54 protein-coding genes, 2 tRNA genes, 2 rRNA genes and 1 riboswitch are annotated in these 57671 nt (G+C 46.1%); of the genes, 40 read left to right on the top strand and 18 right to left on the bottom strand.

The annotated features are described in order from the left end of the window. Window positions 1-3: 3 nt before the first annotated feature. From MTR11_RS00290 to MTR11_RS00275, 4 genes are all read left to right on the top strand, one after another. Window positions 4-79, top strand: a tRNA-Ala gene (locus MTR11_RS00290). 264 nt (window positions 80-343) lie between these two features. Further along, window positions 344-3233, top strand: a 23S ribosomal RNA gene (locus tag MTR11_RS00285). Window positions 3234-3326: 93 nt separating this feature from the next. Further along, window positions 3327-3443 (top strand): 5S ribosomal RNA (rrf, locus tag MTR11_RS00280). Window positions 3444-3513: 70 nt separating this feature from the next. Further along, a tRNA-Ser gene (locus MTR11_RS00275) sits at window positions 3514-3604 on the top strand. A gap of 730 nt (window positions 3605-4334) precedes the next feature. On the opposite strand, the gene MTR11_RS00270 is transcribed toward MTR11_RS00275, so the two are convergent. From MTR11_RS00270 to hemC, 4 genes are read right to left on the bottom strand one after another with little or no spacing between them, the layout of a single operon-like run. Continuing rightward, the gene (locus MTR11_RS00270; protein ID WP_005393852.1) at window positions 4335-5516 is read right to left on the bottom strand and encodes a heme biosynthesis protein HemY; all 1182 of its coding nucleotides are present in this window, start codon (window positions 5514-5516) and stop codon (window positions 4335-4337) included. Beyond that, window positions 5516-6727, bottom strand: coding sequence for a uroporphyrinogen-III C-methyltransferase (locus MTR11_RS00265; protein ID WP_005393850.1), 1212 nt, complete (start codon window positions 6725-6727; stop codon window positions 5516-5518). Before MTR11_RS00265 ends, MTR11_RS00270 begins: the two co-directional genes overlap by 1 nt. Window positions 6728-6744: 17 nt before the next feature. After that, window positions 6745-7473, bottom strand: coding sequence for a uroporphyrinogen-III synthase (locus tag MTR11_RS00260; RefSeq protein ID WP_074190035.1), 729 nt, complete (start codon window positions 7471-7473; stop codon window positions 6745-6747). Between the two features lie 2 nt (window positions 7474-7475). Further along, window positions 7476-8414: a hydroxymethylbilane synthase gene (gene hemC, locus MTR11_RS00255; RefSeq protein WP_243326859.1), complete on the bottom strand. Its 939-nt coding sequence runs from the start codon at window positions 8412-8414 to the stop codon at window positions 7476-7478. Between the two features lie 346 nt (window positions 8415-8760). Here hemC and MTR11_RS00250 point away from each other — a divergent pair, with 346 nt between their 5' ends. Further along, the gene (locus MTR11_RS00250; RefSeq protein ID WP_005393844.1) at window positions 8761-11289 is read left to right on the top strand and encodes a class I adenylate cyclase; all 2529 of its coding nucleotides are present in this window, start codon (window positions 8761-8763) and stop codon (window positions 11287-11289) included. 69 nt (window positions 11290-11358) lie between these two features. On the opposite strand, the gene cyaY is transcribed toward MTR11_RS00250, so the two are convergent. Beyond that, window positions 11359-11673, bottom strand: coding sequence for an iron donor protein CyaY (gene cyaY / locus MTR11_RS00245; RefSeq protein ID WP_012841286.1), 315 nt, complete (start codon window positions 11671-11673; stop codon window positions 11359-11361). A 74-nt stretch (window positions 11674-11747) separates the two neighbouring features. Between cyaY and lptM the strand changes: the two genes are divergently transcribed. The 7 genes from lptM to MTR11_RS00210 all read left to right on the top strand — a co-directional run bounded on the left by lptM (window position 11748) and on the right by MTR11_RS00210 (window position 18993). Next, window positions 11748-11864 carry an LPS translocon maturation chaperone LptM gene (lptM, locus tag MTR11_RS24205; protein ID WP_005378746.1) on the top strand — a complete coding sequence of 39 codons (117 nt, stop codon included), beginning with the start codon at window positions 11748-11750 and terminating at the stop codon, window positions 11862-11864. Window positions 11865-11925: 61 nt separating this feature from the next. After that, window positions 11926-13179, top strand: coding sequence for a diaminopimelate decarboxylase (gene lysA / locus MTR11_RS00235; RefSeq protein ID WP_006743007.1), 1254 nt, complete (start codon window positions 11926-11928; stop codon window positions 13177-13179). A 10-nt stretch (window positions 13180-13189) separates the two neighbouring features. Next, window positions 13190-14020 carry a diaminopimelate epimerase gene (gene dapF, locus MTR11_RS00230; RefSeq protein ID WP_243326858.1) on the top strand — a complete coding sequence of 277 codons (831 nt, stop codon included), beginning with the start codon at window positions 13190-13192 and terminating at the stop codon, window positions 14018-14020. Further along, window positions 14014-14745, top strand: coding sequence for a DUF484 family protein (locus MTR11_RS00225; protein WP_006743009.1), 732 nt, complete (start codon window positions 14014-14016; stop codon window positions 14743-14745). Before dapF ends, MTR11_RS00225 begins: the two co-directional genes overlap by 7 nt. Beyond that, complete coding sequence (gene xerC, locus MTR11_RS00220) at window positions 14711-15643, top strand: tyrosine recombinase XerC (RefSeq protein ID WP_085344475.1); 933 nt, start codon at window positions 14711-14713, stop codon at window positions 15641-15643. Before MTR11_RS00225 ends, xerC begins: the two co-directional genes overlap by 35 nt. 8 nt (window positions 15644-15651) lie before the next feature. Continuing rightward, window positions 15652-16368, top strand: a complete 717-nt coding sequence (yigB, locus tag MTR11_RS00215; protein ID WP_006743011.1) for a 5-amino-6-(5-phospho-D-ribitylamino)uracil phosphatase YigB — start codon at window positions 15652-15654, stop codon at window positions 16366-16368. Between the two features lie 138 nt (window positions 16369-16506). Beyond that, on the top strand, window positions 16507-18993 hold the full coding sequence (locus tag MTR11_RS00210; protein WP_243326857.1) for an EAL domain-containing protein: 2487 nt from the start codon (window positions 16507-16509) through the stop codon (window positions 18991-18993). Window positions 18994-19067: 74 nt separating this feature from the next. Here the strand turns inward: MTR11_RS00210 and MTR11_RS00205 are convergent, their stop codons facing one another. Beyond that, on the bottom strand, window positions 19068-19682 hold the full coding sequence (locus MTR11_RS00205) for a tRNA-uridine aminocarboxypropyltransferase (RefSeq protein WP_243326856.1): 615 nt from the start codon (window positions 19680-19682) through the stop codon (window positions 19068-19070). Beyond that, window positions 19682-21241: a COG3650 family protein gene (locus MTR11_RS00200; protein WP_243326855.1), complete on the bottom strand. Its 1560-nt coding sequence runs from the start codon at window positions 21239-21241 to the stop codon at window positions 19682-19684. The genes MTR11_RS00205 and MTR11_RS00200 overlap by 1 nt, the downstream gene beginning before the upstream one ends. 47 nt (window positions 21242-21288) lie before the next feature. Here MTR11_RS00200 and MTR11_RS00195 point away from each other — a divergent pair, with 47 nt between their 5' ends. After that, window positions 21289-21759: an EVE domain-containing protein gene (locus MTR11_RS00195; protein WP_114324079.1), complete on the top strand. Its 471-nt coding sequence runs from the start codon at window positions 21289-21291 to the stop codon at window positions 21757-21759. Between the two features lie 53 nt (window positions 21760-21812). Here the strand turns inward: MTR11_RS00195 and MTR11_RS00190 are convergent, their stop codons facing one another. Together MTR11_RS00190 and MTR11_RS00185 are read right to left on the bottom strand one after the other, a co-directional pair. After that, window positions 21813-22637 (bottom strand): Cof-type HAD-IIB family hydrolase, encoded by an 825-nt coding sequence (locus MTR11_RS00190; protein WP_243326854.1) that lies wholly within the window; start codon window positions 22635-22637, stop codon window positions 21813-21815. A 236-nt stretch (window positions 22638-22873) separates the two neighbouring features. Further along, on the bottom strand, window positions 22874-23881 hold the full coding sequence (locus MTR11_RS00185) for an alpha/beta fold hydrolase (protein ID WP_243326853.1): 1008 nt from the start codon (window positions 23879-23881) through the stop codon (window positions 22874-22876). 65 nt (window positions 23882-23946) lie between these two features. On the opposite strand from MTR11_RS00185, the gene rhtB reads away from it, so the two are divergent. The 7 genes from rhtB (at window position 23947) to MTR11_RS00150 (ending at window position 30620) form a co-directional block, all read left to right on the top strand. Next, on the top strand, window positions 23947-24564 hold the full coding sequence (rhtB, locus tag MTR11_RS00180) for a homoserine/homoserine lactone efflux protein (RefSeq protein WP_243326852.1): 618 nt from the start codon (window positions 23947-23949) through the stop codon (window positions 24562-24564). Between the two features lie 24 nt (window positions 24565-24588). After that, window positions 24589-25812: an EAL and HDOD domain-containing protein gene (locus MTR11_RS00175; protein WP_243326851.1), complete on the top strand. Its 1224-nt coding sequence runs from the start codon at window positions 24589-24591 to the stop codon at window positions 25810-25812. A 155-nt stretch (window positions 25813-25967) separates the two neighbouring features. Continuing rightward, complete coding sequence (locus tag MTR11_RS00170; protein WP_182037233.1) at window positions 25968-26303, top strand: metalloregulator ArsR/SmtB family transcription factor; 336 nt, start codon at window positions 25968-25970, stop codon at window positions 26301-26303. A 42-nt stretch (window positions 26304-26345) separates the two neighbouring features. Next, window positions 26346-27347, top strand: coding sequence for an ArsJ-associated glyceraldehyde-3-phosphate dehydrogenase (locus MTR11_RS00165; RefSeq protein ID WP_005393824.1), 1002 nt, complete (start codon window positions 26346-26348; stop codon window positions 27345-27347). 12 nt (window positions 27348-27359) lie between these two features. Next, window positions 27360-27863, top strand: coding sequence for a cyclin-dependent kinase inhibitor 3 family protein (locus MTR11_RS00160; protein ID WP_104969943.1), 504 nt, complete (start codon window positions 27360-27362; stop codon window positions 27861-27863). Window positions 27864-28110: 247 nt separating this feature from the next. After that, window positions 28111-29328 carry an organoarsenical effux MFS transporter ArsJ gene (gene arsJ, locus MTR11_RS00155; protein ID WP_243326850.1) on the top strand — a complete coding sequence of 406 codons (1218 nt, stop codon included), beginning with the start codon at window positions 28111-28113 and terminating at the stop codon, window positions 29326-29328. Between the two features lie 278 nt (window positions 29329-29606). Further along, entirely contained in the window at window positions 29607-30620 is a 1014-nt protein-coding gene (locus MTR11_RS00150; RefSeq protein ID WP_005393819.1) for an acyltransferase, read from the top strand. On the opposite strand, the gene MTR11_RS00145 is transcribed toward MTR11_RS00150, so the two are convergent. Then, window positions 30617-30946 carry a DUF2500 domain-containing protein gene (locus MTR11_RS00145; protein ID WP_012841295.1) on the bottom strand — a complete coding sequence of 110 codons (330 nt, stop codon included), beginning with the start codon at window positions 30944-30946 and terminating at the stop codon, window positions 30617-30619. The genes MTR11_RS00150 and MTR11_RS00145 overlap by 4 nt on opposite strands. Before the next feature lie 328 nt (window positions 30947-31274). Between MTR11_RS00145 and MTR11_RS00140 the strand changes: the two genes are divergently transcribed. The 4 genes from MTR11_RS00140 to MTR11_RS00125 all read left to right on the top strand — a co-directional run bounded on the left by MTR11_RS00140 (window position 31275) and on the right by MTR11_RS00125 (window position 34329). Then, a complete protein-coding gene (locus tag MTR11_RS00140; protein ID WP_005393815.1) occupies window positions 31275-31643 on the top strand; it encodes a hypothetical protein in 369 nt (122 codons plus the stop codon). 1082 nt (window positions 31644-32725) lie between these two features. Then, window positions 32726-33346 carry a lysoplasmalogenase gene (locus MTR11_RS00135; RefSeq protein WP_005393811.1) on the top strand — a complete coding sequence of 207 codons (621 nt, stop codon included), beginning with the start codon at window positions 32726-32728 and terminating at the stop codon, window positions 33344-33346. A 69-nt stretch (window positions 33347-33415) separates the two neighbouring features. Beyond that, entirely contained in the window at window positions 33416-33637 is a 222-nt protein-coding gene (locus tag MTR11_RS00130) for a YecH family metal-binding protein (RefSeq protein ID WP_005393809.1), read from the top strand. Between the two features lie 107 nt (window positions 33638-33744). Then, on the top strand, window positions 33745-34329 hold the full coding sequence (locus MTR11_RS00125) for a YhgN family NAAT transporter (RefSeq protein ID WP_005393807.1): 585 nt from the start codon (window positions 33745-33747) through the stop codon (window positions 34327-34329). A 57-nt stretch (window positions 34330-34386) separates the two neighbouring features. Here the strand turns inward: MTR11_RS00125 and MTR11_RS00120 are convergent, their stop codons facing one another. Next, entirely contained in the window at window positions 34387-34653 is a 267-nt protein-coding gene (locus MTR11_RS00120; RefSeq protein WP_005378704.1) for a DUF1145 domain-containing protein, read from the bottom strand. A 25-nt stretch (window positions 34654-34678) separates the two neighbouring features. Continuing rightward, window positions 34679-35278, bottom strand: a complete 600-nt coding sequence (gene rsmD, locus MTR11_RS00115) for a 16S rRNA (guanine(966)-N(2))-methyltransferase RsmD (RefSeq protein WP_005378702.1) — start codon at window positions 35276-35278, stop codon at window positions 34679-34681. A 230-nt stretch (window positions 35279-35508) separates the two neighbouring features. Between rsmD and ftsY the strand changes: the two genes are divergently transcribed. The 6 genes from ftsY (at window position 35509) to glpG (ending at window position 41051) form a co-directional block, all read left to right on the top strand. Next, a complete protein-coding gene (gene ftsY, locus MTR11_RS00110) occupies window positions 35509-36705 on the top strand; it encodes a signal recognition particle-docking protein FtsY (protein WP_243326849.1) in 1197 nt (398 codons plus the stop codon). Between the two features lie 22 nt (window positions 36706-36727). Then, a complete protein-coding gene (ftsE, locus tag MTR11_RS00105) occupies window positions 36728-37402 on the top strand; it encodes a cell division ATP-binding protein FtsE (RefSeq protein ID WP_243326848.1) in 675 nt (224 codons plus the stop codon). Continuing rightward, window positions 37392-38360, top strand: a complete 969-nt coding sequence (ftsX, locus tag MTR11_RS00100; protein ID WP_243326847.1) for a permease-like cell division protein FtsX — start codon at window positions 37392-37394, stop codon at window positions 38358-38360. Before ftsE ends, ftsX begins: the two co-directional genes overlap by 11 nt. A gap of 177 nt (window positions 38361-38537) precedes the next feature. Then, window positions 38538-39395, top strand: a complete 858-nt coding sequence (gene rpoH / locus MTR11_RS00095; RefSeq protein WP_005378693.1) for an RNA polymerase sigma factor RpoH — start codon at window positions 38538-38540, stop codon at window positions 39393-39395. A 493-nt stretch (window positions 39396-39888) separates the two neighbouring features. After that, the gene (gene glpE, locus MTR11_RS00090) at window positions 39889-40209 is read left to right on the top strand and encodes a thiosulfate sulfurtransferase GlpE (protein WP_005378691.1); all 321 of its coding nucleotides are present in this window, start codon (window positions 39889-39891) and stop codon (window positions 40207-40209) included. Beyond that, window positions 40209-41051 carry a rhomboid family intramembrane serine protease GlpG gene (gene glpG, locus MTR11_RS00085; protein WP_005393785.1) on the top strand — a complete coding sequence of 281 codons (843 nt, stop codon included), beginning with the start codon at window positions 40209-40211 and terminating at the stop codon, window positions 41049-41051. The genes glpE and glpG overlap by 1 nt, the downstream gene beginning before the upstream one ends. Window positions 41052-41109: 58 nt before the next feature. Here glpG and MTR11_RS00080 read toward each other — a convergent pair whose 3' ends face one another. Continuing rightward, window positions 41110-41520, bottom strand: a complete 411-nt coding sequence (locus tag MTR11_RS00080; RefSeq protein ID WP_046874381.1) for a flagellar basal body-associated protein FliL — start codon at window positions 41518-41520, stop codon at window positions 41110-41112. Window positions 41521-41681: 161 nt separating this feature from the next. On the opposite strand from MTR11_RS00080, the gene MTR11_RS00075 reads away from it, so the two are divergent. After that, on the top strand, window positions 41682-42221 hold the full coding sequence (locus tag MTR11_RS00075; RefSeq protein ID WP_080955994.1) for a chorismate lyase: 540 nt from the start codon (window positions 41682-41684) through the stop codon (window positions 42219-42221). Further along, window positions 42222-43076 (top strand): 4-hydroxybenzoate octaprenyltransferase, encoded by an 855-nt coding sequence (gene ubiA, locus MTR11_RS00070; RefSeq protein ID WP_005393780.1) that lies wholly within the window; start codon window positions 42222-42224, stop codon window positions 43074-43076. A gap of 67 nt (window positions 43077-43143) precedes the next feature. Here the strand turns inward: ubiA and plsB are convergent, their stop codons facing one another. After that, window positions 43144-45570: a glycerol-3-phosphate 1-O-acyltransferase PlsB gene (gene plsB / locus MTR11_RS00065; protein WP_053807606.1), complete on the bottom strand. Its 2427-nt coding sequence runs from the start codon at window positions 45568-45570 to the stop codon at window positions 43144-43146. A 368-nt stretch (window positions 45571-45938) separates the two neighbouring features. On the opposite strand from plsB, the gene lexA reads away from it, so the two are divergent. Further along, window positions 45939-46562: a transcriptional repressor LexA gene (gene lexA, locus MTR11_RS00060; RefSeq protein WP_005393778.1), complete on the top strand. Its 624-nt coding sequence runs from the start codon at window positions 45939-45941 to the stop codon at window positions 46560-46562. A 7-nt stretch (window positions 46563-46569) separates the two neighbouring features. On the opposite strand, the gene MTR11_RS00055 is transcribed toward lexA, so the two are convergent. Further along, a complete protein-coding gene (locus tag MTR11_RS00055; protein WP_243326846.1) occupies window positions 46570-46770 on the bottom strand; it encodes a hypothetical protein in 201 nt (66 codons plus the stop codon). On the opposite strand from MTR11_RS00055, the gene MTR11_RS00050 reads away from it, so the two are divergent. Further along, window positions 46753-47547: a class I SAM-dependent methyltransferase gene (locus tag MTR11_RS00050; protein WP_005393777.1), complete on the top strand. Its 795-nt coding sequence runs from the start codon at window positions 46753-46755 to the stop codon at window positions 47545-47547. The two genes, MTR11_RS00055 and MTR11_RS00050, sit on opposite strands and share 18 nt — an antisense overlap. Window positions 47548-47602: 55 nt before the next feature. Beyond that, on the top strand, window positions 47603-48952 hold the full coding sequence (gene dinF / locus MTR11_RS00045; RefSeq protein ID WP_243326845.1) for an MATE family efflux transporter DinF: 1350 nt from the start codon (window positions 47603-47605) through the stop codon (window positions 48950-48952). Window positions 48953-49009: 57 nt separating this feature from the next. Here the strand turns inward: dinF and sthA are convergent, their stop codons facing one another. Continuing rightward, the gene (gene sthA / locus MTR11_RS00040) at window positions 49010-50440 is read right to left on the bottom strand and encodes a Si-specific NAD(P)(+) transhydrogenase (protein WP_005389689.1); all 1431 of its coding nucleotides are present in this window, start codon (window positions 50438-50440) and stop codon (window positions 49010-49012) included. A gap of 263 nt (window positions 50441-50703) precedes the next feature. Here sthA and fabR point away from each other — a divergent pair, with 263 nt between their 5' ends. Then, a complete protein-coding gene (fabR, locus tag MTR11_RS00035) occupies window positions 50704-51345 on the top strand; it encodes an HTH-type transcriptional repressor FabR (protein WP_005378632.1) in 642 nt (213 codons plus the stop codon). Then, the gene (locus MTR11_RS00030) at window positions 51345-51710 is read left to right on the top strand and encodes a YijD family membrane protein (RefSeq protein ID WP_005378634.1); all 366 of its coding nucleotides are present in this window, start codon (window positions 51345-51347) and stop codon (window positions 51708-51710) included. The genes fabR and MTR11_RS00030 overlap by 1 nt, the downstream gene beginning before the upstream one ends. Before the next feature lie 68 nt (window positions 51711-51778). Here the strand turns inward: MTR11_RS00030 and trmA are convergent, their stop codons facing one another. Next, complete coding sequence (gene trmA, locus MTR11_RS00025; RefSeq protein ID WP_033907263.1) at window positions 51779-52888, bottom strand: tRNA (uridine(54)-C5)-methyltransferase TrmA; 1110 nt, start codon at window positions 52886-52888, stop codon at window positions 51779-51781. 184 nt (window positions 52889-53072) lie between these two features. Further along, a riboswitch (cobalamin riboswitch) is annotated at window positions 53073-53273 on the top strand. A gap of 55 nt (window positions 53274-53328) precedes the next feature. Between trmA and btuB the strand changes: the two genes are divergently transcribed. The 3 genes from btuB to murI are packed head-to-tail and all read left to right on the top strand — an operon-like array spanning window position 53329 to window position 56751. Then, window positions 53329-55164 (top strand): TonB-dependent vitamin B12 receptor, encoded by a 1836-nt coding sequence (btuB, locus tag MTR11_RS00020; RefSeq protein ID WP_243326844.1) that lies wholly within the window; start codon window positions 53329-53331, stop codon window positions 55162-55164. 59 nt (window positions 55165-55223) lie between these two features. Beyond that, a complete protein-coding gene (locus tag MTR11_RS00015; protein ID WP_243326842.1) occupies window positions 55224-55907 on the top strand; it encodes an adenine nucleotide alpha hydrolase in 684 nt (227 codons plus the stop codon). Between the two features lie 40 nt (window positions 55908-55947). After that, window positions 55948-56751 (top strand): glutamate racemase, encoded by an 804-nt coding sequence (gene murI / locus MTR11_RS00010; protein WP_046874611.1) that lies wholly within the window; start codon window positions 55948-55950, stop codon window positions 56749-56751. Here murI and MTR11_RS00005 read toward each other — a convergent pair. Further along, window positions 56714-57169 (bottom strand): RNA-binding protein, encoded by a 456-nt coding sequence (locus tag MTR11_RS00005; RefSeq protein WP_031780357.1) that lies wholly within the window; start codon window positions 57167-57169, stop codon window positions 56714-56716. The two genes, murI and MTR11_RS00005, sit on opposite strands and share 38 nt — an antisense overlap. Window positions 57170-57671 lie beyond the last annotated feature (502 nt).

The following is a 57671-nucleotide window of genomic DNA, read 5'->3' as shown; positions in this document are numbered from 1 at the left end:
GATGGGGCTATAGCTCAGCTGGGAGAGCGCCTGCCTTGCACGCAGGAGGTCTGCGGTTCGATCCCGCATAGCTCCACCATCTTTAAGCGCATTCAATGAGTGCTTTTAAAAATGGTTACTTCTTTGAAGTAATTAGCTCTTTAACAATTTGGAAAGCTGACAAAACAACAATTTATTGTTGTTTGTAAAGTTCTCAAAGTATTCATTTATGAATACAACTAATAACACATTCAAGTGTTCTTGGAATTTGAGTCCGGCAAAATCGAATGTCTCTCGCTCATTCAAATAATGAGAGACAACTTTGGTGATTTGATTATCAACTCGAAACTCCTTCGGGTTGTATGGTTAAGTGACTAAGCGTACACGGTGGATGCCTTGGCAGTCAGAGGCGATGAAGGACGTATTAACTTGCGATAAGCCCAGATTAGGTAGTAAAAACCACTTGAGTCTGGGATTTCCGAATGGGGAAACCCACTTACATAAGTAAGTATCGTTATGTGAATACATAGCATAACGAGGCGAACCGGGGGAACTGAAACATCTAAGTACCCCGAGGAAAAGAAATCAACCGAGATTCCGAAAGTAGCGGCGAGCGAAATTGGACTAGCCCTTAAGCTTTATAGGCGTTAGGTGAACAAGCTGGAAAGCTTGGCGATACAGGGTGATAGCCCCGTAACTGACGACGCATATTCAGTGAAATCGAGTAGGGCGGGACACGTGATATCCTGTCTGAATATGGGGGGACCATCCTCCAAGGCTAAATACTACTGACTGACCGATAGTGAACCAGTACCGTGAGGGAAAGGCGAAAAGAACCCCTGTGAGGGGAGTGAAATAGAACCTGAAACCGTGTACGTACAAGCAGTAGGAGCAGGCTTGTCCTGTGACTGCGTACCTTTTGTATAATGGGTCAGCGACTTATATTCAGTGGCAAGGTTAACCATCTAGGGGAGCCGTAGGGAAACCGAGTCTTAACTGGGCGTTCAGTCTCTGGATATAGACCCGAAACCAGGTGATCTAGCCATGGGCAGGTTGAAGGTTGAGTAACATCAACTGGAGGACCGAACCGACTAATGTTGAAAAATTAGCGGATGACTTGTGGCTAGGGGTGAAAGGCCAATCAAACCTGGAGATAGCTGGTTCTCCCCGAAAGCTATTTAGGTAGCGCCTCGGACGAATACTACTGGGGGTAGAGCACTGTTAAGGCTAGGGGGTCATCCCGACTTACCAACCCTTTGCAAACTCCGAATACCAGTAAGTACTATCCGGGAGACACACGGCGGGTGCTAACGTCCGTCGTGGAGAGGGAAACAACCCAGACCGCCAGCTAAGGTCCCAAATTACTACTAAGTGGGAAACGATGTGGGAAGGCTCAGACAGCCAGGATGTTGGCTTAGAAGCAGCCATCATTTAAAGAAAGCGTAATAGCTCACTGGTCGAGTCGGCCTGCGCGGAAGATGTAACGGGGCTAAGTAGTAAACCGAAGCTGCGGCAATGCACTTTAGTGCATTGGGTAGGGGAGCGTTCTGTAAGCGGTTGAAGGTGTGTGGTAACGCATGCTGGACGTATCAGAAGTGCGAATGCTGACATGAGTAACGATAAAGGGGGTGAAAAACCTCCTCGCCGGAAGACCAAGGGTTCCTGTCCAACGTTAATCGGGGCAGGGTAAGTCGACCCCTAAGGCGAGGCCGAAAGGCGTAGTCGATGGGAAACGGGTTAATATTCCCGTACTTCTTACAATTGCGATGGGGGGACGGAGAAGGCTAGGTGGGCCTGGCGACGGTTGTCCAGGTTCAAGTGCGTAGGCTGAAGAGTTAGGTAAATCCGGCTCTTCTTAAGGCTGAGACACGACGTCGAGCATCTACGGATGTGAAGTCATTGATGCCATGCTTCCAGGAAAAGCCTCTAAGCTTCAGATTGTAAGGAATCGTACCCCAAACCGACACAGGTGGTCGGGTAGAGAATACCAAGGCGCTTGAGAGAACTCGGGTGAAGGAACTAGGCAAAATGGTACCGTAACTTCGGGAGAAGGTACGCTCTCGACGGTGAAGTCCCTCGCGGATGGAGCTATTGAGAGTCGCAGATACCAGGTGGCTGCAACTGTTTATTAAAAACACAGCACTGTGCAAAATCGCAAGATGACGTATACGGTGTGACGCCTGCCCGGTGCCGGAAGGTTAATTGATGGGGTTAGACTTCGGTCGAAGCTCTTGATCGAAGCCCCGGTAAACGGCGGCCGTAACTATAACGGTCCTAAGGTAGCGAAATTCCTTGTCGGGTAAGTTCCGACCTGCACGAATGGCGTAATGATGGCCACGCTGTCTCCACCCGAGACTCAGTGAAATTGAAATCGCTGTGAAGATGCAGTGTACCCGCGGCTAGACGGAAAGACCCCGTGAACCTTTACTACAGCTTGGCACTGAACATTGACCCTACATGTGTAGGATAGGTGGGAGGCTTTGAAGCGCAGTCGCTAGATTGCGTGGAGCCGTCCTTGAAATACCACCCTTGTAGTGTTGATGTTCTAACGTCGACCCCTTATCGGGGTTGCGGACAGTGCCTGGTGGGTAGTTTGACTGGGGCGGTCTCCTCCCAAAGCGTAACGGAGGAGCACGAAGGTGGGCTAATCACGGTTGGACATCGTGAGGTTAGTGCAATGGCATAAGCCCGCTTGACTGCGAGAATGACAATTCGAGCAGGTGCGAAAGCAGGTCATAGTGATCCGGTGGTTCTGAATGGAAGGGCCATCGCTCAACGGATAAAAGGTACTCCGGGGATAACAGGCTGATACCGCCCAAGAGTTCATATCGACGGCGGTGTTTGGCACCTCGATGTCGGCTCATCACATCCTGGGGCTGAAGTCGGTCCCAAGGGTATGGCTGTTCGCCATTTAAAGTGGTACGCGAGCTGGGTTTAGAACGTCGTGAGACAGTTCGGTCCCTATCTGCCGTGGGCGTTGGAGAATTGAAAGGGGCTGCTCCTAGTACGAGAGGACCGGAGTGGACGAACCTCTGGTGTTCGGGTTGTGTCGCCAGACGCATTGCCCGGTAGCTAAGTTCGGGATCGATAACCGCTGAAAGCATCTAAGCGGGAAGCGAGCCTTGAGATGAGTTCTCCCTGATACTTTAAGTATCCTAAAGGGTTGTCGTAGACTACGACGTTGATAGGCAGGGTGTGTAAGCGTTGTGAGGCGTTGAGCTAACCTGTACTAATTGCCCGTGAGGCTTAACCATACAACACCCAAGGGGTTTTGATGGACTCAATGAAAGAACATTGAATGTGTAAGAACGAGAATTAAGAAACAGCTTTCCGAATTAAAGAATTTGCTTGGCGACCATAGCGTTTTGGACCCACCTGATTTCCATGCCGAACTCAGAAGTGAAACGAAATAGCGCCGATGGTAGTGTGGGGCTTCCCCATGTGAGAGTAGGACATCGCCAGGCTTTAAATATCGTTATTTGCATAGACAAGTAACAACATCATCGGTGTACTAATCTGTTGATGACAATTTGTGGAGAGATGGCTGAGTGGTTGAAAGCACCGGTCTTGAAAACCGGCATACGTTAATAGCGTATCTAGGGTTCAAATCCCTATCTCTCCGCCACTATTCAGAAGCCTCGCTAGAAATAGCGAGGCTTTCTTCGTTTCTGACGCTTGGAAATTCGTTAAGGACTGGAATCAATCCCTTAGCTGATCGTATCCCCGGACTAGGTATCCCTGCACTATGTCACTTGAGAAGCCTTGCTTTAAGCGCGTTCTCGTTATCCACGGGTTGTGCAGCGACAGAAGTCTATAACTTTATCTTCTAACGAGAGCCATCAAGTCTGAGTATTGGCATTCCTACCTCTAAGGGTGAAGTGTTTCTGTTAACAAGAGACTTGCCTTTACTCTATATTACGTGCGTTAGCGCTCTTAGTGTTACCTAATAGCTATTCGCTATCTTGCTCTAGTTGGTACAATAAACACGGTCTAAGTATTGTATAGGAGACAGTCCTTCATTGAAGAGAATGGAGAGTATCGGAGCTTATGTACCTATTTTTGCTTTCTGCACTATTTCAAGTTACCTGTATTTTGTTAGTAGAGCTCCTTCCTAGAAACTTATATTTGGTTGTTCGCCTTGAAGAAAGTGTGCAAGCTATTTTTAGAGGATTTTATTGGGCTTAATGGAGTGCTGCTTGGAACGAATTAAGGAAGCTTTGCTAGGGCTTCCCAATGAAGTTCAGGCGATTGCAGGGCATTAGCTCTAGTGGATATTGCAGGTTTGTGGAGTGTTGATGAGTGACAGGCAATAAAAAGCCGACAGTAAACTGCCGGCTTGGTTAGATGACTGCTACTTAGTCGTTCTGGACGAGCGTGAGAGCTTTACGAGAGACTTCGTGAGCGGCTTTAGTTAGATTCTGCTTCTCTAGTGTATCTGCTAGGAATGCATAATCAGAGACGTCAGAGCGAAGCTTTAAGGCGATCTCAAAGTGGTCTTGGGCTTCTTGCCACTTCTCTTGACGGAAATAGAAGTGCGCTAATGCGCTATGCGCTGCGGCGTTATCTGGCTCTTTCTTCACTACTCCCTCTAAGAAAACCACGACAGGGTGGATATCTGGCAGGTTTAGATCTGGCAGTAGTTGATAAAGCTCAGGAGCCGGTTGTTTTTTCAATGCTTCTTTTAGTACAGTAAAGGCTTCAGCATCTGCTTTCCGGGCTATCAACTCACGAGCAAAACAGGCGACTAGGTGTGTGTCTTGTTTTACTTTGCGTGCAAGGCCATTCCAATGAGAGATAAGCCCTTCGCTACCCTGTTGTTGCGCTACTTCATGGAGTAAGCCGCACTGCGCCTTTTGAATCAGCTCTGCATGTTCTTCTTCCGTGATGAGTTTTGCTTTGGTTAATTGTGGCAAGAGGTCAATAAGAGGTTGCCACAATTTTAGCTGCATGTACGTTGTTTTCAGCAAGTTCAATACAATCGAATTACTCGCATACTGACCTTTTAACGATTGCAAAGTATCGAAAGCAGCCTCGAACTCGTTGTCGCGGATAAATTGTTTCGCTCGAGTCAGCTCTACTGCGAGATGAGCATTCTCTTGCTGGCTTGCTAGCTCTAAGTAGTGATCACGTTTTGCTTTATCGCCTTGACCTTGAGCAGCTTCAGACGCAACTAAGTAACAAAGTAGCGGCATATCGTGATGATTTGCCCAACGAGTCACTTTTTTCTCGGCACCTTTCCAGTCTCCTTCTAGGAGTTTAATAATGCCTTCATTGGTGTATCGACGGGAGTGGCGCATTTTGCGCACGCTGAAGTAGTTCCATGTTGTAGAACTTGCGTAAACTAGCTTTTTAATTAGGTACTCAAGTAGAAAAAGACCTGCGAGTGCTGCGATAACGAATACGACCAATGTCGTTACGCTCATCTCGATCGTTTTCTCAGCGATGGAAATGAGTACATAGCCTTGCTGACCAGAAAATTGAGTGCCAACAAATAGTCCTGCACCTAGTACAACAAATAGGAAAATAAGACGAAACATTACTTATCCTCCATACCTGTCATCGTTGTGACTTCGCGACGTAGGCGCTCACGGATGACATCTGATAGTTGAGACTGACTTTGCAGTTTCGTTGGGTATTCCACTTGAATGTTTTGCTGGCTTAACTGGTTAACAGTTTTGTTGAACTCTTTAACGGAATTATCGTCTTGGTTGAAGAAAGCTAATGCCCATTTGTCGGCCGTTTTTAGAGACGTGGTGTAAATTTCACCTTGCTCTTGGTACACCGCTTTTATTGCGGTCTCCAATTTGGCTTTGATGTTTTCTTTTAGGTAAAAGTGTTGCTCAGGAGAAAGCAGTGGAATGACGTTACCATCGCGCGTGCGGAAGGTAATGAAGTTTTCTGAAAAGTCCTTCAGAGAGGTCATTAAGTTATCTTGCCAGTTTGCAATATCTTCAGACACTTCAGTGTTCTCTACGACTTCTGCTTCTGGGAGTAGTGCATTGGCGAGAGGTAGCTTGTCTACTTGCTGTTGCAGAGCAGTTAAGCGTAGTACCAATCCATCACGGTCAATCAGCGGGATAGTACGAAGTTTGGTGATATCGTTCGCCATTGCTTTACGTAGTTTGACGAGGCTAGGGTCATTCAGTGCGGCAATGCGTTGATCAGCACTTTCCATTAGTTGAGTGGCGCTTTCTACGTCATGCTCTAAGAACAGTTTACGACCTGCTAATTTGACGAGGTAATCGGCTTCAGCAAGTAGCCAGTCGTTTGGTCGACGACCTTTCACATCGGCAACGGCGAGCTGTAAGCTTTCAATGCTCTTCTGTTGCTGTCCCAGTACCACTTCCGCTTTGTGTGTCACGGTCGTTGCTTTCTCGATGGTTTCTTCTTGTACCCGGCTGAGCTCTTGCTTCATGGAAGCTTGAGTGCTTTCTAGCTGACTTTTTAGTTGGGCGATCTGCGCTTGGTAATCGGCTTGCTGCTGATGCAGTTTGTATGCGAGGCCACCGCCAAAAATAATCGATAAGATGATAGCGACTGTGCCTAGTTTAACTCCGCGCTTACCTTGTTTTTCTTCAAATTCGACTTTGGCTGGCTCGGCTGTTTTTGGGGGCTCGGCCACTTTTGGCTGTTCTTTTTTAGGGGCCGCATCCTGCTGCGATGTGCTTTTTTCGGCTAGCGGTGCCGATGAGGTTTCTTCGGAAAGGTTTTTATCGTTATTTTTTTGGTCGTTATTTTTACTTGTCATGCCTATATCCTGTGTAGCTAGGGCTGGAGAGCCGCCAGTAATTCTTGGTTGGATGCGCTTCCCGTGCATCTCACCCGAGTGAACCCCCTTTGAAGTGCGATGTCAGCGATACGCTGACTGGGGATATACAACTCTTGTTGATTAAGCCAAGTCAATTGCTCTGACGTCAATTGGCTGCACAAATAATCCAGTTGCTCACCACTGGTGACGATGATCTGGTCAATTTGTAGGGTTTTCCATAGTGAGACACAGCTTACTGGATCGAATGGGATGAATTCTCTCTTGTAAGTCTCACTATAGTGAACTTTTGCGCCACGTCTCACCAATGCATCTTTGATCAGCTCTCTTCCACCGTTCCCACGAAGGATAAGAACCTGTTGTTGGGCCACATTATTGAGCTCTGGAAGTCGCAATAAATGTTCACTATCACTGACTTGGGGATAGTGTACTTTCTGTTGGGTACATTTGCTTAAATAGTGTGCTGTTTTTTGACCAACGGCAAGGTAAATGGCTTGTTTCGGCCATGATGTCTCGTTGCTGGCTAAGATTTGCTGTGCACATTGCACGGCATGTCGACTAACAGCGATAACAATTTGAGCTTGATGCAGGTGTTTAGAGAGGTGCGTGTCCGTGAGATCGGCGACAATGTCGATCAGAGGATGGTGATATGCGGAAATGCCGTGCCTTTCGAGCAGAGAGCAAAGCGCGCTGCCTTGCTCTCCCGGCCGAGTGACCAACACTGCCATGATTATTCGTGATCTGCGTACAGCTTAGTTAGGATTTCACGAGCGCCGTTATCCAGTAGTTCATTGGCTAACTGCACTCCTAACGTTTCGCCGTCTTTACGATGGCCACGGATTTCACCACGAACAATTTCGCTGCCATCTGGTTCGCCAACTAATGCGCGTAGCCAAATGTTATCGCCATCTAGCAGGGCATAGCTGCCGATAGGTACCTGACAGCCGCCTTCTAGCGTCAGGTTCATTGCGCGCTCACACAAAACGCGGTCTACGGTGTCTTGGTGGTTAAGTGGCTCAAGTAGCTTAAGTAGTCTTTCATCGTCAAGGCGGCACTCAATACCGACAGCACCTTGGCCAACCGCAGGTAATGATTGCTCTGGCTCGATAAAGCTACGAATACGCTCTTCAAGCTTCAATCGTTTAAGGCCTGCCGCAGCAAGAATGATCGCATCGTATTCACCCGCATCTAGTTTACCAAGGCGAGTGCCCACATTACCGCGAAGCTCTTTAATGATGATATCTGGACGATATTCTTTCAGTTGGCATTGACGGCGCAAACTGCAAGTACCAACCACTGCACCTAGAGGGAGTTCATCAATATTGCTATAGGTATTGGAGACGAAAGCATCACGAGGGTCTTCACGTTCACAAATGGTCACGAGGCCAAGACCTTCCGGAAAATCGACGGGCACGTCCTTCATTGAGTGAACGGCAAGGTCTGCACGGCCTTCTAGCATTGCGACTTCAAGCTCTTTTACGAATAAGCCTTTGCCGCCAACTTTTGCTAGCGGTGTATCTAAAATCACGTCACCTTTGGTCACCATGGTTACTAACTCGACTTCCAAACCAGGGTGAGCGGCTTGAAGGGCGTCTTTGACAAAGTAAGCTTGCCATAAAGCAAGAGGGCTTTTTCGAGTTGCAATGCGAATCGGTGTGGATTGTGTCATGATCTTCTCAATGCTGTTTGGATTTGGGTTTATCCTACCATTCTCATCAAGAAATGCTTACTGTTAGTTCGTTATCTCTGAGAGCTATGAATGGAATTACATGACGTTATGAAAATAGTGTGACTGGATTCTCAATTAGACTAAGGACTATTATTAGTAATAGGTAATAAGAGCGACACTACCGCGCGATTAATTTTGTGACTAAAGTATGGTTTTGCATCCTGAGTCGTGCGTGGGCGTGAAACTTTACCCGCACCAATAAAAGTGTTAAATTGATCACGTTTTTAGGCCGTTTTGGTTTAAAACGTCAACAGATTTTCGTGATTGTTCAACCAAGGAATTCCCCTTGCAGGCTTACACCCAAAAAATCATTCAGCGACTAGATAATTTGAATCAGCAGCGAGTTGATCGCGCGCTGGCGCTTATGGATTCGCAAAGCCAGCAAGTCTTCCACTTGATTCCTGCCTTGTTGAACTACAACCACCCTGTGATTCCTGGCTATTACGATGCCGATGTCCCGTTTGGTGTACATGGGCTGGCGCTAAATAGCATTCAACAGCAATTCATTGATGACATTCAACTTGCGATTGGTCAGCCACTTAAGACGGCAGAGAAACCGGCTATCTTGGGCTTATACACCATGGGTAGTACCTCATCAATTGGTCAAAGTACTTCTAGTGATTTGGATATTTGGGTGTGTATTTCGCCAGATATGGATTGTGACGAGCGAGAATTGCTGACCAATAAATGCTTGCTGATCACCGACTGGGCACAAAGCCAAGGGGTGGAGGCGAACTTCTTCTTAATGGATGAAGAGCGCTTTAGAAGCAACCATTCTGAAGAGATGACAGGTGATAACTGTGGCTCATCTCAGCACTTACTTTTGCTTGATGAATTCTATCGCAGCGCGGTGCGTATTGCTGGACAGCGTTTATTATGGCAAATCGTGCCGCCAGAAATGGAAGAGTGTTACGACGAGTACGTTTCTCAATTGTGCAGTGAAGGTTACATTGACTGTAGTGAATGGATCGACTTTGGCAAATTGAACCGCATTCCTGCTGAAGAGTACTTCGGCTCGAACTTGTGGCAGCTATACAAAAGTATCGATTCTCCCTACAAATCGGTATTAAAAGCCATTCTGCTTGAAGCTTATTCGTGGGAATACCCGCATACGCAACTGTTAAGCATCGACACCAAGCGTCGTTTCTTTGCCCATGAGCCAGACCTCTATGGCATGGATGCGTACTACTTAATGCTGGAAAAAGTGACTCGCTATTTAGAGCGAATCCAAGACGACACTCGTTTGGATTTGGTGCGCCGTTGCTTCTATCTCAAAACCCATGAAAAGTTGTCGCGTGAACCGGATGTCGGTTCAGTGGCTTGGCGCCGTGAAGCGCTGAGCGACATGATTGCAAAATGGGATTGGGATGCTAGCGTTGTTGCTGAGCTCGATGATCGCCGCAACTGGAAAGTTGAACAGGTAAAAGTGGTGCATCATGCGTTGCTGGATGCGTTGATGCAGAGCTACCGTAATTTGATTCAATTTGCGCGTCGCAACGACATTACCTCCGCTATCAGCCCGCAAGACATCAGTATTTTGGCGCGTAAGCTTTACGCCGCTTTTGAAGTATTGCCGGGCAAAGTGACGTTGCTCAACCCACAGATTTCCCCTGATTTGCATGAACCGGATTTAAGCTTCATCGAAGTGAAAGATGGTGGTGTGAACAAGTCTGGTTGGTATCTCTATAAACAACCTCTTATCGCGCACCGCATTTTGGGGCAGCCATACTTAGAACATCATGAATACTTGAGCAAGTTAGTCTCTTGGGCATTCTTTAATGGTTTAATCACCGAGTCGACTCGTTTGCACGCGGTGGTGCGTGAAGCGCAACTGGATATCGATAAGTTCTACCAAATGGTGAGCGACTTACGAAATACCTTTGCGCTGCGTAAGCGCCGTCCGACGATGCAGGCATTAGCGAGCCCATGTGAAATAAGCCAGCTAGCGATGTTCATCAACTTTGAAAATGATCCTACGTCAGAGCTTTCGGGCCGTTCACTGAAAGTGGATGTAAAAAATACCGATATCTTCAGTTTTGGTCCGGAACATAAAAACTTAGTCGGCAGTGTCGACTTGGTTTACCGTAACTCCTGGCATGAAGTGCGTACGCTGCATTTCAAAGGGGAAACGGCGATGCTGGACGCACTGAAAACCATTCTGGGCAAAATGCACCAAGACGCGTTGCCACCAGAGTCGGTGGATGTGTTCTGTTATGCGAAGAACATGCGTGGTGTGATGCGTAATATGGTCTACCAGCTTTTAGCGGAATGTATCGACTTACGCTTGAAGCCAGTAGAGCAAGAAAAACGCCGCCGCTTTAAAGCGATGCGCCTCGGTAACCAAACTTACGGGCTGTTCTTTGAACGTCGTGGTGTGTCGGTGCAGAAGTTAGAAAACTCAATTGATTTCTATCGCAGCATTTCTACTAACAAACTTAAAGGCTCGCCGCTATTAATGCTCGATCGTGAGCAAGAGTATCAAATGCCAGAAGCGGTGGATGGTTTTGCCAGTGAAGGTCTGGTGCAATTCTTCTTTGAAGATAATGAAGATGGCTTCAATATTTATGTGTTGGATGAGTCAAACCAAGTTGAAGTGTATCACCAGTTTAGTGGCTCCAAAGACGAGATGATTTCGTCTGTGAACAGCTTTTACACATCCGTAAAAGATGACAGTCGTGTTGCGTCGAAATTTATCAACTTTAACCTGCCGCAGTACTACCAGATTATCCATCCTGAAGAGGGCAATGCTTATATCATCCCTTATCGTAATGATGGTTGCTCGCCGCATCGTCCGACGAAAGCGGTAAACGCGTAATTAAACCCGTATCAATAAACAAAAAGAGCACTTCGGTGCTCTTTTTGTTTTGGTGACGATTGACGGACATTATGCCCAATCAATGGCTTCGCCCGCGTGCTTTTCACACTCTTGCTTCACCATTTCAAATAGCTCCATGCCCGTTTTTGAGCAGGTCCATTTATCTTCAATAAGCTTGAAGTGGAAACCACCAGATTTGGACGCTAGCCAGATCTCATGCATCGGCTCTTGGCGGTTAATGATGATTTGGCTGCGGTCTTCAAATTCCAATGTCATTACGTTGCCAGTGACTTCGTAATCAATGTCTGCGCCTGAATCATCGATGGATTCTTCGATGATTTGCATCTGCGCATCCACCAGTTGATGAAATTCAGTATCGTTCATCCGTCTATCCTATTGCTTTTCCTGAGTGTGGTGCGATTATAGGGGGCATTGATTCAATAATCACGATATGCGAAATGAAAAAATTAGTTACTGTGTTGTTTGTGATGGTTGCCGCGACGTTAGCGGGATGTGGCCAGTCTGGCTCACTATACATTCCAGATGACACTCAACAGAATGAGCAATCACAATAAATAACCGCGCCTTAGGGTGAAATTAGGGTTCAGCAGTCGAATAAAATAAGGGAAGCGAATTTTGGATTACTTCAACTATCAGGATGATGGCCAGCTTTGGGCCGAAGACGTCCCACTTCAAGCTCTTGCAGAGCAATATGGCACTCCTCTTTACGTATATTCTCGAGCCACGCTAGAGCGCCACTGGAAGGCGTTTGATAGTGCTGTGGGTCAACATCCTCATCTAGTTTGCTACGCGGTGAAAGCGAACTCAAACCTAGGCGTATTGAACGCACTGGCGCGTTTGGGTTCGGGCTTTGATATCGTATCAGGTGGTGAACTTGAGCGTGTGATTGCCGCAGGCGGTGATCCGAAGAAAGTCGTCTTCTCTGGTGTTGGGAAAACACCTGCAGAAATGAAGCGTGCTCTTGAGCTAGGTATCAAATGTTTCAACGTTGAATCTGAGCCTGAGCTAGAACGTTTGAATAAGGTTGCGGGTGAGCTTGGTGTGATTGCGCCAATTTCTCTGCGTATCAATCCAGATGTCGACGCGAAAACACACCCTTACATTTCGACTGGTCTTCGCGACAATAAATTCGGCATTGCATTTGATCGTGCGCCAGATGTTTATAAATTCGCGCAAAGCCTGCCGAACTTGAATGTGCAAGGCATCGACTGCCACATTGGTTCTCAGCTCACCAATATCGACCCATTTATCGACGCGACAGACCGTTTATTAGCCCTGATTGATGATTTAAAAGCGCAAGGCATTAACATTCGTCACCTTGATGTCGGCGGCGGTTTGGGTGTGGTCTATCGTGATGAATTACCACCTCAGCCTTCAGATTACGCTAAAGCGTTACTAGGCCGTCTTGAAAATCACCAAGACTTGGAGCTGATCTTTGAGCCAGGCCGTGCAATTGCTGCGAACGCAGGTATCTTGCTAACGCGTGTTGAGTTTTTAAAACATACTGAGCACAAGAACTTTGCGATTATCGATGCGGCAATGAACGACTTGATGCGTCCTGCACTATACCAAGCATGGCAAGATATCGTGCCAGTTTCGCCGCGCACGGGGGAAGCACAGACTTACGATTTGGTTGGCCCTATTTGTGAAACCGGTGACTTCTTGGGTAAAGATCGCGCACTCGTTTTGCAAGAAGGTGATCTACTCGCGGTTCGTTCAGCAGGTGCCTATGGTTTTGTGATGTCTTCGAACTACAATACTCGTACCCGAGCGGCAGAAGTAATGGTGGATGGTAAACAAAGCCACTTAGTTCGCCAGCGTGAGGAGCTGACCAGTTTGTGGCAGCTGGAACAGATTCTACCGGAGTAACACACAACAAATGCATTTCCACTTTTCCAAAATGCACGGTTTGGGCAACGACTTCATGGTCGTCGACTGTATTACCCAGAACGTGTTTTTCTCGCAAGACCTGATCCGCCGTTTGGCGGATCGTCATACCGGCGTTGGTTTTGACCAATTGCTCGTGGTAGAAGCCCCTTACGACCCTGAAACTGATTTCCATTATCGGATTTTCAATGCCGATGGTAGTGAAGTTGAGCAGTGCGGGAATGGCGCGCGCTGCTTCGCGCGCTTTGTTCGCTTGAAAGGGTTGACCAATAAATACAGCATCAGCGTAAGCACCAAAAAAGGAAAGATGATTCTCAACATCGAAGATGATGGAGAAGTGACGGTCAACATGGGTGTGCCAGAGTTTGAGCCGAACAAAATTCCTTTTAAAGCCAAGCAAAAAGAGAAAACCTACATCATGCGCGCTGGTGAAAAAACGCTGTTCTGTGGCGCGGTAAGCATGGGTAACCCGCATGTGGTGACGGTGGTCGATGACGTGGATACTGCTGATGTCGATACATTAGGCCCGCTGCTTGAGTCGCACGAGCGTTTTCCAGAGCGCGTCAACGCTGGCTTTATGCAGGTGGTGAGTCGTGACCATATTCGTCTTCGAGTTTACGAGCGAGGCGCAGGTGAAACACAAGCTTGTGGTAGCGGCGCTTGCGCGGCGGTAGCGGTAGGGGTTCTTCAGGGTCTGCTGGATGAAAACGTTAAGGTTTCTCTACCAGGTGGTGAGCTGCGAATTGCGTGGCAAGGTCCGGGTAAGCCGTTGTTTATGACTGGACCCACAACGCACGTATTTGATGGTCAATTGTCTTGCTAGTAGAAGAAAAAGGAAACGGTTTGTCTCAAGTAGAAGCAGATGCCTTAACGGCTGAAGTGGTGGCCGAGTACCTCAAAGATCATCCCGATTTTTTTGTGCAGCGTCCGGAGCTTGTGGATCGTCTATCTTTCCCACACTCAGACTTGGGTGCGGTGTCTTTGGTGCACATACAAATGAATCGCCAACGTCAGCGCATTGAAGAGTTAGAAGAAGAGATCACCACACTGATGTCGCTTGCGGCGAACAACGATCGCACCTTTTACGAATTTATGGATTTGCAGGGGCAGATTCTAAAGTGTGGTGACTTTAAACAAGTCATTCATTCTATTGAAGAGAAAGCTAAAGCACTTGGCTTACGCGCGTTTGTTCGATTGTTTAGTCAATGCGACGCATCTATTCAATTGAGTAAGGAAAGTTATCAACGTTTTGCGACCACCCACCTAAATGGCAAAGACGCGTACTTAGGACGTCTTCGCAAAGTGGATCGTGAAGCTTTGTTTGGCAATATGGATGTGCCGGAAATGGGGTCCTATGTGGTACTACCGCTCGTGAAACAGCAAACACTGGGCGTACTAGCGTTCTCTAGTGAGGATGGCGGTCATTTTCAACCAGATATGGATACCTTGTTTTTGCGTCACCTATCATTAGTAGTGGCACATCTCGCTCAAACATTGGTATGGCAAAGTTACGATGACGACAACTCCCAACACTCCTCTGCCAAATAGTCTGCAAAAGCCTCTAGAGCGCTTCTATGAATTCTTACGAAGCGAAAAGGGGCTCAGCCTACATACTCAACGCAATTACAAACAGCAGCTAGAAACCATGGCGCAGCACTTGGCTGAAATGGGACTTAAAGATTGGTCTCAAGTGGATGCAGGCTGGGTGCGCCAATTAGCAGGTAAGGGCATGCGGGAAGGCATGAAAGCCAGCAGTTTAGCGACGCGCCTCTCATCGCTGCGTAGCTTTTTCGATTTCCTTATTCTGCGTGGCGAGATGTCAGCTAATCCTGCCAAAGGGGTTTCAGCGCCACGTAAAAAGCGCCCGTTGCCGAAAAACCTCGATGTTGATGAAGTGAGCCAACTGCTTGAGGTCAACGAAGACGACCCGTTGGCTGTGCGTGATCGTGCCATGATGGAGCTGATGTACGGTGCTGGCTTGCGTTTGGCTGAGTTGGTGAGTGTGGATGTACGTGATGTACAACTGCGCAGTGGCGAGCTTCGTGTTATCGGTAAAGGCGACAAAGAACGTAAAGTTCCATTCTCTGGCATGGCAACTGAATGGGTTGCCAAGTGGTTGAAAGTCAGGGGCGATCTTGCTGCGCCAGGTGAACCCGCCTTGTTTGTGTCTAAACTCGGAACGCGTATTTCGCACCGTAGCGTGCAAAAACGTATGGCAGAATGGGGACAGAAACAGTCTGTGGCGAGCCATATTAGTCCGCATAAATTGCGTCACTCGTTTGCGACACATATGCTCGAATCCAGCAATAACTTACGTGCGGTGCAAGAGCTTTTAGGGCACGAGAACATTTCGACGACCCAAATCTACACGCACTTGGATTTCCAACATTTAGCGCAAGCCTACGACCAAGCCCACCCACGCGCACGTAAAAAGAGCGGGGAGTGAGCCGAAGTATGAAATTCTATCGCCGTATTGAGCCCATTAAGGCCATGACCTTCGATCTTGATGACACGCTGTATGACAATTACCCGGTGATTATCCGTATGGAGCGTGAGTTGTTGGCTTGGTTGCAGCAAACACATCCTGCCGTGGCGCACATGGATAAGGCTGATTGGATGCAGGTAAAAAAACATGTGCTCCAGCAGAGACCGGATCTCAGAAGCGATGTGACGCTTTGGCGTTTAGTGCAGCTAAAGCATGGTTTTCTTTCAGTTGGCTATGATGAAGCGCAAGCTCAAGCCGCGGCTGAAGAGGGTGTGCAGCTCGCTTTGGATTGGCGCAGTCAGTTTGAAGTGCCCCAATCAAGCTTAGATGTTTTGACACAATTGGGAGAGCGAGTTCCGCTCGTGGCGATCACAAACGGCAACGTCGATTTAGATAAAATTGGCTTAACGCCGTATTTTCAATGTGTGCTCAAAGCGGGGCCAGATGGGTTAGCGAAACCCGCCACCGATATGTTTACTAAGGCTAAACGGTTCTTGGATATTCCAGCAGAGAATATTCTGCATGTCGGTGATCACCTAACCACAGATGTGCATGGTGCAAAGTCGGCTGGTTTTGCGGCTTGTTGGTTCAATGATATGAATAAAAATGTCATTAACCATTCAAAAACACGTACTTTACCTGATATTGAAATCAATAGTTTGCAGCCGTTACTCACACTTTTTTAATTGCTTTCGCATTAATCCATTCTAATCTCATTTTGTGTCTAGAAAAGCAGCGTAAAGCCACGTAAATTATTCACTATTAAGTAAAAAGAGTAACGCCACACGTCGTGGTGAAGATAGTGTTACGGCAGTGGTAGGTGCATGCGAGCTTTTTCAAAACTGGTTCATGATGTCAGTCAGTTAAATGACTTTTTAGTCACTTCTCAGTTCTCTTCAAGTAAACAATATTTGGTGCAAATATTGTCGACTCAATCACGCGACTTTGCGACCACACTTGCGGACGCTGTTTTATTGTTGCTGCCGAATGCTCATGTCATGGGGCATAGTACGCGTAATGTCATTCTGGAGGGGGAGATATTTACCTCTGGTTGCCTGATCAGTGTGACTGAGTTCGAACAAACCACGCTTACTTCTGCTGTACAAACCTACTCTTACTCCCCCGATATTGATGGTGGAGAGCTCAAACGCTCGCTTCTGTTGCAGCATAATTCGCAAGTGATCCTCAGCTTTGCTGTGCAAATTGAACGACGTGACTATCCCTTGTTTCAAACCTTCGCTAGTGAAGAAGTCGTGATCTCTGGAGGGTTGGCGCAGAGTATTGATGATGGCTGTTGGGTGCTATATCAAAACCGAGTTTACGATAATGCCGTGGTCGCCGTAGCTTTGCACAGCGATACCTTGAAGCTATGGACGGATGCGTATTCGGAATGGAACCCGATTGGCATGCCACATAAAGTCACCCATGCAAAAGGAACGCGCTTGTATTGCTTAGGTGAACAGAAAGCGTTGGACGTATACAAGCGTTATTTGGCGGATGGCCATGATGTGACGCTGAGTCAACTGCTCAGCTTTCCTTTATATCGAGAAAGCTTGGGGCGCAAGGAAGTTTGCACGGTAACGGAGCTGCACGCTGATGGTAGTATGAGTTTCGACAGGCCTTGGTGTCTTGGTGACGAAGTACAATTTTGCTATAACCACCCCTCATTAACGCTCGAACAGGTGCGACATGGTGTGGTTGAGTTAGCCATGCACCAACCTGAAGTCGTGATGATTTTTAACTGCGCGTCACGGTTAGACTTTATTGACAGCAGCGACGAAGTCCAAGCCTTCAAAGATATCGCGACGACGTTTGGTAGTTATTGTATGGGGGAACTGCATGGCGGTATTGGACAGCCAGAAATTCTTCATCACAGTCTGACGTATTTAGCGATGCGAGAGGGAGATGAAGTACAAGCATTGAACTTGCCTAAGTCGCCCGTTAGCTCCTCTATTTCACCATTGTTTAGCTTGATTCGAAATGCGATTGGCGACCTCAACCATATGAATGCGCATATGGGGTATCAACTCGATCGCCAAACGCGCAAGTTACAAGAAAGCTATCGGCGAGATAGTCGCACTGGATTACAAAACCGAGTCGCGCTGCAAGAACGGCTGAGTAGCATTGATTTGGATGAGCACTTGCTGACTCTAAAACTACTTAACTTCAGCCATATCAATGAAAAATACGGTTATAGAGTAGGGGATCAGCTACTTAAAGACCTCTCAATGCATTTTACGAATCGACTGCGAAAGCGTTTTGGCATGCCAACGGCTTTGCAGCTTTATAGTATTGGGGTTGGTGAGTGGGCGTTCATATTTAAAGCTGACCAAAGCAGTGAAACCATCAAACAGCACTTTACTCGTTTTGCCGACGCGGTAGAGCAAACTAATTTTGAGCCAATTGGTCTGCGCGAAATAGATTATCTTTCTATCTCGCTGTGCGGTGGCTTAGTGAGTCGTCGAGATTTTCCATCAGCTTCTGCGGATGAGCTATTGCTCAAAGGCATTGAAGCGAGGCGCTCCGGTGTGCGCAGTAATACCCATATCTGCAATGCGAAAGACATTGAAGTCAGTGAGGATGTGCGTAAAGAGCAGCTTGGATGGTTGAGTTGCGTCAGTAAAGCCATTCTCAAACAGAACATCATTACCTATAGCCAGCCGATAGTGCATGCGGATAGCCATAAATTGGCAAGCCAAGAATGTTTGGTTCGCATTTTGGAGGAGGATGGAACGGTGATTGCGCCAGGGCGCTTCCTGCCTATTATTTCCGATACGCATCTTTATACTCGATTGAGTCGGCACATGATCCATTCTACGTTACATTACATGCGAGATAGGCAAGGTGACTTTTCTATTAACTTATCGCCGCAAGATTTGCTTAGTGATAAAACTTTAATGCTTTTAGAGCATGAAATTTGTCAGCTCAATGACCCTAGGCGAATTGGTTTGGAAGTGTTGGAATCTGAGCAAATCAAAGACTACGGTCGAATGATCGAAGTATGCAGTCATTTTAGAAGCTTAGGAGCGCGTATCATTGTTGATGATTTTGGCTCAGGTTATTCCAATATTGATGAAATCCTAAAGCTGGAGCCGGAAGTCATAAAGCTCGATGGCAGCTTGATCCGTGATATCGATAAAGACTTAAAGCAGCGCAAAATAGCTTCCCAGTTGGTGCGTTTATGTCAGGTGTTTAATGCGGAGACGGTGGCGGAGTTTGTCCACAATCGAGAGGTGTGCAAAATCGCGCAGGATATGGGCGTTGACTATCTGCAAGGCTACTACTTGGGTGAACCTACGCGTTTGTTTTAGTTGTGTTTCACGTGAAACCATTCCAATAAAAAACGCAGCCTTGGCTGCGTTTTTTTATTTTGAGCAATTTGGTTTTAGTTGCGTGAGTTCGGTGATTGCTTGAGAGCGTGTCCACTTTTTTCGGCTTGAAATAGTGCAAGGTAGTGAGCAAAGAATGTGAGCATTTTTTGCTGGTTATTTTGCTCGCCTAGTTGTCCAAGTAAATGTGCGGCGACTTCAAACGTGCACAAATTGCCTTGTTGTTGGTTGCGTCGCAGCTGATATTGCGAGTCCGCCGATGCAGACAGCGCCATAGTAGGGATACTTTCTAACCAACGGCTCTTGTTGATCATCTTGCGCGCCTCTTGCCAGGTGGCGTCCAAAATAATAAACAGCGGAGTTTTGGTTTGTTGCTGGCTTTGGATCGCCACATGTTCGAGTGTGACGCTTTCTTCACTTGGGAATAGAAGCACTGGATACAGTGACGGATCAGCTAATCGAGCGAGCAAGTCTGCTGGTGGTTGTTTTCGGTCCCAGATTACTCGCTCAATATTGAGTTGGCACTGCTCTAGTAGCTGGCCAGTATTAGTATCACGCGTCAGTTCATTCGGATGCATCAACAGTAAGATGTTGTACTCGCTGGTAAGTTTCGGCACCAGTGAGCACATACAGTTGAATTGAAAACCACAATCTGGACACGGTTGCGACATTACAGACGAACTCCTTCGCGAACCGGGCTAATCCCATCCGAGAACAGACGCACGCCACTGATTTGGTTTGGCGTTGCCGTTGGTGCCATGCTTGGGTTGAGTGGGTAGCTAACCCCACTGTATTGCATCACGTGTTGGGCTGCCTTAGCTCCGCCACCGCTGACATTAAAAATTAGATCTCGCCAGCCATGAGAGGTTTGTTGGCCGAGCATAATCGGGCTTTGTACCAGTGTGATACGGCTATTGAAGCGCCACTCTTTTTCGTGATGTTCAAATATCAGCAATGTACAGCCACCGGAACCACACCAATCCAGCTGTACTAATAGCTCTTCGTTACCATCGCCGTTGAGGTCGTAAGTTAGCCAACGGTACTGGTTGTTGTTGTTGTTGTTGGGGTTGGTTTGGTGAATGAAGAAGTAGTTGCGCACGGCGGCATCTACTTTGGAGTCAAACTCCGCACTAGAAGGTACGTCTGCACTGCTGATGGGCTTGTTGGCGCGTTTCTCGGCTGGTTGCATCATGCCCTCATCACGAGTGGTGGCAGGGTAAAGCACTAAACCACCATCGGCGATTGGGTATACCAAGTTACCGACTTTTTCTTTGGTCGCTTTGAGCTGATTGCCTTCTCGCGTAAACAGTCGCTCTGACATCAGTCTTTGTTGTTGATGATGCGTCATGACGACTTGAACCTGAGACGGACTTAATTGTTGCCAGTACCCACGCTCGATTAACGGTGCTTGCCCATTGGCGTAACTGTATTTTGTTGTGGCGCTGTGGTCTGGGTTTAAGGTCATTTGCACCTCAAAACCTTGTGATTGGGTTGAAGTCGCGACATAGGTATTGGCCCAGCCAAGCGTAGCGTCCACGTTTGCAGCCGTACCACAACCTTGATAAGTGTCGCCATCATGTTTTAGCGTCGCTTTCCAGCCATACAAAGAATCACTCATCGTATCTGAGCAGAGGTTTTCTGTTAGGCGAAGTTCACCATCTTGTAGTTGATATGTGCGCTGGCGAGGTTGAAGTTGACTGCTCTTAATCGCTAATCTTGTGGTTTGTTTGCCGATTTGCTGGAATGTCAGTCCATTAGCCTCAAAGCGTGCCGACCAAGAAGGCTCATTACCAAACACGCGAGTTGGTTTGTTTGGTTGCTGACAACGGTTTGGATTTTCCGTTGTGAGGAAGTTCACTTGTTCCACGACAAAGTTAGCATCGAAATCGGCAGAAAACCCATCGATGCCCGGTGGGTTGAGATGGCCGATAACCTCGCCATACATGGTCTGGTATGGCTCGTTATTTAACTGAATTGCTCGTTGCATTTGCTGTGGTGACAGTTGTAACCAATATTGCTTGTCGCTGCCACAAGGCATGATGTATTGGCTCTCGTGACCGACGATCACTTTTCCACGTAGCATAAAGGTTTGAGGTTGAATGGTGTCAGGCTTATCTAAGGTGGCTGGTGGAGAAGCTGGGTCGGCAGCGCCAGAATGTGGCGGCTGCGAACTACATGCTTGCAGAACCAGCAGAGTGGCAAGCGCCACTGGGTTTTTCAAAGCCTTCATGTTATATCTTCCTCATTATTGTTACTCAATCGGCATCGGATGGCATTATGGCATATTGGTTATTTAAAACTGAACCAGATACCTTTTCTATTGACACGCTTCGAACCCAAAAGGTTTCATGTTGGGAGGGAGTTCGTAATTATCAGGCGCGCAATATGATGCGTGACCAAGTGAAGGTGGGCGATTTAGTCCTGATTTATCACTCTTCTTGCAAGAATGTTGGTGTTGCCGGTATTGCTAAAGTCGTGAGAGAAGCCTATCCCGATCATTTCCAGTTCGATCCTGAAAGTGATTATTACGATCCAAAGTCAGACCCAGACAACCCGCGTTGGATTATGGTGGATGTCGAATTCGTGCGTAAAACGACGCGAGTGATTCCGTTATCGGTGATGAAAGCGATGCCAGAACTTGAGAACATGCCATTGGTGAAACGTGGAAATCGCTTGTCGATCATGCCTGTGACAGAAGAAGAGTGGGAAGCGATCCTTGGCAAAGAGAAGTTGCCAAGTCAGCGATAAAAGAAAAGGGCTGCGAATGTGCAGCCCTTTGTTATTGTTTGGAGTATTGCTGCTTACAGCAAGTGATCTTGTAGGTAGTGTGCAACCGCATCTTCTGCGTTGCTGCCAATCACTTCGTTATTTGGCAATGCTTTCATCACTTTCTCGTGTGATGTACTCATGACCAATCCTTTACCTGCCATCGACAGCATCTCTACGTCATTCATGCCATCACCAAATGCCACGCAATTTTCTAACGTGAGGCCGAGTTTTTTCGCTACCGCTTCAAGAGCATGGCCTTTAGACACACCTGCACTCATTACTTCCAAGCACCATGGTGTTGAAAACGCAATATTCAGCTTATCGCCAAATTGTTCACGTAGTTTGTTTTCAAACACCACCAAGCGTTCGTGGTCTTGTGCTGGGTGAGTGAAGAAGATTTTCGCAATACCGTCAGTTGGCGCTTGGTCTTCATCGAATAAGACGTATGTGAATTCGTCATGGAAATCACGCAATGTTTCGTCGTCTTTGTTCATCAACCAACTGTCATTTTGATACATGTGGATTAGTATTTCTTGATCGTGCTTGATCGTGTCGATCACGCCTTGAACCAGTTCTGCAGGGACATTCTCGCTGTACATCAGCTGATCTTCCTGGTCATGCACACGGGCACCGTTCGAGGTGATCATGTAAGCCGGAATACCGACCTGACGACGGATGCTCGCAACGTCTACGTGGTGACGGCCTGTTGCAAAGACAAAGGTGTAACCCTTTTCATGCAGCGCTTTTAGCGTCTCTTTTGAGTAAGCACTGAGCTGATGGTTTGGTGCGAGTAACGTGCCATCCAGATCAGAGGCAACGATTTTAGTGATCTCTTTGCAAGGTAGCGATGTGCTCATGAAGTCCTCGTAAACGGTTTGGATAGTGTGGAACAGGTGATTGCAAACGGAGTACAGCAGACTGACTAGATCATGCTGCTCCGAATGCGGGGGAACTTTGGTCGGTTGCACCTGCATGGTTCAACGCAGCCAGACCCAAGCAGTGTACGTCAAAATGAGGATGAAAAAGAGGGTAAATCAATGTGCAGACATTTCCTCTTTAATCATGGCCGTGAAATGGTCGCCTAGAGTTCTTATTATGTTTTTTCGTTTGGCGATGATTTCGGGTCATTCATAAAGCGGAAGATCGCATCGAGTGCTTGATTACGATACTGGTCGGTCTCGAATAAGATCTCATGCTGTGCGCCTTCGATAGAAAGTAGCTCCGCATATGGGTTGGTTTTACGCAATTTATCGATAAAACGTTTTTGTGCCAGATTGCTGACAATACGATCGTTCCCAGCTTGAATCAGGAGCACCGGTACTTTGACTTGGCGAGTCAATAAAAAGCATTGTTTTGCTGCCATTAGCCCTTGCCATACCCATCGAGTGCTCGGTCCACCGACTTGCAGTTCCGGTTTTTCCGTATAGAGATTTCGGAACCATTGGTAGCGGCCGTAACTTTGGCTGAGTGGGTTATCTTCAAAGGGTTTAGGGAAGTAGGCCTGATGTCCTGGTGCATATCGTGGCAAAGTCGATACCGCTGACATAATTTGTGTCACTGGAATCGCTATTGGCGATAAGTACCATGGCAGATTAATACCAAACATAGGCGCACTAAAAATCAAGCCGGTAAAGGGATGTTCTGGGTGAGTTTGCAGATAACGTGTAGCGATTGCGCCGCCCATGGAGTGGGCAATGATGAAACATTGCTGATAGTCGCTAAGGTCGTGTTTGTTTACGACCACGTCCATATCGTCAATATAATCAGTAAAGTCATAGACGTGACCCATATCTGAGTCAGACAATAGACGATCTGATAAACCTTGTCCGCGGTGGTCAAAGGAATAGACGTCGAAGCCTTGGCGATAGAGATCGTAAAACAGTTCTTGGTATTTCCAGGAAGATTCAATGCGCCCATTAACGATGAGCACGGCTTTTTTATGTTCTGGGTTGGTCAGTTTGCACCAGTAGATGTTCTTTTTCTCAGTTCCTTTAACAAAGCCTTCTTGGCGAGTTTGCCAAAGTGCCGCGATCGGACCACCAATTGCTTGCTCAAATAATGACTCTTGAGTATAAGTCAAAGGTGAATGGTTAGTAGCCATTAGTCGATTACCTGAAGATACGTTGTTTACGCGATGTATCATCGAAGAATTAGTGAGGAAATGCAATGGATACCCACGTCTGGTTAGCTTATGTAGTAACTGCAATCGTTTTTAGTTTGGCTCCGGGGTCTGGCACGGTGAACTCAATCAGCAATGGTTTGAGTTACGGTACTCGCAAATCTTTGGGGGCTGTGATCGGTCTCCAAATTGGTTTGGCCATTCACATTGCGTTAGTTGGGGCGGGAATTGGTGCGCTGGTCGCACAGTCGGCAACGGCATTTTCTGTCATTAAATGGGTTGGCGCGGCTTATTTGGTTTGGTTGGGTATCCAGAAATGGCGAGACACTTCCAGCTTGGTGGCGGCTGAGAGCCACAAAGACATGTCTGGCATGGCACTCTTGTACAAAGCTATTTTGATTAACCTAACGAACCCTAAATCGATTGTTTTTCTGGTGGCGTTGTTTCCACAGTTTATTGACCCGGCACAAGACCAACTGACGCAACTGTTGGTGCTTGGTGTTACGACTGTTGTGATCGACGCGTGCGTGATGTTGGGTTACACCACCTTGGCGGCGCAAATGGGACGTTTTATTCGCTCCGATAAAATCATGGAGAAAATAAACAAAGTCTTCGGTTCAATGTTTATGGGTTGTGGTGCATTATTAGCAGCTGCAAAGTCATAAGCCATTTATAGGTCCTTCTTTAGCATGAATACAACGTATGTTGCTCGCCAGCCGATCTTTAACCGCAAAAGACAGACGCTGGGTTATGAATTGTTGTTTCGAGATGGGGAGAGTAATGCATACCCTTCGCATATTGAGTCAAACCGAGCAACATACCGATTAATTGTCGAGAATTTCCTATCTCTGGGCACTAACCCAGTGATTGCTTCTTCGCGATGCTTTATCAATTTTCCTCATCAAAGCTTGGTGCGTCGCTTACCGCGCAGCTTGCCAAAAAACAAAATCGTCGTCGAAGTCCTGGAAACTTGCCAGCCGACCGATGATCTTCTCGATGCGATTCGCGAGTTGTATCGAGAAGGTTATTTGATTGCGCTGGATGATTTCACCTTAACGCCGGAGTGGCGTCGCTTCTTACCTTACGTGCACATCGTTAAACTCGATATCATGGCAATGGGGCTGGAAAAAGCGTGTGCGTTGGTCAAAGCTCACCTTGCTAAACGCGTCAAATACCACTTTTTGGCGGAACGTGTTGAAACCGCAGAAGAGTTTGAGCAAGCCAAAGCGGCTGGCTTTAAGTTTTTCCAAGGCTACTTTTTTAGTAAGCCATTAGTTTCGCAAACAAAATACGTGAGCCCTGAGCAAGTGTTAGCGCTACAGCTTTTTCGTGAAGTCTGCTTACCAGAGCCAGACTTTACTCGTATTGAAACCATCATTACGCAAGATGTCGCGTTGTCGTACAAATTATTGCGCTTTGTAAATACGCAAGCGCCAAACCTCGCTGTCGAAATCAGCTCGTTTCGTCAGGCCTTGATCTACCTTGGTCAGGATAATCTTAAGCAGTTTGTCTCCTTGGTCGTGGCGTCGTATATCTCTAGTAACAAGCCTCGAGAGCTGTATCACCTTTCATTACAACGAGCGCAGTTCTGCCAATTAATGTCGCGTTATCAGCCATTTTCCCACCTCAACGAACAAGGGTTTATGGTCGGTTTATTATCGATTTTAGATGCGATGCTCGATTTGTCGGTGGAATCTTTAGTCAAGCAATTGCCACTTAGCGAATCCGTACAACAAGCCTTATTACATCGCAAGGGAGTTTATGGTGCGCTGATTTCTCTCGAAGAGTGTTACGAGCGTGCCGACTGGTCAGGCGTTGAAAAAATCACGACGCAGTTGGGATTGTCTTTGGAAGAGGTCAAGCTTTCGTTAGGCGAAGCGGTTCGCTGGAGTCAAAACGTCGCAACCGCGTAAATTTCTGCCGTATCTTTATTCTCTCTAACCGTTCTTCTCTCAATCTTTATTGGCTGTTTCGATGTGAAACTTTTATGACGATGATGGGTTCACTCTTGACGACATCTCAGAGTTAAATAAATATATGCGCATATCCATATATAGGTATGTTTATTATGCTTCCACATCAGTTTTTCAAGCTATTATCCGATGAAACGCGCGTACGTTGTTTAATGCTGGTGGCCCGTGAAGGCGAAACTTGCGTGGGTGATTTGGCGTTTGCGTTGCAAGAGAGTCAGCCGAAAGTTTCTCGTCATCTTGCTCAGTTACGCTCTAGTGGCATCTTGGTGGATAAACGCCGAGGGCAATGGGTGTACTACGAGTTATCGCAGCAATTACCAGGTTGGATGCGTAAGCTGATTGAAGACTTAGTGGCATCAAACTGTTTGAAGAAAGAGTACCAAGACGACATCACACGCTTGCACGATAAAAGTCGTGAGGCTTGCTGTTAATAGCAAACAGAGATTCAAGTTAGAAGATTAAAGGGTAAAACTATGACAATTAAAGTAGGCATTAATGGCTTTGGCCGAATTGGTCGTTTAGCACTGCGAGCGGCATTCGACTGGCCAGAGTTAGAGTTTGTGCAAATCAACGATGTCGCAGGTGATGCAGCGACGCTTGGCCACTTATTAGAGTTCGATTCAGTGCAAGGTCGTTGGCACCATGAAGTGCAGGTTGAGGGCAATGAACTCGTCATCAATGGCAAGCGCATCGCCACGACTCAGCAACGTGATATCGACGCTGTGAACTGGTCTGGCTGCGATGTTGTGATTGAAGCGACAGGTGTACACCGCAAAACCTCGTACCTAGACCAATACCTCGATCAAGGTGTGAAGCGCGTGGTGGTGAGTGCACCAGTGAAAGAAGAAGGTATTGCGAACATTGTAGTTGGCGTGAACGATCATATTTTCGACCCTGAAAAACATCGTATCGTGACAGCCGCTTCGTGCACAACAAACTGTATAGCGCCTGTGGTGAAAGTCATTCATGAGAAGTTGGGCATTGAGCAATCCTCTTTCACGACAATTCACGATTTGACCAATACGCAAACCATTTTGGATGCACCGCACAAAGATCTGCGCCGTGCTCGTGCGTGCGGCATGAGTCTTATCCCGACCACTACCGGTAGTGCGACTGCGATTGTGGAAATTTTCCCAGATTTAAAAGGCAAGATTAACGGCCACGCGGTACGTGTACCGTTGGCGAATGCGTCATTGACCGACATCATCTTCGATGTAAAACGCGATACCACAGCAGAAGAAGTGAATGCTTTGCTGAAAGAGGCGTCGGAAGGGGAGCTAAAAGGCATTCTTGGCTTTGAGGAACGTCCGTTAGTGTCGATCGATTACAAAGGCGACCAACGCTCAACCATCGTTGATGCACAATCCACCATGGTGGTTGGCTCACGAATGGTGAAGATTTACGCCTGGTACGACAATGAAATGGGATACGCAACGCGCACCGCAGAATTGGTTCGAAACGTTGGTCTGGCATAACAGGAGTTCATAATGTCTCATCCTACATGGCAATTAGATTTGGACTCTGGTGCATTAGTCCTAACACCGTGCCCGGGTACCAAAGGCGTCGAGTTGAAAGCGTCGTTGGAACAGTTGAAGGAGCAGGGGGTTCAAGCGGTCGTTACTGCATTGGACGATAGCGAGTTAGCAGCGAAAGACGTTGCGGCTTTGGGTGACACCACTCAGCAGCTGGGCATGAAATGGTTCCAGATCGAGATTGAAGATGACTGCGCACCAAGTGACGAATTTGCGGCGAAGTGGCAACAAGCTAGTCCGGAACTGCATGCGATTCTTGCTCAAGGTGGCAAAGTCGCGATGCACTGCATGGGCGGCTCGGGTCGTACAGGTTTGTTTGCGGCTCACTTGCTGCTAGAGAAGAAATGGCAGTTAGAAGATATCGTGCGAGAAGTGCAGGCTCTTCGCCCTGGTGCGTTTACAAAACCGGTGCAGCTTGAGTACATCGAACGCGTGGCGAAAGACGCTTGGTCAGCTTAAATAGCTTTTGGAACATCATGATCCAAAAGCTATGTTCCAGTTTATATAATGGAAAATAGGTCAGCAGTAAAACTAAAGATTTCAGTCTAAATTTTTGTTTTTATTGGTTATATTTTTCCATTTGTAAATTTCGGTGTGTTTGTGAATTCGAACTAAGGTTGTATCGCCTTATGGTTGGTGTACAGGTTAATAAGCATTTGGCTCATGATGATCTAAATGCTTCTATCGCTGTACATAAGAGGTCAATATGATTTCTCAATTGAGCAAAAGTATTCGTCAGTACATGTTAGTGACGTTTAACTATTGGAACTTTACCGTGACCGACGGAGCGCTGCGTATGCTGGTGGTGCTCTATTTTCACGACTTGGGTTATTCCACGTTAGCTATTGCCTCACTGTTCCTTTTCTATGAATTTTTTGGTGTGGTGACCAATTTGATTGGTGGTTGGTTGGGCGCAAGGTTAGGCCTGAACAAAACCATGAACATTGGTTTAGCGATGCAAGTGTTTGCGTTGTTGATGCTGGCAGTACCCAACGCATGGCTGACGATTCCTTGGGTGATGGCGGCGCAAGCTTTGTCGGGGATTGCCAAAGATCTCAACAAGATGAGTGCCAAGAGTGCGATTAAAACATTAGTACCAGACGAGCAGCAAGGCGCACTTTACAAATGGGTGGCCATTTTGACGGGCTCGAAGAACGCGCTCAAAGGAGCGGGTTTCTTTGTCGGTGGCTTGTTGTTGTCTTGGGTGGGTTTCCAAAACTCGATGTTTATTATGGCGAGTGTGCTGGCATTGGTGTTTGTTTGCAGCATGATCTGGCTAGAAGCTGACATGGGTAAAGCAAAGAGCAAACCTAAGTTTCGCCAAATTTTCTCCAAGTCCGAATCTATAAATATTTTATCTGCGGCACGTATGTTCTTGTTTGGGGCGCGTGATGTGTGGTTTGTGGTCGCTCTGCCTATTTATCTCGGCAGTGTGTTTGGCTGGGATCACTTGTGGGTCGGTGGCTTTTTAGCCGCATGGGTCATTGCTTATGGGTTTGTGCAAGGCTTTGCGCCGCGTATTACTGGCAAAGCGCAAGGTCGCGTGCCTGATGGTAGTGCAGCATTCGTATGGGCAGGAACTCTTGCGTTAATTACGGGCGGTATTGCTTATGGTGTGCAAATCGGCTGGCAGCCTGAGTTGGTAATTGTTGTGGGGTTAATGATTTTTGGTGCTGTGTTTGCCATTAACTCTTCACTTCACTCGTATCTGATTGTGAGCTATGCCAAAGGCGATGGTGTGTCTCTGGATGTTGGCTTCTATTACATGGCCAATGCGATGGGACGTTTGATTGGCACGGTATTATCGGGTTGGATCTACCAAGAGGCTGGTCTTGCGGCGTGCTTATGGGTCTCCTTTGCTTTCTTGGCGCTGACGACGTTGATTTCGATTAAGTTGCCAAAAGCTAACGTTGCCACAGCGTAAATTTTGCCCGGTGTTTTTATCTGTAGATCGTACAAAATGGCTCCAACTTGGAGCCATTTTTGTTTCTTATGCGCCGTTTGATGTAATCAAACTGTGTGGGTTTGGCATCGAGGGTGAATGCTGATGTTTGGTTCTCGTTAATTGATTAGAGTGGCGATGAAATCCCCGTTGTAGGTCATTGTTGCGTTAAAAATAAGCAAAAACAGATTGTTAACCATTTCACTGGCTGAGATTTACCCTATGCTATAAACGATAAGCGACTCAAAGTAGGGAAAGGTATGAGAGAAAGGGTTCTGTTTTTTGATTTATTGCGCTGCTTTGCTGCGGTGGCAGTGATCGCCATTCACGTCTTGGCCCCTTATCGAAATGAGTTAGGAGTGATCCCGTTTGACCAATGGTTGACGGCGGTAGGCGTTAATAGCGTTACCCGCTGGGCGGTGCCAGTTTTCATTCTGATCACCGGAGCGTTGATGCTCAGTGACACTCGACCATTTGACGGTAAGTATTATATCAAAAGGCGTTTAGGCAAAGTCTTAGTCCCATTTCTTATTTGGTCGATGTTTTATGCATACCTCTCTGGCTGGACGGCTCAAGGGTTTGACTTTGAAACCGTAAAAGAGGTGTTAAGCAATAGCCCATTCCACGCAACGTATTACCACCTCGGTTTTTTCTATTACTTTATACCGCTGTATTTTGTGATTCCGTTGTTCCAATGGATGGTACGCAACGTTGATGACAATGTGTTGTATACCTATCTCGCATTTTGGCTTTTCACCAGCACGCTGTTTTTGTTCAAGATTGATGGTCCGTGGAGTAACCAAATGTGGCTCTACATGGGTTACCTTCCTCTGGGTTATGTTCTATTTCAAAAAGTGCCTTTGAACCGCTCTATGGTGACCTTATTTACAGGGTTTGGCCTCGTCGCGTTGGCTGTGACATTTACTATGGTCGTGACGAACAGTTTAGAGGCGGAGAAGTACACGGTTGGACGCTGGCTTTCTTACAAAACACTGAATGTCATTCTAGCGGCTTCGATGATTTTCATGATCGGTCGTTACTTTGGGGAAGGCTTGTCACCAAAAGTACAAAAAGTGGTGAGTGTGATCAGTCAGCACAGCTTGGGGATTTACTTACTTCACCCAATTTTCTTATGGCCGATGAAAGCGTTTGGTTGGTACACCGGACATCCCGCATGGGTGATTCCAGTCTGGATCATTATCAGTGGAGCTGGAGCCTTGGCGATGAGCTATCTATTTTCTCGCTCTGCCAAGACTCGTTGGTTACTGCCTTAACGTTTGATGGCGAAGTGAAGGAATTTGTTACCACGATAGGTTAGCGTTCCTTTATCTCCAGGGTTGAGTGCATGGTAGTAGTGCACTCCAATTTGGAACTCTCGTTTAGGGCCAATAGAACCGCGTTGGACATAAATCCAATATTCTTGGTCGTCTTGGCCTGGTGGTGCATCTGGGACGTCGATAGCTTGCTTATCTAAAATAGTTACCTGTGCACTTTGTTCTGGAGCATCTTCGCCCACATAGTGCTTGCTATAGAAACGAAAAAATACCCATGCGCCCAAAGCAATAAGGGCGAACAGGGCGACAATAAGTGAGATTGGCATGTTAACCTCCGATGTTTCATTGAGCTCTATTCTACAGAACTCACTGATGAAACGATGAGTTGAGATAACTTATTCATAATCTAATGAAAGGGACATGAATTTTATTCGGCGCACTTCACGGTTTACCTCAATGGGCGCGCGATGAAATCGTTGCTTCATCTGCAAGCTACGTCACTAAAGCTGAACCAAGCAGCTTTCACTTGTCTGGCTATATGCGCTCAAGGGCACAAATTGAAAGTAAAATTGCACTTAACGGCTCGAAAAAGCTCTAAATTTATAGAAGAATAAAAATAACGAACACGGGAAGGGTCTGGTAAGGAGGGTTACGATGTCAGATATTGAAAAAGTAGTCATGCGTACCCGAACGATCGAAAAACTTTTGCGTACTCAGTACCATGCAGAAGGGAAAGGGTTACACCAACTTATTAATAGTTGTGAAGAACGTTTACCACATGACGTGATAGCGAAGCTTCGTTTTATCGCTACTGTGCGTAATAAAGTGGTTCACGAAGACGATTATAAGCTGGATGATCGGAAAGGCTTTATGGCGGCATGTGACGCTTGTGAAAAAGAGCTAACGCCAAGAAGCTCTCGTTTTATTTGGCGTGCAGCAATTTTGCTAATGACGTTGATTACGCTCGCCGCTCTTGGTTTCTACTACATGCATTGGGATATCTTGTCCAAACACATACAGTAGAAAAGCACAGATAAATAAAAAAGGACGCATTTGCGTCCTTTTTTATTTTTAATCAGTAGGTTAGTACATCATTGGCAGTGTCATTAAACCCACAACCACTGCAATCATTACCAGCCCTTGTTTTTGAGAAGATGAAATCATAACACTACCCCTTAATCTTTGATGAACTCGATGAATTTAATATAGCACTGTTTTTGGGGTTTGATCAACATATGCTCGATAATCTTTTCAAAAAATACACTTAACTTGTCTTTTTTTACGTGTTTTTGACTAATGAAACTGTGTTTTTTGTGTTGTATTTAAAATGCTCGCATTGTGTGATTGTTGTTCGTATTTCATTTAAGCATATGATTTTAAAGTGTCAATCTTGGTTTGTTGTTGGCTTGGAAATTGTTTTTTGTTTCGGCTGGTATGTTGATTGCCGATTTTGTCTGTGTTTCTCAAAAATTGAGAAAATAAAAAGATGTGCTATGGAGGTGCATCATTGAGTTGAGGTGTGGAAGGGGAATTTTCTTATCTAATGAGAAAATATGGGCTTAAAAAGTGTTTAGTGATTTGATGGTTTATGAAGTCGGTGTTTTCAATGGTTATTGAGAATGTGGCTTTATTTATCATTAGCTTACGTTCGTTATTTGATGTTTTTGTTATTGAGTTAAGTTTGATTTTTCATGTTGTTCTAATCTGTTCATCGGTGGTTTCTACTATTTTAGCTCGCTACCAAGACGATTTTCTTTTTTGTGTCTGTTATTTATTCTTGTTGCCTGTGATGTATGCAGTCTGATGGTTTAGTCATCAGTTTTTGACGTGATGGGTTACCAAGGCCATTGGGCTGGCTTTTAGTTAAATTGTTTTAATAAGCGCGGGTTACTGTGCCGTGTGATTTTATGAACTTGGCTCATGGGATAGGGCAGTGCCCCATATTTATGGCCGTCACTAAGGCTCATCGACTTAATTGTTGTGCAGACTGAGGGTTACAAAATGTTTCGAATCGCTAGCGAGATCCAACTTTCGCAGATTGTGTCTTTACATCAAAACTGGTCTACCTAGACTAGCGGCGAGTTTAAGTAAAAGGTGTATACGGCATGTGGAGTTGGCTGGCGATAGGGCTATCAGGTGTGTATTCCGTGTTGGGAGCAAAACAAGCTAACCCGACACAATCCCTCGTGTTTAAAATCTTTACTCTGCTACTTCTTCTTGTGTTGGTGTTAACTCAAGGCGCATCCGCAACATATACCTACTGGATTGCGGGTGGGCTTATTGTGTCTATGGTGGCAGATACGCTGCACTCGTTTAAAACTCGCAAGCTAATTTACTTTGCTGCGTATTTGCTTGCTCAGGTGTGCTACAGCAAGTCATTTTGGGTGCAGCTTAATGGTGAGATTGTCTGGTGGCTGTTGGCCCTACTGCTCGCAGCGAGTATCGTGGCGTTCTTTTTGTTGCTACCTCAACTCGACTCTCTGGTGTTTCCTGTTGTGATCATGGGGATGATGTTGGTTCAGCTTGCTTGGGCGGCGGGTGAAGTTTGGTTGCAGGCCCCGAGCTATGCCAATGCTATCGGTTTCAGCGGAACCCTAGTTTTGATCTATTCGGCGTTGGCGTATGCGATACACGGTTACCGAAAACCGATGAAACACGCCTATTTGTGGGTAAGTGGTAGCTACTTCTTTGCCCACGCCCTCATTGTTGCCTCTATCATTTACTAATTTAAGTCAAAGCAGCTCTCGAAGATTTCAGTAAACTGGACGTATTGTTCTTGATGACTGGAGTCAATAATGAGTGAAATCCATGCCCACGAGCTGCTAAACCTACTTCGAGAAACGCCAATGGATCGCGAAGCGCTGGCACAGCACTTTGGCAACACCGTTCGCTTTCACACCTGTAAACTGAATGATCTAGACTTAGATGCATTGCTAGCATTTTTGCTCAAGCGCGACAAAATCCGTGAGCTTGAAGGTAAGTTTGTGGTCAATATGGCGCGTGTCTGCAATCACTAAGCGGCGGCTATGATGCGAGGGTGAATATGCTGTTTTCGCCCTCAGCCATGTACTCACGTTGTCAGTTTGCTATACACTGGCCGCCATTTTTTAGGTGAGGCCAGAATATGGACATTCTTTCTGCAGCGACCATGCTGTTTCTAATCATGGACCCTCTCGGTAATTTGCCGATTGTGTTGTCTATTCTCAAGCACATCGATCCTAAGCGTCGCCGTAAGGTATTGATTCGTGAACTACTGTTTGCCTTACTAATCTTGATGTTGTTTCTGTTTGCAGGACAAAGCATCTTAAGTTTTTTGCATGTCCAGCCAGAAACGCTCAGCATTTCAGGTGGCATTATTCTCTTCATTATCGCGATTAAGATGATCTTTCCGAGTGCTGGCAGCATCACTGGACTGGCGGCAGGCGAGGAGCCCTTTATTGTTCCGATGGCCATTCCTATGATCGCGGGCCCTTCAGTGATTGCAGCATTGCTTTTGCTATCTTCACAGCATCCAGAAAAAATGTTGGAAATGTCCGCATCAGTTGTGATTGCGTGGGGCGCAACATTTTTTATTCTAATGTTTTATGGCTTCTTTAATCGTTTGTTGGGCGAGCGTGGCTTAAAAGCGGTAGAGCGTTTAATGGGCTTGTTGCTGGTGATGATCTCCACTCAAATGTTTTTGGATGGTGTTAAGAGTTATCTTGGGTGACGGAATAAACGCAATAAAAAAGCCGCTCTTGAGAGCGGCTTTTTAGTATTTGGGCGATTACATCATGTGTTTACGACGAATATCGAGCAGGGCAAAAATACCAAAGATCAGGATGGAATATTTTTCCCAACTGCTCATTTTAATTTTGTCGCCAAATGCGCCAATGAAGATGGCCATTTGTAAACCGTGCATGATGAACAAAAAAGCGGTCATGATGTACAGCGCAATCGCGGCATTACCGGGAAACGGCATAAAGATATTGAGGATCAATACTAACCAAACAAAGGCGATAGCCGCTTTGGCCAGCATAATTAGTGCTTTCATTTAAGTATCCTTTTAAATCGAGGTGTTATGCGGAGGTACGTTCATACAGACGATAGCTCACTTGGCCTGCTGTTTTTTCTCGATGTAATTGCCAGTTTTCTGGTAAGTCGGCAATATTGAGTTCTTTTTCTGTTTCAATATAAATCATCGCATCTTCCGCGAGCCAGCCATTTTGTTCTAGCAGAGCCACGGTCTCATCCAATAGACCTTTGCGAAACGGTGGGTCAATAAACACCACATGGTGAGCAGAACCCGGTTGCTTCAAAAAGCTCAGTGCGTCGGTATTTACCACTTGGATGTTGTTCGCGTTAAGAGAGGCCACATTCTTTTGTAACTGTTGGAAAGCTTGTGGGTTCAGCTCAACCATGGTCACTTGCTCTGCTTGGCGCGAAGCTGACTCAAATCCCAAGCCGCCAGAGCCAGCAAACAAGTCGAGACATTTTGCCTGCGGCACATCTTGAGCTAACCAGTTAAACAGCGTTTCTTTGACGCGATCTGTCGTGGGGCGTAAGCCTTCAGCATCGTGTACAGGAAGTTTTCTGCCTCTCCATAAGCCACTAATAATGCGAACAAAGCCCGTTGTTGGCTTTTTTTGTGATGAGTTTTGCTGGCGACGTCTTACCATAGATTTTTTGACCGCTAATAAAGTGATACTATATCTAATCGCCCAAGCAGTGAGCTTGGAGCTTGGATACAGCCCAGAATATTCAAGATGACAGAGTGTAACACTAATAAGATTAGAATTACCTAATCGGAAAGTTTTCACAACTTTGTCATTAGCCTTTTTTAGACAGATAATAATCTTGTCAAAAAAGAGTCATTAATAGATAAAAGAACAATCTAGGATAGCCCCAGATGACGGAAAAAAAGAAGCGCGGATTACTTTCGTGGCTAGGTTTTGGTGACGAAGAACAAAGCCCAAAACCAAAAACTGAAGAAACAGTAAAAGAAGAAGCAGTGGAAGCGCCTTCTGAAGAGCAGCAAACCGACGCGGCTGCTGAGCAAGCGGAAGCAATGCCAGAACTTGAAGAAGAATCGAAAAAAGCGGAGGCTGCCCCAGCAGAAGCAGAAGCAGAAGCAGAAGCAGAAGAGCCTGCTGCACCTCGCGTTCAAGAACAAGAAAAGCCAACAGAGAGCTTTTTTGCTCGCCTCAAACGCAGCCTAAGCCGCACAAAAGCAAACATCGGCGCTGGCTTCTTCGGTCTGTTCAGCGGTAAGAAAATCGATGAAGACTTATTTGAAGAGCTAGAAGAGCAACTGCTTATTGCTGATGTGGGCATGAATACCACAACAAAAATTATCAACAACCTGACAGAAAAAGCCACACGTGGCGATCTAAAAGACGGCGAAGCCCTTTATGGTTTGTTGAAAGAAGAAATGGCTGAGATTCTTTCTAAAGTCGAGCAGCCACTAGAAATCGATAGCAACAAAACGCCTTATGTTATCTTAATGGTGGGTGTAAATGGCGTGGGTAAAACCACGACCATCGGTAAGCTTGCCAAGCAGTTCCAAACTCAAGGCAAAAAAGTGATGCTTGCAGCGGGCGATACTTTCCGTGCCGCAGCGGTTGAGCAGCTACAAGTGTGGGGTGAACGTAATAATGTTCCTGTGATTGCTCAACATACTGGCGCAGACAGTGCTTCTGTTATCTATGATGCGATTGAAGCGGCAAAAGCACGTGGTGTGGATGTTGTGATTGCTGATACAGCGGGTCGTCTACAGAACAAAGCGAACCTAATGGAAGAGCTGCGTAAGATTGTACGTGTGATGAAGAAAATTGATGACTCTGCACCACACGAGATCATGCTGACGCTAGACGCAGGTACAGGGCAAAATGCCATCAGCCAAGCGAAACTTTTCAGTGATGTTGCCCCTCTAACCGGGATTACTTTGACTAAGCTGGATGGTACAGCCAAGGGCGGCGTAATTTTCGCTATTGCTGATCAGTTTGGTATTCCAATTCGTTACATTGGTGTGGGTGAAGGTATCGAAGACTTGCGTCCATTTGAAACTCAAGAGTTTATTGACGCACTGTTTAGTCGTGAAGAATAAAAAGAGTTAGAGGAAATCAACGGTGATCAAATTTCAGCAAGTAAGCAAAGCTTACCGAGGTGGTCGACAAGCACTGCAAAAAGTCGATTTTCACCTGAGGCGCGGTGAAATGGCGTTTTTAGGCGGGCATTCCGGGGCTGGTAAAAGTACCTTGCTGAAATTGATCTGCGCGATAGAGCGACCAACTGATGGGAAAATCCATTTTAATGGCCACGACATCACGCGTATTCCAAGCAAAGACATCCCTTTTTTGCGCCGCAATATTGGGATTGTTTTTCAAGATCATCGCCTATTGATGGATCGCAGCGTATACGACAATGTCGCTCTGCCGATGCGCATCGAATCGATTTCTGAAAACGAAATCAAACGCCGCGTTTCTGCGGCGTTAGATAAAACGGGCTTGCTTGATAAGGCTCGTTGCCTGCCGAGCCAACTCTCTGGTGGTGAGCAACAACGCGTCGGTATTGCTCGTGCCGTAGTCAATCGACCAACGTTGCTGGTGGCTGATGAGCCGACAGGTAACCTCGATCCCGAACTATCCAATCGTGTATTGCGGTTGTTCGAAGAATTTAATCGTGCGGGAGTGACCATCTTACTCGCCACGCACGATGTGGGGTTAGTAAACACTCGCCCACAGTATCGTCATTTTGAATTAAACCAAGGCTTCCTAAGTGAGGTAGAAGACTATGACAGGTAACAAGCACTCCCAAAAGAAGGGGAAAGGCCGCAGTGCCAAGCGTGCAAATACCGATGGTTTTTTCTCTGTCCACGCAAAACAAGCAAAATCCTCTTTTAGCGCCTTATGGCAACGACCTTTAGGTAATATCCTGACCCTAGCCGTTATTTCAATGGCTCTTGCTATGCCTGCTTGTTTGTATCTAATGGGGAAAAACGTTGCGGGGGCAGCGGAAGATGTCGCCTCTCCTTCGCAAGTTAGTGCTTACTTAGTAGAAGGCATGCCGGATGCACGTGTGATGGTTCTCAAAGATCAAATTGAAACTTGGCCTTTGGTAAAAGAAGTAGAATATATTTCTCCACAGCAAGGTCTGTCTGATTTGAGCCAATATGCAGGATTCGATCAGGCTATCAGCCTTTTAAGTGGCTATGCGCTACCCGGTGTGTTGGTGATTACGCCAGACTCGGAGCTAAAAAGTGATATTCAGTCATTAGCCAAAGACGTTCGAGAGCAACAAGATGTGACCGATGTGAGACTTGACGAAGACTGGCTGGCGCGTCTTGATGCGATCAAAACTCTCGCGAGTATTATTGTCATTACTCTGACAGTGTTGATGCTCGGTGCGGTATTTTTAATCGTTGGCAACACGTTGCGATTTAATGTGCTGGCGAATAAAGAAGAGATTCAAACCATGAAACTGATCGGTGCGACGGACAGTTTTATTCTGCGCCCTTATTTGTACACGGGTATGTGGTTTGGCGTATTAGGTGCCACCATCGCGTGGTTGGTAACGGCTTTAGTGACCATTGTTATGAATAGTGCGGTGGAAGATCTTGCTGCATTGTACGACAGCCAGTTTCGCCTGATTGGTCTAAGCTGGGATGAATCTTTGTTATTAATCATCATTGGTAGTCTTTTGGGATGCATTGCGGCGCGCTTTTCTGCGCAACGACATTTAAAAGAAATTGAACCAGTTTAAGTGATGAAGGTCTTACTACTTGGATTTTATTAGCACTAGCTAATCTGGATCCCTTGTTTAGACCGAATGTTTATGGATAATTGCTTCCCCTTCTTGAAACTTGTTCATTTTGAGTTCAAGATATCGAAGCTAAATTTGCAATGTAATGCTCCAGATCAGAGATTGATGAGGAATTGAATGACAAAAGAAGCGTATCCGATGGCTCTAGTCACGCAAGATAGCCTTGATAGCTATATTCGCTCAGTAAACAGCTACCCAATGCTGACTGCAGACGAAGAGCGTGAGCTGGCAGAACGATTACACTACAAAGGTGAGATTGAGGCTGCAAAAGGTCTAATTCTTTCGCACCTACGATTCGTTGTTCACGTTGCTCGTGGTTACTCTGGCTACGGTTTGCCAATGGCGGACCTTGTGCAAGAGGGTAACATCGGTCTAATGAAAGCCGTTAAGCGTTTTAACCCAGAGGTAGGGGTTCGCTTGGTGTCTTTTGCTGTCCACTGGATCAAAGCAGAGATCCACGAATACGTGCTACGTAACTGGCGTATCGTGAAAATTGCGACCACTAAAGCGCAACGTAAGTTGTTCTTCAACTTGCGTAAGTCGAAAAAGCGCTTGGGTTGGTTTAACAACGGTGAAGTCGAAACCGTTGCGCGTGAGTTAGGTGTTGAGCCTTCTGAAGTTCGCGAGATGGAATCACGCTTAGCGGCGGTGGATTCAACCTTTGATATGCCAACTGACGAAGACGACAGCTCAAACGCTTACACAGCGCCAATGCTGTACCTAGAAGACAAATCGTCTGATGTGGCTGACAACATCGAAGCTGCAAACTGGGAAATGCATACCAATAATCGTCTGGGTCATGCATTAGCGAGTTTGGATGAGCGTAGTCAGCGCATCGTGCGTTCTCGTTGGTTAGATGATGAGAAAGCAACATTGCAAGACTTAGCTGATGAGTTCGGTGTTTCTGCCGAGCGTATTCGCCAGCTAGAAAAAAACGCAATGAAGAAACTAAAATTGGCCGTGGGTGAATTTTAATTTCCACTGCTAATTGAAAGTAAGATTTTCATAGAAAGCCGAGATCATGTGATCTCGGCTTTTTTATTGTCGATCGAAAATCGATAGCGTTTGCGATCCGGATTTTATGTGCTACCTGTGTATAACTCTGTGAAGTAATTATTTATCAACTGTTCGAAACCCGGACAAAATAAGGGATTCAAGCACTTTTCCATCTGGGGATAGTTATAGATATACACACAGTTAGATCAGGATCATCACTACATATTGTGGATCAAAAGATCCAAATACACCTTATCAACGCAATTCACAGCTTTATCCACAAATGGTTGGAATGTGTACACTTTTGAAAGCCCTGATTATCCATGTGTCTAAGTTTGCCGTTGGATAGGTTACAATAGCGGCAGTATACCCAAGCGGCTTCAAATATAGATTTTATGCTGTACCACGGGTGCTGATTAGCACGTTAGGTTCGAGGTTGCTTGGGTATATTAATAAGACAATGAGAAAGTAAATGGATCAGTTTAAGCATATCGATGTACAAGGTGCGCAAGCGCTGCTCGAGCAGGGTGATGCGAAGCTTGTAGATATCCGTGACCCTCAATCGTTTGCCGTTGCGCATGCGGAGTCCGCGTATCACTTAACTAACGATACGATCGTTGCGTTTATGGATGAAGTGGAGTTCGAACAACCTATTCTGGTGATGTGTTACCACGGCATTAGTAGCCAAGGTGCGGCGCAATATTTAGTTAACCAAGGCTTTGAACAGGTGTACAGTGTGGATGGTGGCTTTGAAGCCTGGCATCGAGCAGAACTACCGATAGTGAGAAGTTAATGAAGAGATTGGTAACGTTAAATAATCCACGTATGGCACAAGCCTTTATTGATTATATGGCCTCTCGCCAAATTGACATCGAAATGATGCCAGAAGGGGATGGGCAATTTGCGCTGTGGCTGACTGATAGCCAGCATGAAATAGAAGCGGAAGCCGAACTTAAGCAGTTCCTTGCTAACCCGTCTGATTCAAAATACAGCGCCGCCTCGTGGGACGTTGCCGATACTCGCAAGAGCACCTTTCATTATTCTAGCCCGAGTATCATGAGCATGGTCAAAGCAAAAGCCGGCCCAATGACTTTGCTGATCATGACGGTGTGTACCATCATCTACTTGTTACAAATGTTTGGCTTTGGCAATGGCGTGTTTAAGTTGTTGCACTTCCCAGCCTTTGAGGGACAACAATGGCAAGTGTGGCGATGGCTAAGCCATGCGTTACTGCACTTTTCAGTGACTCACATCGTGTTCAACTTACTATGGTGGTGGCAGTTGGGGGGCGACATCGAACGTCGTCTCGGTTCCGGTAAGCTATTGCAACTCTTTGTAGTATCAGCAGCGCTTTCTGGGGCTGGCCAATTCTATGTTGAAGGGGCAAACTTCGGTGGCTTGTCTGGCGTGGTCTATGCACTGCTTGGCTATTTGTGGATATTGGGTTACCGCTTGCCACATTTAGGCCTTACGCTACCCAAGCCAATCATCGTTTTTATGTTGGTATGGTTAGTTCTTGGTTTTGTGCAGCCGTTCATGGCGATTGCAAACACCGCTCACTTAGTGGGTTTACTGTCGGGGATGGCGATTGCGCTGTTTGATTCAGGCAAGATGAAATACCAACAGCAAGCCTAAAGCTGAAATGAAAAGACCGCTCAAGAGCGGTCTTTTTTATGTTCAAAACGATTTGGGTTTATTGGTAAAGGTATTTTGTAAACAACAAATCGGCAATGATGGTTTTACCTGTTTCGGGCAAAAGTGTTTCGTTGAGGGTCGTCACTAAGGTTTTGCGCAGATCTTCTCGGCCAGAAAGGGACTTAATAGTATCTTCTGTTTGCTTACCCAGTAATTCAATCACTGCATCGCGAATCAAAGGTTGGTGATGCTCAACAATCGATAAATCTTGTTGGCTCATTACCATGATGTCGATGCGCACTTGCACATAACCTAACTTTTTGCCTTTGGTGTAAAAGTTAGTAGTGAGATCAGGCTCAAGGGTAAAGTATGCCAACTTAGGTCCAGCTTCTTCCGTTTCAGCCCAACTTGGTGCGGCGAACAGTATGGTTAACGCAAAAATAATTTGGGCTATATAACGTTTGTACATATTTCTAACTTTTCTTTCTCTGGATCGCGATATTCGAATCGCTTCAGTCTTGATACAATGGGCCGTCTATAACAAATAACGGAACTTACGGTTACATACATTACTATGGACGGTAAGTTGTTGCTTTATTGTACGCATAAAGCCTCCAATTGAATACTAGTATGAATCAGCCAACATCACTCTATCTTGCTTCTTTATTGGAAGTAGAGTGGCAAAACCCCGACGAATTCGAATTTCCAAATGAATTTGCCAAGCACTGGCTTGAAGAGCAAGGGTCTTTGTCACGTCGTTTAAAGCAACACTGCCAAGCATTAACGGTAGAATTGCTACAAAATCAGATCGTCACTGCGGCGACGTTAAAACAGGACGAAAGCCAGTTATTATCCGAACAAGATTGCTTACTGCGAGAGGTAATTTTGTGTGGTGACAATGATAACTGGGTTATCGGACGGACATTAATTCCTCGCTCAACCTTAGTTGATCAGCAGTATGATTTGGCTCAACAAGGGGATATCCCATTAGGACTAACAGTGTTCAGCGCAGACAACGTTGAGCGAGACTCTTTGCAAATGGGATGGGTAGCCGTACCAGAAGGACGTTTGTTAGCGCGACGCTCAAGGTTGTGGATGAATCACAAACCGATGCTGGTCGCCGAGTTATTCTTATCTAATTCACCAGTTTACGCTAAGGAGACAGTGTAAATGTCCGCAGAAAAAGCCAAAGCATATTGGCAACTGATGCGCATGGATCGCCCGATTGGTTCACTGTTACTGATGTGGCCAACGATTTGGGCGCTAATTATCTCAGCCCAAGGGATGCCGAGTTGGGATGTATTTATCGTGTTTGTATTGGGTGTATTCCTAATGCGTAGCGCGGGGTGCGTGATTAATGATTTTGCTGACCGCAAAGTCGACGGCCATGTAAAACGTACCAAACAACGCCCACTGCCATCAGGGAAAGTGACAGCAAAAGAAGCGATTGGATTATTTTTAGTTTTGGGTATCAGCTCATTCTTGTTAGTGCTGACCATGAACCCGCTGACGATTCAGCTATCCTTCGCTGGCATCGTGTTGGCGTTCATTTATCCATTTATGAAGCGTTACACTCATATTCCACAGCTCTTTTTAGGCTTGGCGTTTAGCTGGGCAATTCCAATGGCGTGGGCTGCACAAACCGGGGAGCTACCACTGATAGTTTGGTTTGTGTTCCTAATTAACGCTTTGTGGACCATTGCGTACGACACTCAATATGCGATGGTCGATCGCGATGATGATTTAAAGATTGGCATTAAATCGACGGCAATTTTGTTTGGTCGTCATGACAAACTCATCATTGGGGTATTGCAACTGATTACGCTCGCGATGTTGGTTTGGTTAGGGCAGTTCTACCAATTAGGACAAAGTTACTACTGGACCCTTTTGATTGCAGCGTCGTTGTTTGTTTATCAGCAGCACTTAATTCGTCACCGTGAGCGGGAGTTGTGCTTTAAGGCTTTCCTCAACAACAACTATGTTGGCATGGTGATAGCGATAGGGTTATTGGTCGCATTTTGGTAAGCGAAGAAATAGCAAAAAGGCATCCGATTGGATGCCTTTTTTCTTATTTTGGAAGAAGGTAAAACGGTTACGACTGAAGTTGATGAATACTCTCTTCGATCGTCAGTTTCACTTCTGGATAAAGCAGAGTGAACAGTAATCGTGCAAATTGCTGCGTTTTCTTCGTGTCACAGTTACCATCGTTATCGAGGTATTTTTGCTGTTTGAGCGTATTGAACATAGCGGTAAACACACCTTTATCGAAGAATTCTGGCGCATTAATACCGTGTAAGCGTCCTAAACGTTGAGCAATATCTTGGCTCTTCTGTTCTAGGTCCGATTTACCGAGCTCTGGGTAAGCAACAAGCAAGTTCATCGCGATAGAGTAGCGCTGCAGTGTTTCCGTGATTGTACGACCTAGCAGAACCAAAGGCTGGTTGTTCGACTGATTGATCTCCAGCTTATCACCATCGAGGCTAATCATTTTCTGATCGGCAAACTCATGCAGTGTTTTAACGACCAATTCATCCAACTCGTCTTCTTGATAGCTTAAGAACAACTCTTTCTTCAAGAATGGGTAGATTTGCGCGACATTCGCTTGAATCTTTTCTACCGAAAGGTTGCGCTGACGAATGATCATCTGAGCAATTAATGATGGCAGAGCAAACAAGTGGATGATGTTATTGCGGTAGTAGGTCATCAGGATTGACTGGCTACGATCCAGCGAAATGATGTCACCCATGCTATCGGTTTCAATCACGAACTTATCAAGTGAAATCGCATGATCGACCAACTCCTCGGCACTTTCGGTAGGGATAGTGGAGGTGCTTGAGTAAGGATTGTTTTTGAGTAGCTTTAAGTAACACTCAATCTGGTTGATCAGCGAGTCACGAGAAAGTGCACGTTGACGAGAAGCAAGCAGTGCGGTTGCACACAAGGTCAACGCGTTTGCCGCCGCTGCATCGTTGATGTGTGTCATCATCTTATTAGCAAGGTCGTTAACCACAGGGTTCATCCATTGTGGTTTGTTACCACCCATGCTGTCGATGTCTTTCGTCCATTCAGGAGCGTGCTCGTTCAAGTATTGGTTGAGCTGAATTGGCTCACCGAAGTTCACATAGCCCAAACCAAAGTTACGCAGTTTACGCAGAGTACGCAGTACAAGCCCTGCGTTTTCTTTCTCTTTGCGTTTGCCACGCAGCTCTTTCGCGTAAGTGCCTACTTCCATTACGTGCTCGTAACCGATGTAGACCGGCACTAGTGTTACTGGGCGGTTTAGACCACGTAGCATTGCTTGGATGGTCATAGCCAGCATACCCGTTTTCGCTTGCAGTAAGCGACCTGTACGTGAACGACCACCCTCACTGAAGTACTCGACTGAATAGCCTTTGGCAAACAGCTCAGCTAGATACTCGCGGAAAATGGTTGAGTACAGTTTGTTACCTTTAAAGCTACGACGAATAAAGAACGCCCCACCGCGACGGAAAAGAGGACCGGCCGGGAAGAAGTTCAGGTTAATGCCTGCCGCAATGTGCGGAGGCACCATGCCTTCATGGTATAAAACGTAAGACAACAGTAGGTAGTCCATGTGACTACGGTGACACGGAACGTACACAATTTCGTGGCCGTCTTGCGCTAAACGACGCACAGTCGAGGCGTTATTGATGTGCAACCCTTGGTACAGCTTTGTCCATAGCCAACTCAGGATGCGGTCGCCGTTTTTCACTAGACCGTAGGAGAAGTCGGCGGCGATTTCATCCATGATGTCGTGGGCTTCTTTACGTGCCTTATCAATCGAGATATTTTTGCTCTTGGCTTCGTCAGCGATCGCCAGTTCAATAGCTGGAGATTTTAATAAACGAGCAAACAACACTTGGCGTTGTGGCAGGTTTGGGCCTGAAGCCGCAAGTTTTTGGCGAGAGAAGTGGATACGCGCCACGCGAGCCAATTTGTGCGCAATTGCGCTGTCGGTACCGTGAGAGTCTGCCATATAACGCAGAGATACCACGGGACTAAAGCGAACCAAGCAGTCGCGTCCTGCTGCTATTACCGCTTTCGCCTTTTGCGGGCCATTCATTGGCTGAAGGTAAGGCTTTTGGTTTTCTTCTTTACCTGGTTTACGACCCCAAAGCACGGTTGCAGGGATCATTTGAACGTCCAACTCACTATCCAGCTTATGCAGTTCCAGTAAGTCAGAGAACAGAGAGACAGAGTCGGTTGGGACATCATTATCGTTGTTCATCACAGTTGGACGCGCAGCGATAAAGACGAAACGGTTCAGCGTTTTGCCATTGATTTCCAGCGGACTGAGCGGGTCAGGCAGACCAAGGCTCATGGCTTGTTTTTGCAGTGTCAGCAAATCCACGTTCGAGCGGAACGGTAGGGCATATACAATCGGCTTAGCGAGGTCGATATTCAGATCTTCAATCGGGTTCGACGGGATTGTGGTGCCCTTTACCAGTACCGATAAAGGTAGTTTTAGTAATGAACGTGAAAATGATTGTCCAGAAGACATAAAGTTCACAGCCTCAATAGGTATTCAAACAGGCCTAACCTTATTTCAGTGTCCGCTTTGCATGTCTTCTATAGAAAAAGAAATGAGTACGGCAAAAGAAATAAGCCTAGGCGATAAAATTTAAGCGCAGCAAGGATACCAGAAACTGGTCAAACCTTTTAATTTTATTGGCTGTAAATTAGTCGAACTCCTAAGTTGTTGCTTTACTTTGATTAACTGAAAAGGCGATGTTTTAAACGCATGAATAATGAACTTGGGCAGCAAACGAAGTGCACTCCACAAATAAATTAAAAAACAACCAATTGGGTTTTCATTTGAGCATTTACTGGATATACTCACAGTTAACTGTATAAAAAGACAGGTGAGACATGAAGCCGTTAACGCCACGCCAACAACAAGTCTTCGATTTGATCAAAAGTAAAATCGATGACACCGGAATGCCACCAACTCGTGCAGAGATTGCGCGTGAGCTTGGCTTCCGCTCTGCGAATGCCGCAGAGGAACACCTAAAAGCGCTTGCTCGTAAGCAAGCAATTGAAATTATCCCAGGTGCATCGCGTGGGATTCGTATCCTACTTGATGACTCTGCCGCTAATGACGAACAGGGCTTGCCTTTGATTGGTCAAGTTGCTGCGGGTGAGCCCATATTGGCTCAGGAACACGTAGAAGCGCATTACCAAGTCGATCCTGCGATGTTCAAACCGCAAGCGGATTTCTTACTTCGTGTAAATGGCGAAAGTATGAAAGACATCGGGATTATGGATGGTGATTTGCTCGCGGTGCATAAGACCCAAGACGTGAGAGATGGTCAAGTTGTCGTTGCGCGTGTTGATGATGATGTGACTGTGAAGCGTTTGGAGCGCAAAGGTTCAACCATATTACTGCATGCTGAGAATGAAGAGTTTGCCCCAATTCAAGTGGACTTAACGTCTCAGCACCTTACGATTGAAGGCTTAGCCGTTGGTATTATTCGCAATACCGATTGGATGTAAGTGTGTTTTAGCAGCCCAGTTCTTCTGGGCTGTTTTGTCTTTTCTCTTCTTTTTGTTCTACTTCCTCTAAAAGCTTGCTTATCATCCTGACCTTGTTTGTTTTGAGCAATTTATAAGCTTGATAATGTAATTGATATTCATTATCATCTATTTCAATGTCTATGTTTTCTCTCTGGCGCAGGAAATGCCCATGTCTCAGTCTAAACATCAAGTTCCTAACCATTTATTAAAACCACTGTTATTGCGTAGCCGTGAAAGCATGGTCGACAATGGCTTGGTGTACGATCCGATAGCTGCTAAAGCGTGTTTGAGCTGTAAGATGGCGCCGGATTGTTTGAGTGGTGATATTGCGCAGAAGCAATTGCTGCACGTGACGCTGACCCAGCTTTGTGACCAGCAGGTTAGTCACTTCTTACAGCAGTATCCCGATGCTTGGATTATCAATGTCGGAGCTGGGCTGGATACCCGCTTTTATCGTTTGGATAATGGACGCTGCCATTGGATAGAGCTGGATGTGACGGAAAATTTGGTATGGCGTCAGCGCTTGTTCCACAAAAATGAACGTTATGAACATCGCTGTGGCAGTGTGGATGAAATGTCGTGGCTAGAGACGTTAGCCATTCCAGAGCAAGCACCGGTGCTCATTTTATGTGAAATGGCACTGCTCGATTGTACAGAGCGTCAAGTCGCGAAATTTATTCAAACCTTGGGTCGACATTTTGTTTCGGCTGAACTGTGTATGGTGCTGGCAGGAGATTTAACGGAAACCAAGTGGGGACAAAAGCTTGGCTCTGATCGTTATGCACATGGCTTTGAAGCGCCCGCAGAACAGATATTGCAATGGTTACCATGGGCACAGTGGGTGAAAGCTTTTTCGCCATTCGATCGATTCTGTTCTCGTTGGAAAGCTTGGCAGCGTTGGCTTAATAAGATTCCAATGTTGAAGCATCGCCTCACGCCAGTCCTCGTTCACATCAAGTGGTAATTGGCTAGTCGTTAAACGCTCAGGTACACTCGTCGATCTTACTGATGAGGTGCCTGTGACAAATTCAATCTTCTCTCCTTTATCTAACCCACAAGTTCATCGCCAGGTCTTAGCTTTAGCGATACCTATGGTGCTGTCGAATATTACTGTTCCATTGCTCGGTTTGGTCGATGCTGCGGTGATTGGTCATCTAGACCACGCTTGGTATTTGGGCGGTGTTGCGTTGGGCAGTACCATGATCAGCGTGACATTTTGGCTGCTTGGTTTTTTGCGTATGTCGACTACTGGGTTGGCAGCGCAGTCCTATGGCGGTGAAGACCGAAAGCAACTTGCCTTGGTGTTTATGCAAGGCTCACTCATGGCGCTGCTCTTTGCGTTAGTCTTCCTTATTGCCCATAACCCGATTGCTGATTTGATCTTTGGTTGGAGTGACGCCAGTGCTGAAGTGAAGCACTACGGTATGCAATATTTCTCTATCCGAGTGTGGAGTGCCCCCGCTGCGCTAATGAACTTTGTGTTGTTGGGGTGGTTGCTCGGAACGCAAAATTCCAAAGCCCCAATGTGGATGGTGATCATCACCAACGTGACTAATATTGCCCTCGATTTGTTGTTTGTGATGGGTTTGGGGTGGAAAGTAGAAGGCGCTGCGCTGGCATCGGTGATTGCTGACTACTCAGGCATGGTTTTTGGTCTCATGTGTGTCTGGAAAACCTGGCGAGAGAGGCAATTACCATCACCTCAAAAGTTGCTAACCAGCACTCATCACGGTTTAGGGCGCTTCGTGAAATTGAATCGCGATATTTTCTTGCGCTCTTTGTGTCTGCAAGCGGCTTTTAGCTTTATGACGTTCCAAGGCGCAAGCTTTGGTGATGAGGTTGTCGCTGCAAATGCGGTACTGATGAGCTTCCTGATGATTATCTCGTATGGCATGGATGGCTTTGCTTATGCAATGGAGGCCATGGTCGGGAAGGCGATTGGCGCCAAAGATAGGCAACAATTGAGTGCATCGCTTGTCGGTACTTTTTTTTGGAGTTTGGCTATTTGCTTAGGACTGACCGCGCTCTTTGGTTTGGCGGGATCGCAGTTGATCGCCATGATCACTTCAATTGAGGCTGTACAACAGCAAGCAGCGGTGTATCTACCTTGGCTGGTGGTGATGCCACTTGCGTCGATGTGGTGCTTTCTATTGGATGGCATTTTTGTCGGTGCAACCAAAGGCAAAGACATGCGCAATAGTATGTTTGTCGCGACCAGCAGTTTCTTCGTTGTCTTTTACTTGTTCGCCGAGTGGGAAAATCACGCGCTGTGGTTTGCAATGACGAGCTTTATGTTGATGCGGGGTATTGGTTTAGGGGTTATCTTTCTCTACCAATGGCGTAAGGATACCTTCCTCGCACAATGTTGATATAAAAACAGCAGGTCCAAGCCTGCTGTTTTTCTGTTTGCTATCAAGAAGCATAGATTAGAACAAGCGGTTCAAACCATTCAATGCAGCGACACGATACGCTTCGGCCATCGTCGGATAGTTGAAGGTGGTATTGACGAAATACTCGATGGTATTCGCTGAGCCTTTTTGCTCCATAATGGCTTGACCGATGTGGATAATTTCCGCGGCACGTTCGCCAAAGCAGTGAATCCCTAAAATTTCTTTGGTTTCACGATGGAACAATATCTTCAAGCTGCCGATGTCTTTCCCTGCGATCTGTGCACGAGCTAGATGCTTGAACGAAGAGCGTCCTACTTCATACGGTACTTTCGCAGCTGTTAGCTCTTGCTCGGTTTTACCCACAGAGCTAATCTCTGGGATGGTGTAGATACCTGTTGGAATATCATCAATCAGATAGTTTTCTGCCTGACCTTTCGTAATGGCTTGTGCGACAAATCGCCCTTGGTCATAAGCGGCGCTTGCAAGGCTAGGGTAACCGATGACATCGCCTACAGCGTAAATGTGCTCAATATCGGTTTGGTAGTTACGGTTTACTTTTAGTTGTCCGCGAGAATCCGCTTCCAGACCCACTGCACCCAAATTCAACTTATCGGTGTTACCTGTTCGACCATTCGCATACAACAAACAGTCCGCCTTCATCTTCTTGCCAGATTGTAGGTGAATAATCACGCCATCTTCTGTGCCTTCGATTTTTTCATAGGTCTCATCATTACGAATTACCACACCGCTGTTCCAGAAGTGGTAAGACAGCGCATCTGACACTTCGTTATCCAAAAACTCCAACAAGCGGTCGCGGGTATTGATAAGGTCGGTTTTCACTCCAAGGCCACGGAAGATAGAAGCGTATTCACAACCGATAACGCCCGCACCGTAAATGATGATATGGCGAGGGTCGTGTTTCAGGCTCAAAATGGAATCACTGTCGTAGATGCGCTCATGCAAGAAATCTACGTCGTTAGGCTGATACGGGCGAGAACCCGTCGCGATGACAAACTTATCCGCAGAATAGATTTCTTCTGTACCGTCGCTTTGCATCACTGCAATTGAGTAGTTATCGATAAATCGCGCAGTTCCGAACAAAAGTGTGCATGAGTTACGGTCATAAAAGCCCTGACGAAGTCGAGTTTGCTTATCAATGACCGATTTAGCATGACCTAAAATGTCAGAAAATGTTGCATGAACGCTGGTGTTGTTTCGACAAAATAACGGGTTGCTATTAAATTCGATGATGCGGCTAACGGCATGACGCAGCGCTTTTGATGGAATAGTACCCCAGTGAGTACAACCGCCGCCGACACTGCTTTCTTTCTCGACAATGGCAACATTCAGTCCCGCTTTGGTTAATCCCATTGCAGCCCCTTCTCCGCCAGGGCCACTACCGATTACGATCACGTCATAGTGATTAACATGCGCCATGATGCCTTCCTTGTTATATTTGCTTAACATTGCTTTAGCGCGATTTTAACTCATTTACTCTATTGGTACACGTCATGCCTGTTAGAGAGTGGAAGTGATCACGCAGAATCGACCAAAAGGATGATTTGGTATGTTGTATGTCTATAAATTGCATCGAGAACATTGCAATTAGATGCATGCCAATAGTAACGTTCTCGGCGCTCAGAGCGAGCGAAGCAACATATCTTTCTCCGTAGGAGCAAATTGCGTTATATTGAGGCTCTTGTACCCTACAGAAAAAGAGCAAGTTAAGAATGAAATCGATGGGAATCCGCGCACAGCAAAAAGAGAAGACACGTCGATCATTGATCGATGCGGCATTTAGTCAATTAAGTGCGGATCGCAGCTTTTCCAGCCTTAGCTTGCGAGAAGTCGCCCGAGAGGCAGGGATTGCACCGACTTCTTTTTACCGTCACTTCAAAGATATGGATGAGCTAGGCTTAACCATGGTTGATGAAGGCGGTTTGCTACTACGTCAACTGATGCGTCAGGCGCGTCAACGTATTGTGAAAGAAGGTAGCGTAATTCGTACCTCGGTCGAAACCTTTATGGAATTCATTGAAAGTAGTCCGAACGTCTTTCGTTTGTTGTTGCGTGAGCGCTCCGGCACTTCTGCTGAATTTCGTACCGCTGTTGCTCGAGAAATCCAGCATTTTGCGGCAGAATTAACCGAGTATTTAATGAGCACCGGCGTGACCAGAGAAGAGGCGTATACTCAAGCAGAAGCGTCTGTGACTTTGGTTTTCAGTTCGGGGGCTGAAGCTTTAGATTTAGATCGACGTGAGCGCGATGAACTCGCCGAGCGATTGATCATGCAATTGCGAATGATAGCCAAAGGGGCCTATTGGTATCGCAAAGAACGTGAACGTAACCGATTAAAAGGCGGGATAGAATAATGTCGAATGGAAATAAATCTGAAAAGAAAACGCTGATTTTGGCACTGGTTGCAGGTATGTGTGGTGATGCTTTGTTGTCATGGTTGACCATGAGTGAAGTATCGTTTTCAATCTTCCCATTGATTGCACTCGTACTGGCTGTACAAGCTCTTTACCAAGAGTACCTAAATAATCCGGTATCAGAAGATATCCCATTAGTTGGCTTGGCGTGTTTCTTCGTAGGTGCGTTTGGCCACTCTGCGTTTATTAAAGCGCAATACCCAGAAGCAGGCTCAAACTTCTTTGCGATCATGGTTTCAATGATCTTACTCGCATGGATTGGTAAGAAGTTAGGTTTTGTCAGCAAGAAGACTTCTGCGGAATAAGCAAAACGAATCAAATTAAAAAAAGCGAGCCATTGAGCTCGCTTTTTTTTTGTATTTGACGCGGTGGGTTACGCTTTACGCTCCAATAGCACGCCCGCTTCCATATGGTGGGTATAAGGGAATTGGTCAAACAGAGCAAAACGCGTCACGTTGTGTGTTTCGCATAGAATGTCCAAGTTCTCTTTTAGAGTCTCAGGGTTACAAGAGATGTACATGATGCGCTCGTAACCTTGCACCATTTTACAAGTATCGACATCCATCCCAGCACGTGGTGGGTCGACAAAAATCGTGTTGCAGTTGTAGCTCTTCAGATCCACACCTGCATCTTGTAGACGACGGAATTCACGCTTACCTTCGATCGCTTGAGTAAATTCCTCTGCTGATAGACGTAAGATTTGTACGTTATCAATCTTATTGGCAGCGATGTTGTACTGTGCAGATACCACAGATGGCTTCGCTAGCTCAGTTGCTAGGACGCGGTCGAAATTCTGTGCCAAGGCCAGCGAGAAGTTACCGTTACCACAGTAAAGTTCTAGTAGGTCGCCAGTGCTTTCTTGGGTGCAGTCGACCGCCCATTCCAGCATCTTCTCTGCGACTTTGCCGTTCGGCTGAGTGAAGCTGTTCTCAACTTGTTGGTAGATGTAGCTCTGACCATTTACATCGAGCTTCTCGATCACGTAGTCGCGGTCTAGGACAATCTTCATCTTACGAGCGCGACCAATGATGTTTAGGTTAAAGCCTTCATCATTTAAACGCTGTTTAAGGGCTTTTGCGTTTTCAATCCACTCTTCATCAAGTTGGCGATGGTAAAGGAGTGAAACCAGAATTTCACCACTTAGCGTCGATAGGAAATCCACCTGGAACAGTTTACGACGTAGTGAGTCGTTGTCTTTCATCGCTTCAACCAATAGTGGCATCAGGTCGTTGATCAGACGGCTTGCTGCAGGAAATTGGTCAACACGGTATTTCTCACGAGTTTCTTGGTTGAACATGATGTAGTAAAGATCTTCGCCTTCATGCCAAACACGGAACTCAGCACGCATGCGGTAGTGCTGCTCTGGTGATTCAAACACTTCCAGTTCTGGCATGTTGTATGGCGCGAACATATCCGTGAGACGTTCGACTTTTTCAGCCAGTTGTTCTTGGTAGCGTTGTGGGTTTACATCAAGAGTAGCCATGATCTTACCTTTTATGGTGCATTCAATTTAAGAGCGCAGATTTTATTCAATCTCAATAGGATGTCCAGTTTTGTACTGGAATTGATTTAAAGATAGTGCGTACAGACAGAGTAGAAAGCAAAATCAATCAAAACGTTACAACTTGTAAGGGCAATATTGGCTGGACAAATAATCAATAGCTGAATAATATTTGCCTCAAGTTGGTGCTATCTAGCAATCTAGATGGCTGAAATGGGAATCTGGTGTGAATCCAGAACTGACGCGCAGCGGTAAAAGAGAACGAACGCTCATCAGACACTGCATTAGTTTATGTGGGAAGTCGAGCAAGTAGGCGGTACACCCGTGCTCTTGAGTCCGAATACCTGCCAACAACTGAGCCATAGCACTGGACTGTCATGATGACAGGGCTCGGAAGGAATTACGCGATTTAGGACAATACAATGAGAAAATCCGCACTGGCGATCACTTTGGCATCGCTGCTTTCACCTGTCTCTTATCTACAGGCCCAAGAAACCTCTACTGACGAAACCATCGTTGTTACTGCAAACCGTTTTGAGCAAGCCGAAAGCCGTACGTTGGCAGATGTCGAAGTGGTTACTCGACAAGACATCGATCGCATTCAAGCGAAAACCCTACCAGATGTATTGCGTCGTCTTACGGGGATTCAAGTTTCACAAAATGGTGGCCGTGGTCAGTTAGCGTCTTTATTTGTTCGTGGAACCAGTTCCGACCAAGTTTTAGTACTGGTTGATGGCGTACGTTTTGCACGAGCAGCGAAGGGCGCTGTGGACTTTAACCAAATCCCACTTACTTACGTTCAACGGATTGAGTACGTGCGTGGTGCGCGTGCGTCACTTTATGGTTCAGAAGCGATTGGTGGCGTGATCAATATCATCACCATTGCGCGTGCTGACGAAGAAGGAACGAAGTTAAGCGCAGGTTTAGGTAGCTTAGATTACCAAGAATTGAGTGTGGCATCTGGCATTAAAGTCACAGAGAGCGGCCAGCTGAATATCGCGCTTGGTAGTGAAAGTGATGATGGTTATAACGTTCGTCCTGTACCGGGAGTTAATGACGGCGATCGCCATGGCTTTGATACAAAGAATGGTCTGCTAGGTTACGTGCATAACTTCAATGACCAGTGGTCTGCATTTGGTAACCTACGTGCTTACGAAAATGTTTATCAATATGACAGCAGCTACGGCAGCCGCGGTTACTACGAAGCAGAAAAAGACGATCTTTCTGTCACTCTGGGCGGTAAGTATCAGTCTGATAATGTAATGTCAGAACTACAAGTAACGGCACAGAAACAGAAGTCTTGGAACTATGAGCAAGCAAAAGGCAAACACTCAGGTACTGAAGATGAACTTGAGCAGCAGAATGTCCAGTGGACCAACAGTTACTTGCTAAACAACAATACGACGTTTGCTGGTGGTATTGATTGGCGTAATGAGTCTTATAAAGACAAGAGTGCGAATAAAACGTTTGATCGTACCAATGGCGCTCTGTTTGGTATGGCAACAACTAGTATTGATAAAGCAATGCTTGAGGGCAGTGCTCGCTTGGATGATAACGAAGAATACGGTAGTGAGTTCACTTACAGTTTAGCGGCTGGTTACCAGTTTGTGCCAGAGTTTGGGGTTAAAGCTTCTTTTGGTACTGCGTTTAAGGCTCCAAACCTATATCAACAGTATGACCCAACGTACGGTGAGAAAGATCTTAAGCCGGAAGAGTCAGATGCTTGGGAGCTAGCATTCAGCGGTGATGTCCAAGGCGTTTTTTGGTCCGTAACGGGTTATGACTATAAAATCACGAATCTTATCGATTACCATCCAACCACATATAAATATTTGAATGTCGATGGTGAAACACATATCCAAGGTGTGGAGCTTGTTGCTGAGTTTGATACAGGGATTGTGCAGCACCAGTTGAGTGCGGATTACAAAGATGCTGAAGACGATAAAGGGCATCAGTTGCAGCGCCGCGCTAAAGAAATGTATAAGTGGAACGCTTTAGTGAGCTTCGATAAAGTGGACTGGTCGGTTAGCTATCAGTACGTCGGTAAGCGTCCAGATGTGGATTACAGCACTTGGCCTTCACAAGATATCACGCTTTCTTCTTACTCGTTGGTTGATACGGCTGTGACTTACTATCCGAATGAGTCGACCTCTATTAGCGCTCGTATCGATAATCTATTTGATGAAGAGTATGAGATGGCAAAAGGTTACCCTGCCGCAGAGCGAGCGTACTATCTCAACGTTGGCTACGAATTCTAATCGTGAATGAGCACAAACCGCCTTCGGGCGGTTTTTAATATTTTGTGGTGGAAAATCGAATGAAGAAACCCAAGCGAGTGGTGATCAGTTGGTCCAGTGGTAAAGATTCGACATTAACGCTTGAGCGCCTTAACGAGAATCCAAATTATCAAGTTGTCGGTTTGTACACGACTTACGTAGGAAAAGAAGTCCCTTTCCAAGCAACTCCGCTTGAAGTCGTACAAATGCAAGCAGACTTACTTGCGCTTCCGCTCATTACTATCGAGCTACCTGAAGTCTTTCCGAGTAACGACATTTATCAATCAACCATCGTTAATGCATTACAAAGTAGTGGTCTGAACATAGAAGCTGTCGCATTTGGTGATATGTTTTGCAATGGCATTGCCGATTACCGACGCAGCTATATTGAACCTGTTGGCTGGGAATGCGTCTTTCCTCTATTAGGGGAGAGCAGCGAAAAACTAGCGATGGAAATCATAGAGCGTGGTATTCAAACGATGTTAATCACCATCGACGGAAGAGTTCTCTCTCCAGAATGGTGTGGTCGCTGGTATGACAAAGCCCTAATAGAGTCATTACCAAGTCAAATTGATCCCTGTGGGGAAAATGGTGAATTTCACACATTGGTTACGTCTTCGCCATCTTTTCAAGGACATATCGAGTTGACGAAGCGAGATGTAGAATCTGGAGATAGATTCAGCCATCAAAGATACCATGCTAAAGCATTGCCAAAACAAATCTAAGCAGTATGATCGCAACGTTTCTGTTCTTTAGGTAAGGCTCGTGCGAGTAGCAAGTAAGAAAAAAGTCCTAGTTTTTGACTCCGGTGTTGGTGGTCTTTCTGTATTCCAAGAGATACATCGCCTATTGCCGCATCTTGACTACTTATACTTATTCGATAATCAGGCTTACCCTTATGGTGAACTCGATCAGGCGGTACTCATTTCACGAGTTAACCAACTGGTCTCTTCATTAGTCGAAGAACACCAAGTCGACATTGTTGTCATTGCTTGTAATACGGCAAGCACCATAGTACTTCCTTCCTTACGTGAAAATCTATCGATTCCCGTTGTTGGTGTTGTCCCTGCGATTAAACCCGCATCGCTTTTGGCATCAAAAGGGGTAGGGCTGATCGCCACTCCGGCGACAGTAACACGCCAATATACTCACGAGTTAATACGAGACTTTGCGCAAGGCAAACCAGTTGAGCTGTTGGGATCAACTCGCTTGGTGGATATGGCCGAAGAGAAGTTGCGAGGCAACAGCGTTTCTCTAGACGAACTGACAAAAATCCTGCTTCCGCTTCGCGATAAAGTAGACGTTGCGGTGCTCGGTTGTACTCACTTCCCTTTAATCAAAGAGGAAATTCATCAAGCTTTGGGTGGGGACGTTACTTTAATTGATTCGGGTGCAGCCATTGCACGTCGAGTAAAAGCATTACTATTAAGTGATGAAATTGAGGATACGGAAGAGGGAAGTAAGTCGATTTATGCCAGTGCAACTCCTTGGCAGGAAGATGCACTGAACATTTGTTTAAAGAAGCTAGGTTTTAATCCTGTTCTGGTTTACCACCATCCGGGTGTTTAGGATCGTTCGCAATTCTCACTTTTAGCGTTCTCTCCATATATTCCTTTTCATTCAGTTTAGCGATAGCTGGCTTGGCATCTGCCGCAGCCATCACGACAAAACCAAACCCTCTTCTTTTTCCAGTGCGCTTATCTTTCATTAAGCGTACTGCATAGACCTGTCCATATTCAGCAAACAAATCGCGAACGTGACTCTCATTGGCCTTATAAGGAAGGTTGCCGACATACAGAGTTTTAGTTGATGGATCCGAGTCTGTTGATTGAATAGAAGGTGTCTGGCTAGAAAATGAAAATAAAAAAGCAGTAGCGATAACACCAATGAGAAAACTCAAGGCTGGTGGGATGGTGACTTGAGAGAAGACGATTCCCCCAACGACGGCCAGCCCAGCACATAAAATCAGATTTTTTTTAGACGTCATTTTAATTACTACACATAGTGATAAAGAGATCGATTGTCCATTAACAGAATAGACACATGAATCTTACGTATATGGTTGGTGTTTTTCCAACCAATTGCTGTGATATGTCTCAAATGTGACGAAGAAATATGCAAATATCACGCTTTTGGCTAACTAATGACCTGTTGAAAGTTTTTTTGCAAAAAACGCTTGTACTAATTTCTCAACTCCCTATACTGCGCATCCACCGACACGGAGTGAGACGAAAGTCACACAGCGAGTCGGAAGTGAGAGAAAAAGAAATTTGAAAAAAATGCTTGACTCTCTCACGGTGCGGAGTAAGATACGCACCCCTAACGACGAGCAACTAAGTTGCTGGATAAGTTAGAAAAGCTCTTTAAAAATATAAACCTATCAATCTGTGTGGGCACTCGTTGATGATAATCCAATTAGAAACTTCGGTTTCAAATTAGGTTTCAATGATACGAAGTGACCATTGAATCTTCGGATTCAGCACAGTCAA

The organism is Vibrio sp. CCB-PB317 (assembly GCF_022808245.1).
Lineage (GTDB): Bacteria > Pseudomonadota > Gammaproteobacteria > Enterobacterales > Vibrionaceae > Vibrio > Vibrio diabolicus.
The sequence above is the reverse complement of the archived record's forward strand: the minus strand, read 5'-3'. Positions and strand labels throughout refer to the sequence as shown.

Bases quoted from the DNA above. Each gene is read 5' to 3' on its own strand.
- MTR11_RS00270 (WP_005393852.1), bottom strand. From the start codon at position 5,516: ATGTTTCGTCTTATTTTCCTATTTGTTGTACTAGGTGCAGGACTATTT.
- MTR11_RS00265 (WP_005393850.1), bottom strand. From the start codon at position 6,727: ATGACAAGTAAAAATAACGACCAAAAAAATAACGATAAAAACCTTTCC.
- MTR11_RS00260 (WP_074190035.1), bottom strand. From the start codon at position 7,473: ATGGCAGTGTTGGTCACTCGGCCGGGAGAGCAAGGCAGCGCGCTTTGC.
- hemC (WP_243326859.1), bottom strand. From the start codon at position 8,414: ATGACACAATCCACACCGATTCGCATTGCAACTCGAAAAAGCCCTCTT.
- cyaY (WP_012841286.1), bottom strand. From the start codon at position 11,673: ATGAACGATACTGAATTTCATCAACTGGTGGATGCGCAGATGCAAATC.
- lptM (WP_005378746.1), top strand. From the start codon at position 11,748: ATGAAAAAATTAGTTACTGTGTTGTTTGTGATGGTTGCCGCGACGTTA.
- dapF (WP_243326858.1), top strand. From the start codon at position 13,190: ATGCATTTCCACTTTTCCAAAATGCACGGTTTGGGCAACGACTTCATG.
- xerC (WP_085344475.1), top strand. From the start codon at position 14,711: ATGACGACAACTCCCAACACTCCTCTGCCAAATAGTCTGCAAAAGCCT.
- yigB (WP_006743011.1), top strand. From the start codon at position 15,652: ATGAAATTCTATCGCCGTATTGAGCCCATTAAGGCCATGACCTTCGAT.
- MTR11_RS00210 (WP_243326857.1), top strand. From the start codon at position 16,507: ATGCGAGCTTTTTCAAAACTGGTTCATGATGTCAGTCAGTTAAATGAC.
- MTR11_RS00205 (WP_243326856.1), bottom strand. From the start codon at position 19,682: ATGTCGCAACCGTGTCCAGATTGTGGTTTTCAATTCAACTGTATGTGC.
- MTR11_RS00200 (WP_243326855.1), bottom strand. From the start codon at position 21,241: ATGAAGGCTTTGAAAAACCCAGTGGCGCTTGCCACTCTGCTGGTTCTG.
- MTR11_RS00195 (WP_114324079.1), top strand. From the start codon at position 21,289: ATGGCATATTGGTTATTTAAAACTGAACCAGATACCTTTTCTATTGAC.
- MTR11_RS00190 (WP_243326854.1), bottom strand. From the start codon at position 22,637: ATGAGCACATCGCTACCTTGCAAAGAGATCACTAAAATCGTTGCCTCT.
- MTR11_RS00185 (WP_243326853.1), bottom strand. From the start codon at position 23,881: ATGGCTACTAACCATTCACCTTTGACTTATACTCAAGAGTCATTATTT.
- rhtB (WP_243326852.1), top strand. From the start codon at position 23,947: ATGGATACCCACGTCTGGTTAGCTTATGTAGTAACTGCAATCGTTTTT.
- MTR11_RS00175 (WP_243326851.1), top strand. From the start codon at position 24,589: ATGAATACAACGTATGTTGCTCGCCAGCCGATCTTTAACCGCAAAAGA.
- MTR11_RS00170 (WP_182037233.1), top strand. From the start codon at position 25,968: ATGCTTCCACATCAGTTTTTCAAGCTATTATCCGATGAAACGCGCGTA.
- MTR11_RS00165 (WP_005393824.1), top strand. From the start codon at position 26,346: ATGACAATTAAAGTAGGCATTAATGGCTTTGGCCGAATTGGTCGTTTA.
- MTR11_RS00160 (WP_104969943.1), top strand. From the start codon at position 27,360: ATGTCTCATCCTACATGGCAATTAGATTTGGACTCTGGTGCATTAGTC.
- arsJ (WP_243326850.1), top strand. From the start codon at position 28,111: ATGATTTCTCAATTGAGCAAAAGTATTCGTCAGTACATGTTAGTGACG.
- MTR11_RS00150 (WP_005393819.1), top strand. From the start codon at position 29,607: ATGAGAGAAAGGGTTCTGTTTTTTGATTTATTGCGCTGCTTTGCTGCG.
- MTR11_RS00145 (WP_012841295.1), bottom strand. From the start codon at position 30,946: ATGCCAATCTCACTTATTGTCGCCCTGTTCGCCCTTATTGCTTTGGGC.
- MTR11_RS00140 (WP_005393815.1), top strand. From the start codon at position 31,275: ATGTCAGATATTGAAAAAGTAGTCATGCGTACCCGAACGATCGAAAAA.
- MTR11_RS00135 (WP_005393811.1), top strand. From the start codon at position 32,726: ATGTGGAGTTGGCTGGCGATAGGGCTATCAGGTGTGTATTCCGTGTTG.
- MTR11_RS00130 (WP_005393809.1), top strand. From the start codon at position 33,416: ATGAGTGAAATCCATGCCCACGAGCTGCTAAACCTACTTCGAGAAACG.
- MTR11_RS00125 (WP_005393807.1), top strand. From the start codon at position 33,745: ATGGACATTCTTTCTGCAGCGACCATGCTGTTTCTAATCATGGACCCT.
- MTR11_RS00120 (WP_005378704.1), bottom strand. From the start codon at position 34,653: ATGAAAGCACTAATTATGCTGGCCAAAGCGGCTATCGCCTTTGTTTGG.
- rsmD (WP_005378702.1), bottom strand. From the start codon at position 35,278: ATGGTAAGACGTCGCCAGCAAAACTCATCACAAAAAAAGCCAACAACG.
- ftsY (WP_243326849.1), top strand. From the start codon at position 35,509: ATGACGGAAAAAAAGAAGCGCGGATTACTTTCGTGGCTAGGTTTTGGT.
- ftsX (WP_243326847.1), top strand. From the start codon at position 37,392: ATGACAGGTAACAAGCACTCCCAAAAGAAGGGGAAAGGCCGCAGTGCC.
- rpoH (WP_005378693.1), top strand. From the start codon at position 38,538: ATGACAAAAGAAGCGTATCCGATGGCTCTAGTCACGCAAGATAGCCTT.
- glpE (WP_005378691.1), top strand. From the start codon at position 39,889: ATGGATCAGTTTAAGCATATCGATGTACAAGGTGCGCAAGCGCTGCTC.
- glpG (WP_005393785.1), top strand. From the start codon at position 40,209: ATGAAGAGATTGGTAACGTTAAATAATCCACGTATGGCACAAGCCTTT.
- MTR11_RS00080 (WP_046874381.1), bottom strand. From the start codon at position 41,520: ATGTACAAACGTTATATAGCCCAAATTATTTTTGCGTTAACCATACTG.
- MTR11_RS00075 (WP_080955994.1), top strand. From the start codon at position 41,682: ATGAATCAGCCAACATCACTCTATCTTGCTTCTTTATTGGAAGTAGAG.
- ubiA (WP_005393780.1), top strand. From the start codon at position 42,222: ATGTCCGCAGAAAAAGCCAAAGCATATTGGCAACTGATGCGCATGGAT.
- plsB (WP_053807606.1), bottom strand. From the start codon at position 45,570: ATGTCTTCTGGACAATCATTTTCACGTTCATTACTAAAACTACCTTTA.
- lexA (WP_005393778.1), top strand. From the start codon at position 45,939: ATGAAGCCGTTAACGCCACGCCAACAACAAGTCTTCGATTTGATCAAA.
- MTR11_RS00050 (WP_005393777.1), top strand. From the start codon at position 46,753: ATGTCTCAGTCTAAACATCAAGTTCCTAACCATTTATTAAAACCACTG.
- MTR11_RS00055 (WP_243326846.1), bottom strand. From the start codon at position 46,770: ATGTTTAGACTGAGACATGGGCATTTCCTGCGCCAGAGAGAAAACATA.
- sthA (WP_005389689.1), bottom strand. From the start codon at position 50,440: ATGTTAAGCAAATATAACAAGGAAGGCATCATGGCGCATGTTAATCAC.
- fabR (WP_005378632.1), top strand. From the start codon at position 50,704: ATGAAATCGATGGGAATCCGCGCACAGCAAAAAGAGAAGACACGTCGA.
- MTR11_RS00030 (WP_005378634.1), top strand. From the start codon at position 51,345: ATGTCGAATGGAAATAAATCTGAAAAGAAAACGCTGATTTTGGCACTG.
- trmA (WP_033907263.1), bottom strand. From the start codon at position 52,888: ATGGCTACTCTTGATGTAAACCCACAACGCTACCAAGAACAACTGGCT.
- btuB (WP_243326844.1), top strand. From the start codon at position 53,329: ATGAGAAAATCCGCACTGGCGATCACTTTGGCATCGCTGCTTTCACCT.
- MTR11_RS00015 (WP_243326842.1), top strand. From the start codon at position 55,224: ATGAAGAAACCCAAGCGAGTGGTGATCAGTTGGTCCAGTGGTAAAGAT.
- MTR11_RS00005 (WP_031780357.1), bottom strand. From the start codon at position 57,169: ATGACGTCTAAAAAAAATCTGATTTTATGTGCTGGGCTGGCCGTCGTT.